This window comes from Gammaproteobacteria bacterium, assembly GCA_015709695.1.
GTDB lineage: Bacteria > Pseudomonadota > Gammaproteobacteria > Steroidobacterales.
Genome location: CP054183.1, coordinates 1081226 through 1137371, shown reverse-complemented (window position 1 = coordinate 1137371; position 56146 = coordinate 1081226). Strand labels below are relative to the sequence as shown.

At 68.0% G+C, this 56146-nt stretch carries 57 protein-coding genes (2 of these 57 cut by a window edge); 29 read left to right on the top strand and 28 right to left on the bottom strand.

The genetic code is table 11. The features are described from left to right. From mltG to rrtA, 7 genes are all read right to left on the bottom strand, one after another. Positions 1–126, bottom strand: the beginning of a protein-coding gene (gene mltG / locus HRU81_05310) for an endolytic transglycosylase MltG (protein QOJ31565.1). 891 nt of this gene lie to the left of the window's left edge; 126 of the gene's 1017 nt are visible here — the first part of the coding sequence; the start codon lies at positions 124–126; its stop codon lies off the left edge, out of view. Next, entirely contained in the window at positions 123–956 is an 834-nt protein-coding gene (gene pabC / locus HRU81_05305; GenBank protein ID QOJ31564.1) for an aminodeoxychorismate lyase, read from the bottom strand. The genes mltG and pabC overlap by 4 nt, the downstream gene beginning before the upstream one ends. A 2-nt stretch (positions 957–958) precedes the next feature. After that, positions 959–2320: an aminodeoxychorismate synthase component I gene (locus HRU81_05300; GenBank protein ID QOJ31563.1), complete on the bottom strand. Its 1362-nt coding sequence runs from the start codon at positions 2318–2320 to the stop codon at positions 959–961. Positions 2321–2390: 70 nt separating this feature from the next. Beyond that, a complete protein-coding gene (fabF, locus tag HRU81_05295; protein QOJ31562.1) occupies positions 2391–3632 on the bottom strand; it encodes a beta-ketoacyl-ACP synthase II in 1242 nt (413 codons plus the stop codon). A gap of 69 nt (positions 3633–3701) precedes the next feature. Then, entirely contained in the window at positions 3702–3944 is a 243-nt protein-coding gene (gene acpP / locus HRU81_05290; protein QOJ31561.1) for an acyl carrier protein, read from the bottom strand. A gap of 137 nt (positions 3945–4081) precedes the next feature. Then, positions 4082–4837, bottom strand: coding sequence for a 3-oxoacyl-ACP reductase FabG (gene fabG, locus HRU81_05285; protein ID QOJ31560.1), 756 nt, complete (start codon positions 4835–4837; stop codon positions 4082–4084). A gap of 49 nt (positions 4838–4886) precedes the next feature. Then, positions 4887–5462: a rhombosortase gene (rrtA, locus tag HRU81_05280; protein QOJ31559.1), complete on the bottom strand. Its 576-nt coding sequence runs from the start codon at positions 5460–5462 to the stop codon at positions 4887–4889. Between the two features lie 164 nt (positions 5463–5626). On the opposite strand from rrtA, the gene gspG reads away from it, so the two are divergent. Genes gspG through HRU81_05240 form a run of 8 tightly spaced genes read left to right on the top strand, consistent with a single transcriptional unit; the run spans position 5627 to position 11459 of the window. Beyond that, positions 5627–6076: a type II secretion system major pseudopilin GspG gene (gene gspG, locus HRU81_05275; GenBank protein ID QOJ31558.1), complete on the top strand. Its 450-nt coding sequence runs from the start codon at positions 5627–5629 to the stop codon at positions 6074–6076. A 20-nt stretch (positions 6077–6096) separates the two neighbouring features. Next, on the top strand, positions 6097–6735 hold the full coding sequence (gene gspH, locus HRU81_05270; protein ID QOJ31557.1) for a type II secretion system minor pseudopilin GspH: 639 nt from the start codon (positions 6097–6099) through the stop codon (positions 6733–6735). Next, positions 6725–7234, top strand: a complete 510-nt coding sequence (gspI, locus tag HRU81_05265) for a type II secretion system minor pseudopilin GspI (GenBank protein QOJ31556.1) — start codon at positions 6725–6727, stop codon at positions 7232–7234. Before gspH ends, gspI begins: the two co-directional genes overlap by 11 nt. A gap of 8 nt (positions 7235–7242) precedes the next feature. Further along, positions 7243–7878 (top strand): type II secretion system minor pseudopilin GspJ, encoded by a 636-nt coding sequence (gene gspJ, locus HRU81_05260; protein QOJ31555.1) that lies wholly within the window; start codon positions 7243–7245, stop codon positions 7876–7878. Beyond that, positions 7875–8933 (top strand): type II secretion system minor pseudopilin GspK, encoded by a 1059-nt coding sequence (gene gspK / locus HRU81_05255; protein ID QOJ31554.1) that lies wholly within the window; start codon positions 7875–7877, stop codon positions 8931–8933. The genes gspJ and gspK overlap by 4 nt, the downstream gene beginning before the upstream one ends. After that, positions 8926–10185: a hypothetical protein gene (locus HRU81_05250; GenBank protein QOJ31553.1), complete on the top strand. Its 1260-nt coding sequence runs from the start codon at positions 8926–8928 to the stop codon at positions 10183–10185. Before gspK ends, HRU81_05250 begins: the two co-directional genes overlap by 8 nt. A 3-nt stretch (positions 10186–10188) precedes the next feature. Then, positions 10189–10686 (top strand): type II secretion system protein M, encoded by a 498-nt coding sequence (locus HRU81_05245; GenBank protein ID QOJ31552.1) that lies wholly within the window; start codon positions 10189–10191, stop codon positions 10684–10686. Then, complete coding sequence (locus HRU81_05240) at positions 10686–11459, top strand: type II secretion system protein N (GenBank protein ID QOJ31551.1); 774 nt, start codon at positions 10686–10688, stop codon at positions 11457–11459. The genes HRU81_05245 and HRU81_05240 overlap by 1 nt, the downstream gene beginning before the upstream one ends. On the opposite strand, the gene HRU81_05235 is transcribed toward HRU81_05240, so the two are convergent. From HRU81_05235 to HRU81_05210, 6 genes are read right to left on the bottom strand one after another with little or no spacing between them, the layout of a single operon-like run. After that, on the bottom strand, positions 11456–14854 hold the full coding sequence (locus HRU81_05235) for a UvrD-helicase domain-containing protein (protein ID QOJ31550.1): 3399 nt from the start codon (positions 14852–14854) through the stop codon (positions 11456–11458). The genes HRU81_05240 and HRU81_05235 overlap by 4 nt on opposite strands. Then, on the bottom strand, positions 14851–17472 hold the full coding sequence (locus tag HRU81_05230) for a PD-(D/E)XK nuclease family protein (GenBank protein QOJ31549.1): 2622 nt from the start codon (positions 17470–17472) through the stop codon (positions 14851–14853). Before HRU81_05230 ends, HRU81_05235 begins: the two co-directional genes overlap by 4 nt. A gap of 58 nt (positions 17473–17530) precedes the next feature. Then, entirely contained in the window at positions 17531–18787 is a 1257-nt protein-coding gene (locus HRU81_05225; protein ID QOJ31548.1) for an aminotransferase class I/II-fold pyridoxal phosphate-dependent enzyme, read from the bottom strand. Positions 18788–18802: 15 nt separating this feature from the next. Continuing rightward, entirely contained in the window at positions 18803–19537 is a 735-nt protein-coding gene (locus HRU81_05220) for a hypothetical protein (protein ID QOJ31547.1), read from the bottom strand. 43 nt (positions 19538–19580) lie between these two features. Beyond that, entirely contained in the window at positions 19581–20081 is a 501-nt protein-coding gene (locus HRU81_05215; GenBank protein ID QOJ31546.1) for a hypothetical protein, read from the bottom strand. A 1-nt stretch (position 20082) separates the two neighbouring features. Then, positions 20083–20946, bottom strand: coding sequence for a sulfurtransferase (locus HRU81_05210; GenBank protein QOJ31545.1), 864 nt, complete (start codon positions 20944–20946; stop codon positions 20083–20085). A 160-nt stretch (positions 20947–21106) separates the two neighbouring features. Between HRU81_05210 and HRU81_05205 the strand changes: the two genes are divergently transcribed. From HRU81_05205 to HRU81_05195, 3 genes are read left to right on the top strand one after another with little or no spacing between them, the layout of a single operon-like run. After that, positions 21107–21847 carry an electron transfer flavoprotein subunit beta/FixA family protein gene (locus HRU81_05205; GenBank protein ID QOJ33292.1) on the top strand — a complete coding sequence of 247 codons (741 nt, stop codon included), beginning with the start codon at positions 21107–21109 and terminating at the stop codon, positions 21845–21847. 41 nt (positions 21848–21888) lie between these two features. Continuing rightward, positions 21889–22833 (top strand): electron transfer flavoprotein subunit alpha/FixB family protein, encoded by a 945-nt coding sequence (locus HRU81_05200; protein ID QOJ31544.1) that lies wholly within the window; start codon positions 21889–21891, stop codon positions 22831–22833. 1 nt (position 22834) lies between these two features. Continuing rightward, the gene (locus HRU81_05195; protein QOJ31543.1) at positions 22835–24025 is read left to right on the top strand and encodes a multidrug effflux MFS transporter; all 1191 of its coding nucleotides are present in this window, start codon (positions 22835–22837) and stop codon (positions 24023–24025) included. Between the two features lie 5 nt (positions 24026–24030). Here the strand turns inward: HRU81_05195 and HRU81_05190 are convergent, their stop codons facing one another. The 4 genes from HRU81_05190 to HRU81_05175 all read right to left on the bottom strand — a co-directional run bounded on the left by HRU81_05190 (position 24031) and on the right by HRU81_05175 (position 27362). Next, complete coding sequence (locus HRU81_05190; protein QOJ31542.1) at positions 24031–24729, bottom strand: hypothetical protein; 699 nt, start codon at positions 24727–24729, stop codon at positions 24031–24033. Positions 24730–24808: 79 nt separating this feature from the next. Further along, entirely contained in the window at positions 24809–25291 is a 483-nt protein-coding gene (locus HRU81_05185) for a peroxiredoxin (GenBank protein ID QOJ31541.1), read from the bottom strand. A 2-nt stretch (positions 25292–25293) separates the two neighbouring features. Further along, positions 25294–26646, bottom strand: coding sequence for an MFS transporter (locus tag HRU81_05180; protein ID QOJ31540.1), 1353 nt, complete (start codon positions 26644–26646; stop codon positions 25294–25296). 5 nt (positions 26647–26651) lie between these two features. After that, entirely contained in the window at positions 26652–27362 is a 711-nt protein-coding gene (locus HRU81_05175; protein ID QOJ31539.1) for an SDR family oxidoreductase, read from the bottom strand. A gap of 82 nt (positions 27363–27444) precedes the next feature. Between HRU81_05175 and HRU81_05170 the strand changes: the two genes are divergently transcribed. Then, positions 27445–28953, top strand: coding sequence for an aldehyde dehydrogenase family protein (locus HRU81_05170; GenBank protein QOJ31538.1), 1509 nt, complete (start codon positions 27445–27447; stop codon positions 28951–28953). 84 nt (positions 28954–29037) lie between these two features. On the opposite strand, the gene HRU81_05165 is transcribed toward HRU81_05170, so the two are convergent. After that, a complete protein-coding gene (locus tag HRU81_05165; protein ID QOJ31537.1) occupies positions 29038–30093 on the bottom strand; it encodes an aldo/keto reductase in 1056 nt (351 codons plus the stop codon). Positions 30094–30254: 161 nt separating this feature from the next. Between HRU81_05165 and HRU81_05160 the strand changes: the two genes are divergently transcribed. Next, positions 30255–31079 (top strand): helix-turn-helix domain-containing protein, encoded by an 825-nt coding sequence (locus HRU81_05160; protein QOJ31536.1) that lies wholly within the window; start codon positions 30255–30257, stop codon positions 31077–31079. A gap of 77 nt (positions 31080–31156) precedes the next feature. Here HRU81_05160 and HRU81_05155 read toward each other — a convergent pair whose 3' ends face one another. The 3 genes from HRU81_05155 to HRU81_05145 all read right to left on the bottom strand — a co-directional run bounded on the left by HRU81_05155 (position 31157) and on the right by HRU81_05145 (position 36250). Then, on the bottom strand, positions 31157–33085 hold the full coding sequence (locus HRU81_05155; GenBank protein QOJ31535.1) for a hydantoinase B/oxoprolinase family protein: 1929 nt from the start codon (positions 33083–33085) through the stop codon (positions 31157–31159). A 27-nt stretch (positions 33086–33112) separates the two neighbouring features. Continuing rightward, a complete protein-coding gene (locus HRU81_05150) occupies positions 33113–35167 on the bottom strand; it encodes a hydantoinase/oxoprolinase family protein (protein QOJ31534.1) in 2055 nt (684 codons plus the stop codon). A 150-nt stretch (positions 35168–35317) separates the two neighbouring features. Beyond that, positions 35318–36250: a hydroxymethylglutaryl-CoA lyase gene (locus HRU81_05145; protein QOJ31533.1), complete on the bottom strand. Its 933-nt coding sequence runs from the start codon at positions 36248–36250 to the stop codon at positions 35318–35320. 240 nt (positions 36251–36490) lie between these two features. Between HRU81_05145 and HRU81_05140 the strand changes: the two genes are divergently transcribed. Then, positions 36491–37705 (top strand): CoA transferase, encoded by a 1215-nt coding sequence (locus HRU81_05140; GenBank protein ID QOJ31532.1) that lies wholly within the window; start codon positions 36491–36493, stop codon positions 37703–37705. Next, positions 37706–38560, top strand: coding sequence for a hypothetical protein (locus HRU81_05135; protein QOJ31531.1), 855 nt, complete (start codon positions 37706–37708; stop codon positions 38558–38560). It abuts the gene before it with no gap. A gap of 39 nt (positions 38561–38599) precedes the next feature. Here the strand turns inward: HRU81_05135 and HRU81_05130 are convergent, their stop codons facing one another. From HRU81_05130 to HRU81_05105, 6 genes are all read right to left on the bottom strand, one after another. Then, complete coding sequence (locus tag HRU81_05130; GenBank protein ID QOJ31530.1) at positions 38600–38920, bottom strand: 2Fe-2S iron-sulfur cluster binding domain-containing protein; 321 nt, start codon at positions 38918–38920, stop codon at positions 38600–38602. Between the two features lie 156 nt (positions 38921–39076). After that, positions 39077–40315: a hypothetical protein gene (locus HRU81_05125; GenBank protein ID QOJ31529.1), complete on the bottom strand. Its 1239-nt coding sequence runs from the start codon at positions 40313–40315 to the stop codon at positions 39077–39079. 79 nt (positions 40316–40394) lie between these two features. Beyond that, a complete protein-coding gene (locus tag HRU81_05120) occupies positions 40395–40826 on the bottom strand; it encodes a biopolymer transporter ExbD (protein ID QOJ31528.1) in 432 nt (143 codons plus the stop codon). Positions 40827–40861: 35 nt separating this feature from the next. Beyond that, the gene (locus tag HRU81_05115) at positions 40862–41296 is read right to left on the bottom strand and encodes a biopolymer transporter ExbD (protein ID QOJ31527.1); all 435 of its coding nucleotides are present in this window, start codon (positions 41294–41296) and stop codon (positions 40862–40864) included. A gap of 1 nt (position 41297) precedes the next feature. Beyond that, positions 41298–42185, bottom strand: a complete 888-nt coding sequence (locus HRU81_05110; GenBank protein ID QOJ31526.1) for a MotA/TolQ/ExbB proton channel family protein — start codon at positions 42183–42185, stop codon at positions 41298–41300. A gap of 96 nt (positions 42186–42281) precedes the next feature. Further along, positions 42282–42893, bottom strand: a complete 612-nt coding sequence (locus HRU81_05105) for an energy transducer TonB (protein QOJ31525.1) — start codon at positions 42891–42893, stop codon at positions 42282–42284. A 447-nt stretch (positions 42894–43340) separates the two neighbouring features. On the opposite strand from HRU81_05105, the gene HRU81_05100 reads away from it, so the two are divergent. Genes HRU81_05100 through leuB form a run of 4 tightly spaced genes read left to right on the top strand, consistent with a single transcriptional unit; the run spans position 43341 to position 47356 of the window. Beyond that, positions 43341–44279 (top strand): branched-chain amino acid transaminase, encoded by a 939-nt coding sequence (locus tag HRU81_05100; GenBank protein QOJ31524.1) that lies wholly within the window; start codon positions 43341–43343, stop codon positions 44277–44279. Beyond that, on the top strand, positions 44276–45685 hold the full coding sequence (gene leuC, locus HRU81_05095) for a 3-isopropylmalate dehydratase large subunit (protein ID QOJ31523.1): 1410 nt from the start codon (positions 44276–44278) through the stop codon (positions 45683–45685). The genes HRU81_05100 and leuC overlap by 4 nt, the downstream gene beginning before the upstream one ends. A 34-nt stretch (positions 45686–45719) precedes the next feature. Next, the gene (gene leuD, locus HRU81_05090; protein ID QOJ31522.1) at positions 45720–46304 is read left to right on the top strand and encodes a 3-isopropylmalate dehydratase small subunit; all 585 of its coding nucleotides are present in this window, start codon (positions 45720–45722) and stop codon (positions 46302–46304) included. Next, positions 46292–47356, top strand: coding sequence for a 3-isopropylmalate dehydrogenase (gene leuB, locus HRU81_05085; protein QOJ31521.1), 1065 nt, complete (start codon positions 46292–46294; stop codon positions 47354–47356). The genes leuD and leuB overlap by 13 nt, the downstream gene beginning before the upstream one ends. On the opposite strand, the gene metB is transcribed toward leuB, so the two are convergent. Continuing rightward, positions 47353–48510: a cystathionine gamma-synthase gene (metB, locus tag HRU81_05080; GenBank protein QOJ31520.1), complete on the bottom strand. Its 1158-nt coding sequence runs from the start codon at positions 48508–48510 to the stop codon at positions 47353–47355. The genes leuB and metB overlap by 4 nt on opposite strands. A 156-nt stretch (positions 48511–48666) precedes the next feature. Between metB and HRU81_05075 the strand changes: the two genes are divergently transcribed. The 10 genes from HRU81_05075 to HRU81_05030 form a co-directional block, all read left to right on the top strand. Continuing rightward, positions 48667–48993: a hypothetical protein gene (locus tag HRU81_05075; protein QOJ31519.1), complete on the top strand. Its 327-nt coding sequence runs from the start codon at positions 48667–48669 to the stop codon at positions 48991–48993. After that, positions 48990–49892, top strand: a complete 903-nt coding sequence (locus HRU81_05070; protein ID QOJ31518.1) for an ATP phosphoribosyltransferase — start codon at positions 48990–48992, stop codon at positions 49890–49892. The genes HRU81_05075 and HRU81_05070 overlap by 4 nt, the downstream gene beginning before the upstream one ends. Beyond that, positions 49889–51214: a histidinol dehydrogenase gene (hisD, locus tag HRU81_05065; GenBank protein QOJ31517.1), complete on the top strand. Its 1326-nt coding sequence runs from the start codon at positions 49889–49891 to the stop codon at positions 51212–51214. The genes HRU81_05070 and hisD overlap by 4 nt, the downstream gene beginning before the upstream one ends. Further along, the gene (gene hisC / locus HRU81_05060) at positions 51211–52272 is read left to right on the top strand and encodes a histidinol-phosphate transaminase (protein QOJ31516.1); all 1062 of its coding nucleotides are present in this window, start codon (positions 51211–51213) and stop codon (positions 52270–52272) included. Before hisD ends, hisC begins: the two co-directional genes overlap by 4 nt. Beyond that, positions 52269–53339 (top strand): bifunctional histidinol-phosphatase/imidazoleglycerol-phosphate dehydratase HisB, encoded by a 1071-nt coding sequence (gene hisB, locus HRU81_05055; protein QOJ31515.1) that lies wholly within the window; start codon positions 52269–52271, stop codon positions 53337–53339. The genes hisC and hisB overlap by 4 nt, the downstream gene beginning before the upstream one ends. Before the next feature lie 11 nt (positions 53340–53350). Continuing rightward, positions 53351–53938, top strand: a complete 588-nt coding sequence (hisH, locus tag HRU81_05050; protein QOJ33291.1) for an imidazole glycerol phosphate synthase subunit HisH — start codon at positions 53351–53353, stop codon at positions 53936–53938. Positions 53939–53946: 8 nt separating this feature from the next. Then, positions 53947–54690 carry a 1-(5-phosphoribosyl)-5-[(5-phosphoribosylamino)methylideneamino] imidazole-4-carboxamide isomerase gene (locus HRU81_05045; GenBank protein ID QOJ31514.1) on the top strand — a complete coding sequence of 248 codons (744 nt, stop codon included), beginning with the start codon at positions 53947–53949 and terminating at the stop codon, positions 54688–54690. Continuing rightward, a complete protein-coding gene (gene hisF / locus HRU81_05040) occupies positions 54672–55439 on the top strand; it encodes an imidazole glycerol phosphate synthase subunit HisF (protein ID QOJ33290.1) in 768 nt (255 codons plus the stop codon). Before HRU81_05045 ends, hisF begins: the two co-directional genes overlap by 19 nt. Beyond that, positions 55436–55729 (top strand): phosphoribosyl-ATP diphosphatase, encoded by a 294-nt coding sequence (gene hisE / locus HRU81_05035; protein QOJ31513.1) that lies wholly within the window; start codon positions 55436–55438, stop codon positions 55727–55729. Before hisF ends, hisE begins: the two co-directional genes overlap by 4 nt. 79 nt (positions 55730–55808) lie before the next feature. Then, positions 55809–56146: the start of a methylated-DNA--[protein]-cysteine S-methyltransferase gene (locus HRU81_05030; GenBank protein QOJ31512.1), read on the top strand. 595 nt of this gene lie beyond the right edge of the window; only the first 338 of its 933 coding nucleotides appear in the window; it begins with the start codon at positions 55809–55811; its stop codon lies off the right edge, out of view.

Below are 56146 nucleotides of genomic sequence, written 5' to 3'. Positions count from 1 at the left end.
CACATCGACCGTCAGCCCCCCGTCAGGAAGCGCCATGGGCTTGTTCAACACACCCTGGCCGAAGAACCAAGCAGCGCCAGCCAGGCCCAGAAACAGGCCCGCGAGGATCATGATCCGCCGCATCATGCGCAGTCCTCCTGCACTCCGCGGTCGCGCAGCGCAGCAACAATCGCCCGCGTCAGCTCCCCACCGGGCAACCGGCGCCCGTCGAACATCGTCACCGCTCGCAGCCCTGTCAAGGCATTGGTCAGGAACAGTTCCTCTGCCCCCAGCAGGTCATCGATAGTCATGCGCAACTCCCTGACAGCGATTCCATGCGTCCCGGCACACTCCAGCACCAGGTTGCGCATGATCCCGGCAACGCCCCCCTGCGACAAGTCCGGCGTCAGCAGGACCCCGGCTCTGACGGCGAAGACATTCGCTGCCGTGGCGCCGATGACATGACCGGATCCATCGCACATGACGCCTTCGTCAAAACTCGTCCCGGCCAGCTCGACCCGGGCAAGCACATTGTCCAGCCGGTTGAGGGTTTTCATGCCGGCCAGTGCGGTGTTGTTGCTGGCGGGTGTCTGGCAGAGCGCGAGCGACAAGCCGGGCGGCGAGGGTTGCCGGACGGGGTCAGGATGGAAGAAGACGACGCGCGTCGGCTCCGAATCATCGGCCGGGGCGTAACCCCTGGGGCCCGGGCCGCGAGTCAGCGTCAACCGGATCGTTCCATGCAGGTGTCCTGCAGCCAGCAGGGCAATCTCCCGATCCAGCGTCGCATTCCCCGGGAACGGAAGGCCGAGGCGGGAGCAACCCTGCGCAAGCCGGAGAAGGTGCCGGTCCAGAAATCGCGGCCTGCCAGATCGCCAGGCGATGGTCTCGAACAGCCCGTCGCCGTAGGCAAAGCCGCGGTCATCTGGCCGGATCAGGCCGCCACATTGGCCATTACGGAGCCAGCTGACGCCAGGCATGGTCAGTCCCGCAGCGCCAGGAGCATGCCTCTGGCCTTCGCCCGTGTTTCCGCGAGCTCGAGCTGAGGATCGGAATCGGCAACGATCCCGCTGCCCGCACGGAAGGACAGGTTTCGTCCTTTGAGCACCATGGTGCGGATGAGGATGCTGAAGTCGCAGCTGCCGTCATGGTTCAGGTAGCCCATGGCGCCTGTATAGGCCCCTCGAGGCCCATTCTCGAGCGCGGCGATCAGCTGCATGCACCGGACCTTGGGGCATCCGGTGATCGTGCCACCCGGGAACACCGCCCTCAGTACCGTGCCGGGACTGGCGCCGTTGCGCAGTTCACCCGTGACGCCCGAAACGATGTGGTGGACATGGGCGTAGCTCTCCAGAGACATGAAGTCCTCCACTCGAACCGTTCCCGGCCGGCAGATCCGTCCGAGGTCGCTTCGCTCCAGATCGATGAGCATGACATGCTCCGCGCGTTCCTTGTCGCTGCCCAGCAGGTCCGCGCGAAGCATTTCATCGTCACTTCCCGTGGACGCCACGGCCCGCGGCCGGGTGCCGGCGATGGGCCTGGTCTCCACGCTGCCGGCGTGCACGCGGACGAGACGCTCCGGCGAGGACGAGATGATGGCCGTGTCCTCGTCGAGCAGTGCCAGCCCCGCGAAGGGCGCTGGATTCGCCTGTCGAAGGCGCCGGTAGATCATCCACGGCAGGACACCTGCATCGATGTCCACAGCCCAGCGGCGACTCAGGTTTGCCTGATAGACATCGCCAGCGGAGATGTGGTGCTTTGCAGAGAGCACAGCGGCGAGGAAGGCTCCCGGGTCTTCCTCGTGGATGTCTGTTGCGCCGGTCACATCCGGCGGCATTTCCGGCAAAGCTGCGAGGCGTGATACATCGGCACCGATTTCGTCGAGGAGCCCTTGGCAGCCTGCTTCGGCCACCGCGCAGCTGCGTCCGGTCAGGCGATCGTGGATCACGGCAGCAGGAACGCGCACCGCCCTGGCCAATGGCACTTGCGGATCGACGGCCAGGTCCACGGATGGCTCGATCTGGCCAGCCAGCTCGTACGCCAGGAACACGAACCACCCACCTTGAAATGGCAGGCCTGCTGCCGATGGCGAAGCCACCCCCCAGGCCGCATCCAGTGCTTCGAGGAAGTCCTCCGTCCGCCTCTCGCCGGCAAGCTGGCCTCTCAGTATCCCGTTCGCGCCGAGGACCAGTTCCCTGCCGGGGAACGCGCAGAGGATATCGAAACGCCCCAGGCGGCCGTCACCAGCAGAACTTTCCAGAAGATACGGATAGCGCCGTGGATTGGCGGCATGCAGCGCCAGCAAATCATGCAACCCGGGCAGTTGACGCGTCTCACCCAGCATGAACCGTCATCACACCCGCACTGCCGGTACCCGATGCCGTCAGCATCCGGGCAGGCGGCGTCATGCAGTCTCAGACGCGGCGGAAAACCACGCTGCCGTTGGTGCCGCCGAATCCGAAGGAGTTGGAAATGGCCGCCTCGATCTTCATGCGCCTGGCCTCATTGGGCACGTAGTCGAGATCGCACTCCGGGTCCGGATTCTCGAGATTGATCGTCGGCGGTGCCACCTGGTCGCGGATCGCCAGGACCGAAAATACCGCCTCGACTGCTCCCGCTGCACCAAGCAGGTGCCCTGTCGTTGACTTGGTCGAACTGATGGCGACCTGCGATGCGTGGTTGCCGAATACCTGCTTGATGGCCCGCGTTTCCGCTATGTCGCCCAGCGGCGTGGAGGTGCCGTGCGCGTTGACGTACTGGACGCCCGTCGGATCCAGTCGGGCGTCCGCCAGGGCGGACTGCATGCAGGCCTGGGCGCCCGCGCCATCATCGGGCGGAGCCGTGATGTGGTGTGCATCCCCGCTCATGCCGAAGCCCACGAGTTCCGCGAGGATGTTGGCCCCGCGACGGCGCGCTGCCTCGTACTCCTCCAGGACCAGTGCCGCACCACCATTGCTCAGGACGAAACCGTCGCGGTCGCGGTCCCATGGGCGACTGGCGCGCAGCGGCTCGTCATTGCGCTGGGACAGGGCCCGTGCGGCGCAGAAGCCGCCCAGCCCGAGGATCGTGGTGGCGTACTCGGCGCCGCCGGCGATCATGACATCCGCATCACCGTAGGCGATGACTCGACCAGCAATGCCGATGCAGTGAGTGGATGTGGTGCAAGCGGTCACCAGCGCCAGGTTCGGGCCCTTGAAGCCGTACTGGATGGAGACGTGCCCGGAAATCATGTTGATGATGCTGCCGGGGACGAAGAACGGCGAAATCTTGCGCGGTGATTCGGCTTCCGCGTACTTGCGATAGTTGGCCTCTATGGTGCCAATGCCGCCGATGCCGGATCCCATGGCGACCCCGATACGGTTGGGAGCATAGCCGGCCTCGACCAGGCCAGCATCCGCGACCGCCTGCTGGGCGGCGACGATCCCGAAATGGATGAACGGATCCATCTTGCGGGCTTCCTTCGCCGGGATGTGCTCCTCGGCATTGAAATCCCGGATGACCCCGCCAAAGCGGGTTGAGAAATCCGCCACGTCGAATTCGGTGATGGGCCCGATGCCACTGACGCCACCCACGACATTGCGCCACGCCGTCGCAACGTCGTTCCCCACTGGGGAAATAATGCCCATGCCAGTAACGACTACGCGCCGCTTTGACATCCCGACTGCTCGATCAGAAAGGAATTGCGCGCTGCCCGGTGATCACCGGGCGCCGGCACGCCTGGATACTCAGGCCTTGTTCTGCCGGGCGGTGATGTAATCGATCGCCTCCTGGACGGTGGTTATCTTCTCGGCTTCCTCGTCGGGGATTTCCGTGTCGAATTCCTCCTCGAGCGCCATCACCAGTTCCACCGTGTCGAGCGAATCTGCGCCGAGATCCTCGACGAAGGAGGCGTCATTGGTGACTTCTTCCTCCTTCACTCCGAGCTGCTCGGCGACGATGCTCTTAACCTGCTCAGCAATACTGCTCATTGTCGATCTGTCCTCGTGATATCAACGAAATCCTGTGCCGATCGGGCACGGGGAAACGCAGCGCAGCGGTATTTTACGGAATTCGGCCGGGACAGGCTAGGCCACCGGCCGGTGGCCCCGCGAGGCCCGATTTCAACTCAGATCATGTACATACCGCCGTTGACGTGCAGGGTCTCTCCGGTGATGTAGGCCCCGGCCGGCGAAGCCAGAAAGACCACGGCGTTGGCGATATCGGTCACCGTACCGAGCCTCTGCAAGGGTATCTGCGCGAGCATTGCCTGGCGCTGGTCGTCGCCCAGCCTGCCGGTCATGTCGGTTTCTATGAACCCGGGCGCGATCACGTTGACGGTGATGCCCCGGCTGCCGACCTCGCGCGCCAGCGACTTGCTGAGCCCGACCAGGCCGGCCTTCGCTGCCGCGTAATTCGCCTGCCCGGCATTACCCATCACGCCGACAACCGAGGCGATGCTGATAATGCGTCCGCGCCGCGCCTTGAGCATGCCGCGCAGGAATGCCCGGTTGAGGTGGAACACTGCCGAGAGGTTGGTGGCGATGACGCTGTCCCACTCCTCGTCCTTCATCCGCATCAGCAGGTTGTCGCGGGTGATGCCGGCATTGTTCACCAGGATGGAGACACTGCCCTCGACATCCTCGATCGCCTTCTGTGCGGCGAGAACCTCGGCAGGTTTGGCAACGTCGAGGACGATGCCGCGGCCTCCCGCCCCGAGACTGGCAAGCCGCGCCGAGATCTGCTCGGCGCCGGCCGCGGTGGTGGCCGTACCGATGACCCTGGCACCGGCGCCAGCCAGCGCGGCAGCGACTGCACTGCCGATGCCACGCGACGCGCCTGTGACGAAGGCAACCTCACCGGTCAGGTCGAATGCAGCAGTCATGACTCGCGTTGCCCTCCATGTCTGTTTTGCCGGGGCGCAGCGCGGCGGATTATACCCGCGGCCTCCACTGGCACCAGATTGCTTCACCAGCGAGATACAGCGCGCCGCCCGCGGCGCCCCATACATGGGCGGCGGTGATGACCGTCCCCCCTGCCATGCTGGCTGCCCACGGCATGGACCCGCCCAGCTGCTCCCAGGTCATCTTGCCGACGACCACGGCCAGCAGCACGAGGGCCCAGCGGTCGCCTGCGAGGGCCCAGCCGCCGAAGCCCACGACCATGAGGCCATGCAGCACGCCGGACAGACCCACACACCAGCCTACCGACGGTGCGAACCAGTACAGGCCGAGGCCACAGCCGGCGGCGGCCATGGTCGTGGCCAGCAGCCAGCGCCGCGGGCTGCGATCGCTGCCGAAAAGCCAGGTGCCGAGGCCCAGGCCCGCAAGGTTCAGCGTCAGGTGGCTCCAGTTGAGGTGGATGAAGTGCGCGCTCAGCAATCGCCACCACTGGCCGGCCGCGATGGCGTCCCGGTCGTAGCGGATGGCGTGCTGCCACGCCAGCGGCATGGCCTGCAGCGCAGCCATTGCCATCATGGAAATGGCCACGATCGCGCTGATAGGCAGCATGGAAAATCTTGCTTGATCAGCGCGTAAGGCCATGTTGCTATAATTTGGATGGGTTCCGGGCACTGTGCGGCAGGTCCGCAACCGGGCCTAGACTACCAGTATCATCGCCGGGTAGGCCGCGGCTGCAGGGGTCGCGTCCCGGTTGGCAACACGGGTTGGTGCACATGGACAATCACGCATGCGGGCGCCGCTTGCTGGCGGACGCCGGTTTCACGCTCATCGAAATCATGGTGGTGGTGGTGATCCTCGGCATCCTCGCCGCGCTCATCGCGCCGAACATCATCGGCAACATCGACAAGGCCCAGGTGGCGGCGGTCAAGCAGGACATCCGGGTCATCGAAAATGCCATCGACATGTACCGCCTCGAGCGCTTCAAGTACCCGAGCACCGACGAAGGCCTCAACGCCCTTGTCACGCCGCCCAGCGACCCGACCGTTCCCTTCCCGCCCGGCGGCTACATCAAACGCCTCCCTAAGGATCCCTGGGGGCGCCCGTACGTGTACGTGCAACCGGGCGCGCATGGCGAGTTCGATGTCTACAGCCTGGGCCGCGATGGTGCACCCGGTGGCGAAGGCGTCGATGCCGACATTGGCAATTGGGACGCATCGAAGTAGGCGATCCCCGGCACTCCGTCGTGGCACGTCCCGGCTTGCGCGGCAGGAACCCCGGTCCCCAGCGTCTGCAGGCCAGCGGATTCACGCTGCTCGAGATCATGGTGGTGGTGGTCATCATCGGAATCATCGCCACCATCGCCACGCTGTCCGTTGGCGTGACCAGCCGTGACCAGGGCATCGACCGGGAAATCCGGCGGATCCAGGACCTGCTGGCGCTGGTCAGCGAACAGGCGGTACTGCAGGGCCGGGAGTACGGCCTGACCTTCTATGCGCACGAATACGGGTTCAGCGCCTACGACTACGGTATCGGGCGCTGGGAGCCGCTGCTGGACGATCCGGTGCTGGCGCCCCGCAAGCTGCCGCCGGATGCCGTTGTGGACCTCTACATCGACGGGCGGCAGGTACGGGTGGCACCGCAACGGCCACAGCCGGGACCTGAGGCGCAACCGGACCAGCCCAGGTCAGCGACCCGTGGCAGCACGAAGCGCACAGGGACAGCGAACACCGGCAAGGACGAGGAGATGCCGCAGGTCTTCATCATGTCCAGTGGCGATGTCACGCCCTTCGAGGTGCGCCTGCGGCCCGAAACAGGCAAGCCGGGCATCAGCCTGAAGGTTGCTGACAGCGGTGAAGCGCAGCGGGTGGCCGATGAAAAGTGACAGTCTGCGGGCATCACGCGGATTCACGCTGATCGAGGTCATGGTCGCACTGGCCATCGTCGCCTTTGGGCTCATCGCCGTGGTGGGTCAGCTCAACCAGTCTGCCACGGCGGCCCTGCGCCTGCGTGAGCGGACCTTCGCGCACTGGGTGGCGATGAACCAGATCGTCGAACTGCGCCTCGCCGGAGGTTTCCCGCCTGTCGGCACCCGCTCGGACGATGTCGAGATGGCCAACCAGCGCTGGCACTACGAAGTGAAGGTCTCTGCCACCGAGGATGATCGCCTGCGCCGCGCCGATGTCAGCGTCTCGCTGGCTGACCGGCAGAACCGGCCGCTGGCCACGGCGGTCGGCTTCCTCGCCGAGCCTCCGCAGGCAACCGGCCTGACCGGTGCCTCCGGCGGCTGGCCGATGCTGGGCATCGACGGCGACACCGGGGAACCGGCGACACCGCGCCCGACAGCCCCGGCCCAGGGAAACAACGAGGCGAAGCCGAGGTGACCCTGCCCATGCCGGCCTCCAGCCCGCACTCCCGCGGATTCACCCTGCTGGAACTGCTGGTGGCGATGACCATCTTCGGCATCATCGGCGCTCTCGCCATGGGCGGCCTCAACGCGGTCATGCGCCAGGAAAAGGTGGCGCGTACGCAGCTGGAACGCCTGCACGATGTCCAGCGCGCAGTGCGCATCCTCAGCAGCGATTTCGCGCAGCTGAACCCCAGGCGGATCCGCGATGCGCTGGGCACCTGCGAGGCCGCACTGGTCGCTCCCTGTGATGTCAGCCATCCGGTCTGCCTGAGTCATGACGGCTGGGCCAACCCTTTCGGGCGTTTTGCGCGCGGCACCCTGCAACGCACGCAATACCGCCTTGACGACGGCAAACTGATCCGCGAGTACTGGCGGGTGATGGACCGTACGCTTGCCAACGAGCCGCGGAGCGAGGTGCTGCTCGACCAGGTCGAGTCCTTCGAGGTCAGCTTTCCACCGAAGGCACCACAGGGCGCCGAGGCGTGGTCCTCGCAGTGGCCGGCGCTCGGCCAGGGAAAGAACAGCTGCGAGTCGGCCGAGCTGCCGCGGGCGGTGCGGATATTCCTGCAACTCCGGGACTGGGGCGATATCGAGCGTGTCGTGGAGGTGGTGCAATGAACCGCGGGCGGCACAACCCGCCGGCGCGGCAGGCTGGCGTGGCGGTCATCACCGCCCTGCTGGTCGTGACGATCGCCACCGTCCTCGCGGTGGAGATCGCCTGGCAGACGAACCTCGACCTGCGCCGCACGTCCGGGCTGATGGCCTGGGACCAGGCGCGCGAGTATGCGTACTTCGGCGAGACCGTGGCCATCGGCGAACTCGAACGCCTGCTGCAGGAGAAGCAGTACTACGACCGCTCGACCGACCAGCAGGCGCGGCGCGGGCTGAGTATCGTCCAGGACGACAAGAGCCTGGCCGGAGGCTTCAGCGACCTGCAGGGCCGCTTCAACCTCAACAACCTCGTCACCCGGCAGGGAAAGCCCGATGAACTCGTCATCAAGCAGTTCCGTCGTCTCGTCGAGGCTGTCGCCAGCCTCAACCCCGACCTGCAGCTCGGGCCGGCGGAAGTCGAGGTCATCGTGGGGTCCACCGTCGACTGGATCGATCCCGACAGCACCGCTGACTTCAATGGGGCGGAAGACGACTTCTACACGTCGGAAGTCGAGCCCTATCGTGCAGCCAACGGCTGGTTCACCTCGGTCTCCGAATTGCGTGCGGTTCGCGGGGTGACGCCGGAAATCTACGAGGCGCTGAAGCCGTATCTGGCAGCCCTTCCCGTCGGCAGCCATCACACCCTCGTCAACTTCAACACCGCGTCGCTGCCGGTGCTGATGTCCCTCGGTGACAACGTCAGCCTGGAGAACGCCAATCGCTGGGTGGAGTACAGCCTCGAGAAACCGGTGGAGGACGTGCAACTGGTCGCGGAGGGCCTGATCGATCCGGCCATGGTTCCCTACATCGGCTATACGTCCAGCTACTTCGAGGTCACGGGCTTCATTTCTATTGGCACCAATCGGCTCGATATGTACAGTCTGCTCGAATGGAACGGCCAGGTGGCAAGCGTGCGGTTGCGCCGTTTCGGTGTGGTGGAGTCTTCCTTGCCGGCGGATGCGACCCTGGAGCTCGGCACGGATGCGGAAGGCAAGGTGTCAGTGAGCGGGCAGCATGAGTGAGATCCTGGTCATCCGCCTGGGCGTCGCCGCCACAGACAATGCCAGCTGGATTGCCGTGGATGACACGGGTGCGCTCCTCGGCGGAGTCGGTACGGGTCCGCTCGCCGATGCAGCCGCGGCCGCCGGGTCCAGGCAGGTCATCGCACTGGCTCCTGCGCTGGACGTACTGCGCACCAGGGCCGATGTACCACTGCGCAGTGGCCCCCGGCTCCTCCAGGCATTGCCGTTTGCGCTCGAGGAGCAACTGGCCGAGGACGTGGACGCGATGCACTTCGCGCCTGGCCAGCGGATTGGCGATGGGCCATTGCCCGTGGCAGCCGTGCGCCGGGCCCTCATGGAAGAGTGGACGGCACGCCTGGCCGCCGCCGGCATCCGGCCGTCACGGCTGTACTCGGAGGCTGATGCCGTCGGCAGCATGCCGAATACGGCCACGCTGATGCTCCTGGGCAACGTGGCCATCCTGGCGCCACCGGAGGGGCCACCCGCCACCGTGGATGTCGTCACAGCCGCTGCCCTCCTCGAAATGTCGGTCGCCGGCGCCGGAGAGGAGGATGGCGGGGAAGGTGAGCCTGCCCATGTCGTCGTCTACGGCGACGAGGCATCGCTGGCGACGCTGGAGCCCGCCCTGGAATCCCTGCGCCCGCGTCTGGCCTCGCTCGAATTGCGTGCGCTCGCCGAAGGGCCCCTGCCCCGTCTCGCCGCCCAGATCGTGACCAGCCCGGGCGTCAACCTCCTGCAGGGAGAGTTTGCACAGCGTTCCAGTCTCATGGCGCATTGGCCGGCCTGGCGCCTGGCTGCGGCGCTGCTGCTGGCATTGCTGGTAGCCATGGCCGGGACACAGATCGCGGAAACCCATCGAACCCGCCAGCAGCTGGCAGCCGTCAACACCGCAGTCGATCAGGCTTTCCACTATGTCTTTCCGGATGCCGGCCCCATCGGGGATGCACGCGCGGAACTGTCGGCCCGTCTGCAACGGCTGGGGTCCCAGGGATCGGGCGGGAGTCACGAGTTCCTCGACGTGCTGCGTGTCGTGGCGCAGTCGCTCGGGGGCGGTGGCGGCGCCCGCATCGAGGCGATGAGCTACCGCGCCGGCACCATGGAACTGCGGCTTAGGGCACCCTCCGTCGAGTTCCTCGATCGCATCCAGCAGCAGATCAGCCAGACTGGCGGACTCAAGGCCCAGATCCAGTCAGCCAATGCCTCGGGCAGCGAGGTCATCGGTCGCTTGCAGATCACCCGGACGGGAGGCTGATCGATGACCCCCGCTGAACGCTTCGCCAGCCTCGCGCCCCGTGAACGCATGTTGGTCTTCGCCGCGGCCGCCCTGGGCCTGTTCGCGCTGCTGTACGCGCTCGGCATCCGGCCGCTGCTGGTCAGCCAAAGGCAGGCACGCGAGGACCTCGAGGAACAGCGCGCCGTACTGGCGGACATCGAGCGGGTCGCAGCCCGCTTCGGCCCCCAGCCCGGCGCCGGCCAGCAGGCTGCGGCACGTCCAGGCGAGGATTCACTGGTGCTGCTGGTGGACCGCAGTACGCGCGCAGCGGGTCTCGCAGCCTATCTCAAGCGCAACGAGCCCGAAGGCAACACCGGCATCCGTCTGCGCTTCGAGGATGCGCCATTCGATGAGCTCATCACCTGGCTGGCCCGCCTGCAGGCCGAACACGCCGTGGGCGTGGTGGCCGCCACTGCGGATCCCGGGCAGGAACCCGGCCGCGTCACCGCCAACATCCAGCTGGCCCGGCCGGCTCATTGATGAAGCTGGCACATCGACACTGGCTGGTCATCGCCGGGGGACTGGCGTTCCTCGTGTTCCTGCTGGCAGGCGTGCCGGCGCGGGTGGCCGTGCGCTGGCTGGCTCCCCCTGCCGTACAGTTCACCGACTTGTCGGGCACCCTGTGGCGGGGGTCCGTGACCAACGCCGTCGCGGGGCCGCTGCGGCTGGGCCCGCTCAGCTGGGATCTGTCCCCGCTGGCGCTTCTGACAGGGCGGGTTCGCCTGGATATCGACGCCCGGCTCGGCGCCGGCCAGGCCCGGGGCAGAGTCGATCTCGGGGCGGGCGGCCGGTTTGCCTGCAGCCGCTGCAGCTACGAGGGACCCGCAGCAAGCCTTCGCGGCCTCGTGCCGTCGCTGCAGGGTCTCGCCGGCCAGCTGCGCCTCGATTTCACCAGCATCGAGCTGCGGGACCGATGGCCCACACGGGTCGTCGGCACCGTCGCGCTCACCGATGTGCCATTGCGTGCGCCCGGCAGCCCGCCGCTGCCTGGTGTACCCACCACCAGCTTCAACGCCAGCGTCACCGCCGACCCGGTGCCCGAGGATGGCCAGATCGAGGCCATGCTCCAGGACGCTGGCGGCCCACTGCAGGTAACCGGCCGGCTGGTCATGACGCCACCGGGGAACTACCAGCTCGATGCCCGCATCAAGGCACGGCCCGATGCGCCCGCACAGCTGGTCAATGCGCTCGCCACCCTTGGTCCCAGGGGCCCGGATGGCAGCACCGACATCGGCATGTCGGGCAGCTTCTAGCCCGTGTCTTCGGGATCGGCCGCGACTTCACGGAAGACGCCGAGCAGCGGAAAGTACAGCGCGGTCCGTACCGGATCTCCGGTCAGCGCCTGCATCGCCTCGCGGTATCCCTGCAACTGCCCGCGGTAGCGTGCGACTTCCTCGAGGATGAAGGCCTCGATGTCGCCTCCCTCGTGCCGGCTGGTCTTGTAGTCGACCACCCAGCGCGTGCCATCGGCGTCGCGGAAGCTGCGATCCACCACCAGGTTGCGGAAGCGGCCACCTTCGCAGACTGTCACGGCCAGTTCGCTTGCGGCATCGCCGTGCTGCCCGGAGAGGAGCCAGCGGCCGCGCTCGTCACGCAGCGTCCGCTCCAGAGCCTCGGTAACGCGGCGGGCTGCTGCATCGAGTTCACGGGGTGGGACACCCAGGTTCGACAACATGCGGCGGACCAGCGGCTGCCGTTCGCGGAGCCACTCGGCCGTGCAGCGTTCCAGCCCTTCATCCGCCATGATCTGCAGCCAGCGGTGCACGACCGTGCCCACGTGCATGGCGAGAAATCCGGCCCATTCGTACACCACGGGTGCCGCTGCCCCGGGATCCGGCCCGTCCGTGGGCAGAGACAATGCGGCTGGAGGCGGAGGTACCTGCCATGTCGCCGGCAGTCGGCTGATGACCGGCTGCACGCGCGGCGGCGGCCCGGGCGATGCAGCCGCCGGTTCCCATGTCGAGGCCCTCACCGCGGCCGAGGCCTCGGCTGACACCGCGGACCAGAGCCGCGCCAGCAGTGACCTGGCCGACGGCCGGCGCACCTCGGCATGGCCGTCGCCTCGAGCCAGCTCAAGCTGTGCCACGAGATGCAGGCGGCGTCGCGCCCGAGTGCAGGCCACGTAGAGCAGGCGATCCGCTTCCAGCTCGCGCTTGCGCTCACGCAGCTGCATGACATAGGCATAGACCGGATCACGATCGGCGCCGGTCGCCGGAATGGGCGCCAGCAGCGGCACCATGCTGCCATCGGCCATCGGCACGTCCTGCCAGAGCAGCAGCGGCGGATCCTCGCTGGGTGCCGGCTTGCCCAGTCCCGGCAGGATGACCGTGTCGAATTCCAGCCCCTTTGCCTTGTGGATCGTCATGACCTGCAGTCCGCTGTCGCCGCTGCCGAGCGAACCCTTGTGCGCCTTCATCCGGGCGGCCAGCCACGCGTGATCCAGGCCGCCATCACCTGCTGTGCCCTCCTCGAGCAGATCGAGGAAGGTCATCGCGGATTCCAGCTGGCTTGCTTCCGGGATGGTCGCCGGGCCACCCAGCATCAGCCAGGCGGCCTCGACGCGGTCGCGCAGGGTGCGGCGCTCGCGCACGGCCTCGGTGCGCTCGAGCACGCCGCATAGCCTGGCCACCGCCGCGGCGCCGGCTGGGCTGAGTCGCTCGCGGCGCACCGGGTCGTGCAGCAGGTCCACGACGGCCGCCTGGTGATCGTCGCCGAGCAGGCACTCGAGATCGGCCAGGGACAGCCCGCAAAATGGTGCGCGCAGCACACCGATCCATGCCAGCCGGTCGGCGCGATAGCTGAGCGCACGGGTCAGTGCCAGCAGGTCGAGGCAGACACCGGAGCGCTCCAGCAACTCGATCTCCGGGGCGACGAATCCCACGCCTGCGGCCCGCAGCGCGGCGATGATCGGCCCCGCATGGGCGCGGCTGCGAACCAGGATGCAGATGCGCTGCGCCGGATCCTCGCGCCGTGCCGTGGCCACGAGGTCGAGCACCAGGGCGGGCTCGGCATCCTGGTCGCCGGCAGGCCGCCAGTGCCAGGAGGCAGCCAGCTTGCCGGAACCACCCGGCGCAGCGCCTCCGGACGTGGGCAGGCTCGGAGCGAAGCGGACCGCGCCCACCAGCGTGTCGTCCGCGCCAGCGAATGTCCTGGCAAACACCCCATTGCACCAGTCGACCAGCGCAGGCGTCGAGCGGAAATTGGCCCGGAGCTGCAGGAACGCGGGGCGCAGGTCGCCAATCCCGTGGTCCCGCAGCTGCGCAAACAGCCTGACGTCCGCCTCGCGGAAACCATAGATGGACTGCATCGGGTCGCCGACGACAAACAGGCTGCGGCCATCACCAGGCGTCCAGCCGGCCGTCAGCCGCGCCAGCAGCGTGAACTGGGCAAGCGAGGTATCCTGGAACTCGTCGACCAGGATGTGCTGCAGCCGATGGTCGAGCAGCAGGGCCAGGTCCGAAGGTGCATCCTCCGCACCGAGGGCATCCAGCGCGGCCGCTGCGACCCCGGCGAAATCGGTGATGCCGTGCGCCGCCTGCACCAGGCGCAATTGCGCCGCGGCCAGCCGCAGCACCGCCAACAGGGAGCGCAGCATCTCCCACTGCTCGTCCGTGTAGCCTGCTCCAGGCAGCCCGCGAACCGCGATCAGGGCGAGACGCAGGTCTTCCCGTCCGGCGAGTTTCTCCAGCAGGGCTTTCATGCGCGCCTTCTCCGGGGTCCGCGCGGGAAAGCCGCAGTTCTTGTCGATCTTCTGGCGCCAGGTACCCTCGTCCGCCGTGAGCAGGGCATCGGCGAGCGCCCGCCACGCGGGCCATTCCTCCGCGGTGGCTGCCGGCCAGGTGCTGCGCCCGGTCCACGGTGCCAGATGATGCACCTTGCGATTCCCGCCCAGGAAATCGGCTGCGAACGGCAGCAAGGCGAGCAGCTCCGCAGCGGCATCCGCAGGCAGTGCCGACGCGACACACTCGATGCCGACCTGCGTCAGGCGGCGCAGCGGCGCCTCGATGGCGTCGCGCCCGGGCCGGGAACCGGCTGCGTGCCGGAGCCATTGGTCCCGCTTCGGCAACATGGTCACCATCAAGCGCTGGAATCGCGCCGCATCGTTGTCGAGGTGCCTCATCAGCAAGGCGACTTCGGTGCCCGCGTCATCGTCATCGGCCATGAGTCCGAGGGTGGCCAACGCCGCTTCCTCGTAGAGACGCTCGGGTGCCGGCGCAATGCCCTGCAGGGCGTTGGCTCCGGCGGCGATCGGGTTGCGGTAGGCGATCGAGGCGTTCACGGCATCGATGGTGGTGATGCGCAACCGTGCCGGATGCCGATGCAGCTGCCAGCGCTGCCGCTGCTCGTCGCCGAGTACCTCGCGGGCGAGGTCGTAGGCGCGTCGCAGATGCGCTGCCTCGGGTGGACGCTGCTCCTGCGCCTCGACCAGCGCCTTGATCACGCGGCCCCGCATCTCGCCCGCGGCCTTGTGCGTGAAGGTCACCGCCAGCACTTCTTCCGGCTCCACCACCGTCGCCAGCAGCCGCAGGTAGCGCTGGATCAGCAGCTCCGTCTTGCCGGAGCCAGCGGGTGCCTGCACGATGAAGGATCGCGACGTATCGAGTGCCGCCTCGCGCTCTGGCTGGTCAGGGGGCTGCATCCCGTTCACGGCGCTTCCCCATCCGTCATCCCGGCATCCTGCGGCCGGATGGCCATGACCCACTCGCCACGTACCGCATCGCCCGGCTGGCTCCCCAGGTCGAAGCAGCCGGCAAGGAATTCCTTCGCGAGCGACTCGAGTGCCTGACTCCACTGCTCCCGCAGGGCGCTCCAGGTACTGATTCCTTCCTTTTTCAGGTCGCCAACTGATTTGAGGCCAGCACCGGCCCAATCGACGTCCACCAGGCCTCGCCAGCTGACGTTGCCTGCGGCGAGCTGCACGAAGGCGATTCCGTCGGCATCGGCCAGGGTTGCATACAGCGGCAGCTGCGGCGCTCGCGGGCGAAAGCCCCGCCATCCGGCTGCCGGCGGCAGCTGCCTTGAGGTCTTGTAATCGATCACCAGCAGGCGACCATCCGGCATTTCGTCGATGCGATCCACCTGCAGCCTGAGCTGCAGCCTGGCTACCGAGGGCAACCCCTTCCCTGCAGCCAGCGGGCTCTCGATGGCACGCACCCGGAATCCGCTACGCTCCCGCTCCAGGCGCAGGAACTCACCCACCAGGCGCAGCTGGCGCTCGTGTTCCCGGTCGGCAATCCGCCGCAGCAAGGGATCCGTCGATGCCTTGAACTTCGCCAGCGCCGCGTTGGCTGCGACATCGAGTCGATGCCGCTGAGCGTCCGGGTCGAGAGCCCGCAACGCTGCATGGCTGTCCGTCTCGCGAAAAAATGCTTCCAGTATCCCGTGGGTGATCTTGCCACGCATGGCGGCATCGAGCCCGGCCGTGGGCAGCGGCATTTCACGGGCACCCAGGCGGAACTGGACGAATGCCCGCGCCGGGCAGCGCGCCTCCTGCTCCAGCAGCGCTGCCCCGCCGCGCAGGCGCGCGCCAGGACTCACCGGTGGCGGCGGATCCGGAGCGAGCTGCTCCAGCTGCCCCGTTGCCAGCATGCGGTCGATCCACAGCGGCTCGGGCCATGCCGGCAGATCGTCCGCGGACCCGGGGATGCGCTCGAGCAATGGACTCGGCGCCAGCGGTTCGTCGCCGGCGAACTCGGGTGAGCTGAAGACCACCCTGCCGGCGCCGGTTTCCAGCCAGCGCAACAACCGCTCGGCACGTTCGCGAGCCAGCGCCGGGGAGCTGTCCGGCAACCGCCGCTCGCGCTGCAAGCGCAACGAGAGCAGCGGGTTGCTGCGCACGGCCGGCGGCCAGGCCTGGCTGGTCATGCCGCAAACCCAGAGCGCGTCGAATCGCTGGCCCACTGCTTCCATCAGGCCGAGAACCTGAACGGCGGCCGGATCACCGGCCGGCTGGAACAGCTGCGCCTGGGCGAGGCCCGAAACGAGGCCAAGCGCTGTTTCCCTGTCCACCGCACCCAGGATCACATCGCAGCTGCGCAGGCGGTCCAGCGCCTCCTGCCACGCGTTCGCGGCCTGGTGCTCGTCGCTGGACAATGCTCGATCGCCTGGCCAGCCAAGCGTCTCGAGCACGATGCGGAAGGATGCAGCCCAGCCGCTCGGCGGCTGGCGTCGTGGCCCCTGCGCGGCCAGGCTGGCGACTGCCACGAAGCGCGCGGCGATTCCCGGTGCCTCACCCGTGCACGCCTCCGCCAGCTCCGGGATGGACAGGGTCGCGCCGGCACGCCGGCGCAGCACCAGGTCGACACGCACCCTGCCACTGGCTTCCTCTCCGTACCCCGGCAGGTACCGGCTGGCGAGGAGCAGACCGGCGAGCTGGATGTCGATCTGGTCCGTGGAGGCGCGCAGGGCCGCCAGGGCAATGCGCACCAGGCCCACGCTCGCCAGCGGCTGGCCATAGGAAAAATTGACGGGCAGCGGGCGGTCGATGTCCAGGCGCCACTCCGGCGCCAGCACGTCGAGGACGGCGCGGCGCACGGTGCCGATACGCTGTGCGAGGTCCGGCACGACGATGCCGATGGCCGCATCGGTATCCCGCTCACGCAAGGCACGGGCCCAGCGCGCGGCCTGTCCAGCCTCGGCCTGAGCATCCCGGCAGCGCAGCTTGCGGACGTCGCGCGCACCATGCGGATGCGCCACCTCCTCGCTGACGGTACAGCCGCTGGCCACCAGGCTGCGAAGCAGGTCCTCCTGCAACGGTGTGCGGTCGGCGAATCCGGCGAGATGCAATTGCCGGGGCACATCGATGGCGCCTGCCCGCAGGTCAGCCTGCAGCAGTGCGCAGACCGACGCTGAATCGGTCCAGCCCGACGCTTCGCAATGCTGCCGGTAGTCAGCTGCCCATCCGGCGAAGGCACGGGAGGCCTCGCTGTCCGCGGTTGCCTGCATCTCCGCTTCGCCGATACGCCAGTCCTGCGCCAGGCGCCAGGCCTGGGCGGCCAGCTCGGCCAGCGGCGCCGCCGCACCGGGCAGGACGTCGCCATCACCGGCGGCGACGATGCGTTGCCAGAGCAGCCGGGCCTGGTGCTCGGCAAGCAGCACACGCCCGCCGGCACGGCCTCCGCTGGCCAGCGAGCGGGCACACAGCGCCTCGATGAACGCGCGCCAGCTGAGCACGGCCGGCGTACGCCAGGCGAGACGGCCCGCGCTGTGCTCGCGGCGATTCCAGGCGAGCGTGATGCTGCGGGCCAGGCGGTCGTTCGCCGTCACCACAGTGCCGCCTGTGGCAAGGACCGCGAAGACTTCCCTCATGTGGAGCGCAGCGGCATCAGCCGATCGTTTTCACCACCGCAGCCGGGCGCCTGGCGGCATAACCATCCAGCACTTCCTCCATGCGCCGGAAGACCTCGGCAAGGGTCGCGGCATCGGGCAGGTTCGTCACCCTGAAGTGGTTATTGTACGGCGTGTTGAAGCTGGTGCCGGGCGCGACCAGCACGTGCTTCTGCTCCAGCAGCTCCAGGGCGAACTCCTGGTCGTCGAAATGCGGGATGGCACGCCGGTCGACACCGATGAAGGCGTACATCGCGCCCTCCGGCTTCACCATGGTCAGGTAGCGGCTCGCGGCCACGCCGTCGATGAGGGCCTGCCGCGATTCGAACAGGCGTCCGCCCGGCCGCACCAGCTCGCGGATGCTCTGGAAGCCGCCGAGCGCCGTTTGCACGGCCCATTGCCCCGGGACGTTGCTGCACAGGCGCAGCGAGGCCAGCAGGTCCAGGCCCTGCAGGTAGGCCTGCGCCGCTTCCGTCGGCCCGCTGAACGACACCCAGCCGACGCGGTAGCCGCAGGCCCGGTAGATCTTCGACAGGCCGCTGAACGTGGCGCAGAGCGTGTCCTTGACGATGGTCGCCATGGGGATGAACGCGGCATCGTCATAGGTCATCTGGTCATAGATCTCGTCGCTGAAGACGATGAGCTTGTGCTTCTCGGCCAGCCGGGCGATGGCTTCCAGCGTGGCCCGCGAGTAGACCGCTCCGGTCGGGTTGTTGGGATTGATCAGCACCAGCGCCCGGGTCCGTGCCGTCACCAGGCGGGCCATGGCATCCAGGTCGGGCTGGAAACCCTGCTCCGGGGGACAGGGATAGTGCACCGCGCGTCCCCGATTGAGGGTGACGCTCGCCGTCCACAGCGGATAGTCAGGGCTCGGCACCAGCACCTCGTCACCCGGATCGAGCAGCGCGCGCAGGGTGAGGTCGATCAGCTCGCTGACCCCGTTGCCCATGAACACATGGTCGGCGGTCACGCCTGCCACGCCGCGGGCCTGCTGCTGCATGACCACCGCTTCGCGTGCCGGGAAGATGCCCTGTTGATGGCAATAGCCCTCGCTGGCCTGCAGGTTCTCGATCATCGCCAGGCGCATGGTCTCCGGCGTGCGGAAGCCGAACGGCCCCGGGTTGCCGATGTTCAGGGCAATGACCTCGTAGCCGCGCCGCTGCATTTCGTGTGCGCGCCGGGCCAGGCGACCGCGGATCTCGTAGCGCACGCCCTGCAGCGAATCACTCGGCTTGATACGGAAGTCGACGCTCATGGCTGCCACCCGTCCTCAATCCTTGCTGTGCACGAGCTCGGTGAGCTCGTAGCAGGTCTGCATGTAGCCGCCGATGACGCCCTTGAGGAAGACGAAGTCGCCGTCCGCGGTGCACCAGATGTCATAGGGTGGATGCTCCACCGGCAGGCCGGGCGCCGAGACGAAGCGGAAATGCAGCGCATCGAACCGGCCTGCTGCCACCTCGATGCTCTCTTCGCCGACGAAATCGATGCACAGCCCGGCGCGGAACAGCAAGGGGCCGGTGGCGCCCCGATGATCCGGGGAGGAGAGCAGGATTTCATCCACCATCTGCACGCCCCGGCGCTTGCGGTCGTACAGGCGCAGGTGCCAGGCGTCGCACTGGATGGCGTGGTTCTGGAAGGTACGCAGCCGCCCGCTGGTTTCCATCCGCTGGGTCACGCGCCCCTCGATCGCCGTGAAGGTCTCGCATTCGGCGTAGTCGGCACCGAAACGGAACCATCCCGTGCCCATGAAGCGGTCGTCGACCGACAGCCGCACGAAGCAGTCCGTCGGGTACCAGTCCGCGTCGAGGCTGTAGGTGATGTCACGCATGACGCTGGGCCGGTCGTCGATCTCGCAGTGGGCGATGCAGCTGCGGCGGCCATCGCTGTGGGTATCGATCATGAAATACTCGCGCCCCCGCTCCTGGCCGAGCCGGTCGGGCTTGTTGCTGGTGTAGCGGATCGTGCCCCGTACCGAACGGTGGTCACGCTGCAGGATGCTGCTCATCGTTTTCATTCCTCGCCTTGATGTCTTTCCATGATGCCCGCGGTCAGTGGCGCTGCTCACCCGCCAGGTCCCGCTCGATTTCCGCGCCGGCGGCCGGTTGCGGTACCGGCTTCGCCGGCACCGCCGCCTTGCCGAAACGCGCTTCGAGGCCAGCCAGGGCTGGTTCGTCGAGCCGGTACACGCCGATCACCGACAGCCTCTGGAGGCCGCCGCCAGGCTGCTCCACCAGCAGCGCTTCGCCGGCGTAGCCGCAGATGCGCGCGCTGCTGGCCTCGAAGGCGAGCACCGTCGCGTGACGCAGGCCGGACGATGGCGGGCTGACCTGCATATGGTACGGATCGGAGCGGCTCGGCGCGAACACGATCAGGTTGCGGTCGTCCAGCACCTCGAAGTCCATGACCGTGCGCCTGAGGAAGCAGTCGGCCTGGCCGAATTCGCCGGCGCGGACGAAAGGCCGCGCCGGTTGCTCCTCGCCTCCGCCGCCGGCACAGGCCGACAACAGCGGCAGGACCAGCCATGCCAGCGCCTGTCGGTGCAGCCGCATGTCAGCCCGGCCCGCCATCCGCCGCCGTCGCTACCGGCCGGGCCGGATCACGGATCCACTCGCTCCAGGAGCCGGGATACAGGCTGGCAGTGCCGAGACCCGCCCGCTCCAGCGCGAAGATGAGGTGGCAGGCCGTCACCCCTGAACCGCACATGGCGGCGACTTGCCGCGCCGCCTGTGCCGGGCCTGACAGGGCCGTCCGCAGGCCGGCGGGATCGAGAAACCGGCCGTCCGCACCCAGGTTGTGCTGGTAGGGTGCATTCAGCGCGCCGGGAACGTGGCCAGCCACCGGATCGAGGGCCTCATCGCGGCCCAGATAGCGTGACGGCGCGCGGGCGTCCAGCAAGGCGAGGGACCGGTCACGCAACCCGGCGGTGATCTCCCGGGCGTCGCATGTCGGCATCTGCCCGGGTGTCCCGGCAAACCGGCCCGGCCCAGGCTGCGGTGCGGTGGTCGACAGCGGCAAGCCCTGCGCCAGCCAGGCGCCGAGGCCGCCGTCGAGCAGTGCGGCCCGCCGGTGCCCCATCCAGCGCAGCAGCCACCAGAGGCGCGCGGCAATGGCGCCGCCGGCATCGTCGTAGGCCACGACCAGGGTCGTGCTGCCTACGCCCCAGCGGGAAAACAACGCAGCCAGTGCCGCGGGTGCCGGCAGCGGATGCCTGCCGCTGGCCGGCGTGACCGGCCCGGCAAGGTCGCGATCCATGTGCGCGTACCAGGCTCCCGGAATATGGCCGGCCCGCCAGGCCTGCTCGCCGGCCTCCGGCCGGGCGAGATCGAAGCGGCAATCGACGATGACGCGATCATCGGCCGGCGCGGCCAGCTGCGCCGCCGACAACAGCATGGCCGATGTGTGCTCAGCAGGCATGGCAGCCTCCTTCCGCCACGGGTGCTTGTAACCGCCGCACGGGCCAGACGAAAATACCGGCCTTGCTGCCGCCGACCGGACCGGTAAGTACCGACCGCCGGACGGCGGCCAGGGCTGGCGCCGCCAGCCCCACAGCGGAGTCCCGAACTTGCAGAAGATCATGGTATGCCTCAAGCGGGTCGTTGACTACAACGTCCGCGTGCGCCTGAAAGCGGACAATTCAGGTGTGGTCACCGAGGGGGTCAAGATGAGCATCAACCCCTTCGACGAGATCGCCCTCGAGGAAGCACTGCGCCTGCGCGAGCGCGGTGCAGCAGCGGAAGTGCTGGTGGTCACCATCGGCCCGGCGGACTGCCAGCAGCAGTTGCGTACCGGGCTCGCCATGGGAGCCGACCGCGCCATCCTCGTGGAGCATGCCGGGGAGATCCTGCCGCTGACCGCGGCACGCGCTTTCCTGCGGCTCGTGGAGCGCGAGCAGCCGGGCCTGGTGCTGCTCGGCAAGCAGGCCATCGACGATGACTGCAACCAGACCGGCCAGATGCTGGCTGCCCTCTGGGACCGGCCGCAGGCCACCTTCGCCTCCAGGCTGGAGGTGACGGGAACCACCGCCAGCGTGACCCGCGAAGTCGATGCCGGCCTGGAGGTCATCGACGTCGACCTGCCGGCGGTGGTGACCACGGACCTGCGCCTCAACGAGCCCCGCTACGTGAAGCTGCCGGACATCATGAAGGCGAAGAAGAAACCGCTGGAGACGCTGACGCTGGCCGCGCTGGGTATCGAGGCAGCCAGCCACCTGCGGACCGTGGCATGGGAAGCGCCGCAGCCGCGCCAGAAGGGCACCATGGTCAGCGATGTCGACGGCTTGCTGGCCAGCCTTCGCGACAAGGGCTTCTTCAACTGACCTCCCCTTCACGCCGAACTTCCAACCAGGACTGGACCAAGATGGCCAAGGTACTCGTCGTCGCCGAACATTCGGGGGGCAGCCTCAACCAGAGCACGGCCCGTTGCATCAGCTGTGCGCTGCAGATCGATGCGGCGGGCGCCGACGTCGTGGTGCTCGGCAGCGATTGCGCCGCACCGGCGGCGCAGGCCGCGGCATTGCAGGGCGTGGCCCGGGTGCGCACCCTGCAGAGGGCCGAGAACGCCGCGCCGCTGGCCGCGGTGCTGGCGCCGCAGGTGGCGGCACTCGCAGCCGGCTACAGCCACGTGCTCGGACCCTCCACCACCTTTGGCAAGGACCTCATGCCGCGCATCGCCGGACTGCTTGGCGTCGACCAGGTCAGCGACCTGATGAGCGTCGAGGGACCACGCCGCTTCAAGCGGCCGGTCTACGCGGGCAACGCGCTCATCACGGTGGAAGTGGCAGATGGCGTGCCGGTGGTGGCCACCGTGCGTGCCGCCTCGTTCAAGCCGGCGGGGCCCGGCGGGCCGGCGCCGGTGGAGACAGCGGAAGCGGCGACAACACTGCCAGGGCACACGCGCTTCGTGGAACTGCGCGCGGGCGGCGGTGGCGACCGCCCGGACCTGCAGACCGCCCGCGTGGTGATCTCCGGCGGCCGCGGTGTCGGCAGCGAGGCCAACTTCGCCCTGCTCTATGATCTCGCCGCGAAAGTCGGCGCCGCCGTCGGTGCCTCGCGCGCAGCGGTCGATGCCGGCTACGTACCCAATGACATGCAGGTCGGCCAGACGGGCAAGATCATCGCACCGGAGCTGTACATGGCATTCGGCATATCCGGTGCCATCCAGCACCTGACGGGCATCAAGGACGCCGGCCTGATCGTCGCCGTCAACAAGGATCCCGAGGCAGCCATCTTCCAGGTCGCCGACATCGGCCTGGTGGGCGACCTGTTCGAAGTCATTCCCGCGCTGGCAAAGCGGCTGGCCTGAATTGCCCGACGCCGAGGCAGCACGGCCCTCGCTGGTCCTGCTCAGCCTGGCGAGTTCGCTCTCGCCATTCGGCATGATCGTCGTGGTGCCGACACTGGCGGCCATGGCTGCCGCCTTCGGCATCGACAACGGCGAGGCGCAATACCTGATCGCCGCCTATTTGTTCGGTCTCGGGGTCGGCCAGCCGCTGGCCGGCGCGCTGTCCGACCGCATCGGACGCCGGCCGGTGATGCTGGCCGGCTTCGCGCTGTTCACCCTGGCAAGCCTCGGCTGCCTGTTCAGCCCGACTTATCCGGCACTGGTCCTCATGCGCATCCTGCAGGCCCTCGGTGCCAGCGTCGGTACCGTCGGCTCCCGCGCCATCGTGCGCGACACCCACGACGCCCTGGGTGCGGTGCGGGCACTGGCCTGGATCGGAGCGGCCATGGGTGTCGCGCCGGTGGTCGGGCCGGCTGTGGGCGGCCTGCTGGGTGCATCGGCAGGCCCTACATCGGTTTTCGGGGCCAGCGCAGTGCTGGGATTCGTCGTCACCATCGCGCTCGGCATGCACCTGCCCGAGACACGGGGCACGGGCGCCACGACCAGACGCCAGACCACCAGCTGGCTGGTCAGCTACCGGGAGCTGCTGGGCTCCCGTGTCTTCATGGGCTACACGCTGATGTATGCGTTCACCCAGGGCTGCTTCTTCGCCTTCCTCGCTGTCGGCGCCATCGTCTTCCAGGAGCATCTGGGCCTGGGCCAGCAGCAATTCGGCCTGATCTGGAGCAGCATGGGCCTGGTCTACATCGCCGGGGCAACCATGGGCGCGCGGCTCAGCTCGGGCATCAGCGTGTCGAAGGCGTTGCGCTGGGCCGCCCTCGGCGCCGCTGCCGCCGGCATCGCGCTGGCGCTCGCCGCTTCGGCCCTGGGCGTGTCACTGGCCGGGCTGATGCTGCCGCTGGCCGGATTGATGTTGACCGCGGGTATCACCACACCGCTTTCCACCGCGGGCACGGTGAACCACCGGCCGGACATTGCCGGCACCGCATCGGGTCTGTCGAGTTCCCTGGCGCTGGTCACCAGCGGCAGCTTCAGCATCATCGCCGGCCAGCTCTACGACGGCTCGTTCGCCCCCGTGGCCTGGATGATCGCCGCCTCGGCCACGCTGAGCGCCTGTGCCTGGTGGATGACCCGTGGCCAGCCCGTCGGCTGACCGGCTCAGCCGCCGGCGCCGGGCTTCCAGACGCCGATGAATGCCGACAGGGCAACCCCCACCCAGATCGCCCAGACGTAGGGCCGGCAGGCCATCAGGCCGTCGAGCATCTTCTGGTTGCTGGCCGGTGTGGCGCCCTGGCCGGCCATCATGCGGAAACCCTCGATGAACGGCGGCAGTTTCTTGCGGATCATGAAACCGCAGAAGATCAGGAAGGCGAAGACCAGCAGTTTGGCGGCGATCCAGGGAAACGGCTGCAGCGGGCCCGTGACCCAGTGATAGACGACCGACACGACGAGCCCGACGATCATGACGCCGCGGAAGTAGTAGTCACCCCTGGCCAGATGCTGGCCAAACGTTGTGCCCTCCTTCGCGTGCACCATGTGAACGACCCATACCCAGATCGGACCCAGGGCGACGATGCCGATCATCTGCCATAGCGGATGCCGGTAACCGACGAACTCGGCCAGCACCCCGCCCACCGTCAGCATCAGCGCCAGGCAGTAGCGCGGCAGCATGTCCAGGTTGACGAAGATCTTGAAGGCCGTCAGTCGGGCTTCCTTCGACAACTTCTCGTTGACGACGAAGGTGCTGGAATAGAACACGCCGGCATCGGCGCCGAGCCAGTAGACGAACAGCAGCACGTGCAGGTACTTCACCAGCGCGTAGCTGATGGGCAGGGTGTGGACGAGTGATTCTTCCATGGGCTCTCCGCTGGCCTGGGCGGGCCGCCAGCGGCTGGCGGCCCGTGCATGCTGGCCGCCGCAGGCGGCCGCCGCGTCCTCAGAGGCTTTTCAGCACATGCTCGGCGGCGCTGACCTTGAACTCGCGCGGCGCCTCGACGTGCAACTGCCTGACGATGCCGTCCTTGACGACGATGGCGAAGCGCTGACTGCGCATGCCGAGGCCAAGGCCGGAGACGTCGAGTTCCAGGCCCAGCGCCCTGGTGTAGGTGCCATTGCCATCGGCCAGCATCAGCACCTTGTCGCCGACCTGCCGGTCGCGTCCCCAGGCATCCATGACGAAGGCATCGTTGACTGCCATGCAGGCGATAGTGTCCACGCCCTTCGCGCGGATCTCCGCTGCGTGCTTCACGTAGCCCGGCAGGTGGTTCATCGAGCAGGTCGGCGTGAAGGCGCCGGGCACGGCGAACAGCACGACGGTCTTGCCCTTGAAGAGATCCGCGGAGGACAGGCTTCCCGGGCCATCCTTGGTCATGATGCCGAAGCTGCCTTCGGGCATGCGGTCGCCGACTTTGATCGTCATGGTCATTCTCCCCGTCGCGGTGAATCGAGGGCCGGTATCGTACCAGAATCGATCGCGCCGCCCGCCGGGCCTGCCCCGTCCGCCGGCTCGTCGATCCTGCGAATCTGCGGCACCAACCAACTGATGAACAGCGCCGAGAGCAGCTGCGTCAGGCCGACCGCCCAGAACACCGGCGCATAGGCCATGTGTTCGCTGATCCAGCCGGCGGCCGTGACGAACGCCATGCCGCCGAAGCTGCCCACCGCCCCGAACAGGCCCCAGACGCTGCCCGCGCGCGTCGAAGCAAACAGGTCGATCGGCAGCGCGAACAAATTGGCGGCCTTGAACTGGATGGCGAACATGGCCACGGCGATGAGTCCCAGCGCCAGCGCCGCGGAGTCGACGCTGACCGCCGGCAATGTCAGTGGCACCACCAGCGCACCGGCCCAGATCAGCCGCTTGCGCGCGCGGTCCACCGACATGCCGGCCGATATCAGGCGACGGCTGGCCCAGCCCCCCGCGAGGCTGCCGGCGTCGGCGGCGAGGAATGGCAGCCAGGCGAAGGCAGCGATTTCGCGGATATCGAAGCCGCGGGCCTGCGCCAGGTAGGTCGGCAGCCAGGCAATGAAGAAATAGAATCCGCCGTCGTTCGCGAAACGGCTGAGCACCAGGCCCCAGACTTCGCGGTGGCGCAGATACCCGGCCAGATCGCGCCAGGACTGGCTGCCTGCGCCGCCAGCAGCCTCCTCACGCTGCGCGAGGATCAGCGCCCGTTCGTCGGGGTGCAATCGCGGATGATCCTCCGGCAACCAGTACCAGCGCTGCCAGACCCACAGCCAGGCCAGGCCAACGGCCCCGGGCACCAGGAATGCCGCCTGCCAGCCTGCCACGGCGACCAGGCCGCCCAGCAGCGGCGGAGCGATGACGGCGCCAAGCCCGGGCCCGACGGTGACGATGCCCACGGCGAGCGACCTCTCGGCACGCGGGAACCACTCGGCAACCGCCTTGACCGCGGCCGGGAAGTTCGCGGCCTCGGTGAGCCCCAGCAGTGCCCGCAGGCCGAGCAAGCCGAGGAAGCCGCCGCCACCCGCATGGGCCATGCCGACGATGCTCCACGCGAGTACCGCGATGAAGAATGCCCGCCGGGTGCCGGCCCGGTCGATCAACGGGCCGCAGGCCAGGTGGCCCAGGGCGTAGGCCAGCAGGAAAGCCGAGTTGATCAGCCCGAACTCGGTGTTGCTCAGCCGGAACTCGTCGATGAGCACGGGGCCGGCCACCGCCAGTGCCTGCCGGTCGAGATAATTGATGGTGGTGATCAGGCACAGCAGGATGGCGATCCACCATCGCAGGGCCAGGCGGCCTGGACGCAGCGACACCATCCTCAAAAGGGCAGGATCGCGCCATCCCAGGCGAGCAGTTGTCCCGCCTGGGCTGCCGTCAGCCCGTCGATGACCCGGCGCACACCGGCAACGGCCGTCGCCACATCCAGTGGCGCCCCGGGGCCACCCATGCCGGTGCGGACCCAGCCCGGATGGACTGCCGCCGCGAGTATCCCCCGGGGAAGCAGGTCGATGGCCATGGATTTCATGACCGCGGTCACCGCCGCCTTGCTGGCCCGGTAGCCGTACAGCCCGCCGCTGGTATTGAGCGTGTTGCTGCCCACCATGCTGCTCAGGGTGATGATCTTCCGCTGGCTGCTGCGGGCGACGTGCGCAACGAACGCCTCGGCCATTTTCATCGGTCCCACCACGTTGGTGCGCCAGGCCAGTTCCCAGGCGGCGAAGTCGGACTGCCCGAAAGCCTGGTCTGCTCCGGCACCCGCGGCGAAATCACGCCCGCCCATGACGCCCGCATTGTTCAGGAGCACGTCGATGGCCTCGCCTTCCAGCGTTGCCGCAAGTCGGTCGATCTCCGCGTGCCGGGTCACGTCCAGCCTCGCCAGGGTCACCGTCGGCGAAGCCGCCGCCAGGGCCTCGAGTTCGGGCGCCGTAGCCCGGCTGCAGGCCCAGACACGCCAGCCTGCCGCGGCATACTGCCGCGTGAACTCCAGTCCCAGGCCGCGGCTGGCACCGGTCACGAGGATGGCTGGCATGGCTTGCCTTGATTCGCCGATGACCGGCCAATTATGCTCACCGGCCAGCTTTTTCGCATCGACGCCAGCAAAGGACCTGCACATGAGCGCCGCGCCCCGCAGCATCACCCCGTCACAGGCTGCCCGAGATTTCCTCGCCCGCCGCCACCAGCTCTTCATCGGCGGCCGATGGGTGGATCCGGCCGAACCCGGCAGCATCGAAGTGTTCGATCCCGCCTCCGAGGCGCGGATCGCCACGGTCGCCCGGGGTGGGCCGCGCGACATCGACCGCGCCGTCGCCGCCGCCCGCACCGCTTTCGAGGGAGAGTGGTCACGCATCGGCTCGCACCAGCGCTCGCGCCTGCTGTTCCGCCTTGCCGACGAACTGGAGGCGCATCTCGACCTGGCGGTGGAACTCGAGGTCCTCGACAATGGCATGCCCCGGCCCATTGCCCACTACTCCATCGCCAAGTTCGGCTGCGATTTCCTGCGCTACTACGGCGGCTGGTGCACCAAGATCCTCGGCGAGACGATCCCCGTGCAGCCGCACGACGTTGCCAATGGCGAGTCGCTGACCTACACGCGCCGCGAACCCATCGGCGTGGTAGGTGCCATCGTGCCGTGGAACTCACCGCTGATCATGGCGGTCCTGAAGCTGGCCCCGGCGCTTGCGGCCGGCTGCACCGTGGTGCTGAAGCCCGCGGAGCTCACGCCGATGACGGCGCTGCTGCTCGGCGACATCATCGCCAAGGTGGGCATCCCGGCCGGCGTCGTGAACATCGTCCCGGGATATGGCCATGATGCCGGCGCCGCCCTCGCGGCACATGATGGCGTCGACAAGATCGCCTTCACCGGCTCCACCGAGGTGGGCCGGAAGATCCTGCTGGCAGCTGCCGGCAACCTCAAGCGGGTCACCCTGGAACTCGGGGGCAAGTCACCCTTCGTGGTGTTCCCCGATGCCGACCTGACGAGGGTGATTCCCGGCGCCGCGCGCGGCGCATTCTTCCTGCAGGGCCAGAACTGCATGGCGAGCACGCGCCTGTTCGTCCATGACGACGTGTTCGAGCCGGTTGTTGAAGGCATTGCGAAGCTCGCGGGAGCATTTCGGCTTGGACCCGGCCTGTCACCCGAATCCGACCTCGGGCCGCTGATTTCGGCCGAGCAGCGGCAGCGCGTCATGGGCTACATCGGCGACGGACGCAACTCCGGTGCCGAACTGGTCTGCGGCGGTGACGCGCCGGCCGGCAAGGGTTTCTTCGTGCGTCCCACGGTGTTCGCGCACACCAGCATGGACATGAAGATCGCCCGCGAGGAGATCTTCGGACCGGTGCTCTGCGTACAGTCCTTCAACGACAGCGACCTGAAGGCTGTCGCCGCGGAGGCGAACAAGACCATCTACGGGCTCTCCGGCAGCGTCTGGACCCGCGACATCTCGGTCGCCCACCGGATGGTCAACCTGATCGACTCCGGCCAGGTCAGCATCAACTGCCACGCGGCAGTAGACCCTGCCATTCCCTTCGGCGGCAATCGCCAGTCGGGCTGGGGCCGCGAATTCGGTCGCGAGGGCCTGGACCCCTACCTGAAAACCAAGGCCACCACCGTCATGTTCTGATACGGGTGCCGGTGTTACGGTTTCGGTAATCGCACCCCGGAATGCCGGCAGCGAGCAGCCGCCTGCGCCGGCATGGCCGGACCGTCAGGAAATGCGCCCCGGCTGCATGCGGTCCACGACCTCGCCGTGCATGAGGCGCTGGAAAAACTCGCTCCCCAGGAGGGCTTGCGGGTACTCGGGTACCGGCGCCGACAGGCCATCGATGCGGGCGAGCTGTGCAGCGGTGAGCTGCAGCCCCAGGCTGCCGATGTTCTCCTCGAACTGACGCAGACTGCGCGCCCCGATGATCGGCACCACGGTGACGGTGCTGCGCTGGCAGAGCCAGGCCAGCGCCAGCTGTGCAGGACGACAGCCGGTCTCCACCGCCATGGTGGACAGCGCCTCGGCCACCGCCCGGCTGCGGTCGTTGAGGACGCGGGCGGCACGTGGGCCCTGCCCCAGGCGTGCGCCCTCGCGTCCCGAAGCCGGCGCTGCGGCATCGAACTTCCCGGTCAGCAATCCGCCAGCCAGCGGACTCCAGGGCGTGATGGCCATGTCCTGGGCCGCCGCCAGCTGGAAGAATTCCCGCTCGATGCTGCGCTCGACGAGGTTGTAGTGCAGTTGCACCGCGGTGAACGGCGTCCAGCCGCGCTCCGCCGCGAGCGTATTGGCACTCGCCACCACCCAGGCCGGGGCATTGGACACCCCGATATGCAGCACCTTGCCCGCGCGCACCTGGTCGTCGAGGGCACGCATCAGTTCATCCAGCCTGGTGCTGGCGTCCCAGCCGTGTACCCAGAAGAGGTCCACGTATCCGGTGCCCAGGCGACGCAGGCTGGCTTCCAGTGCCTGCGCCAGATTCTTGCGGTGGTTACCGCCTGCATTGGGATCATCGGTACGGGTGTTGAGGCTGAACTTGGTGGCGATGACCAGCCGATCACGCTCGGTGCCGATGAACCGGCCAAGCATGCGTTCGCTGGTCCCGCGGTTGTAGACATTGGCGGTATCGATGAAATTGCCGCCGGCAGACAGGAAGGCGTCGAAGATCGCCCGGCATTCGGTTTCCGCGGCCCCGATGCCCATTTCTTCGCCGAAGGTCATGGTCCCCAGGCAGAGTTCGGAAACCTGCAGGCCGCTGCGTCCTAATTTCTTGTATTTCATTGTCTTGTAACCACTTTATTCAAATACTTATCAGGTACCGGTCGTTGCTGGACTGGCCTGCGCGCCCGAATCTAGCAGATTGTCCGGGACCAGGCCGCTGGCAATGGCAGGCGCGCCCTCTATAATTGTCCACCTGTCAGACTGATTTCGATACCAACACAATGACATCCACCCGACCAATTCGCGCCCTGCAGCGGGGCCTCGAAGTCCTGCAGGTGCTCAACCTGCAGAACGGCGCCACGGTTTCCGAAGTCGCCGCAGCCATCGACCTGCCGCGAACCACCACATACCGCATCCTCGAGACTCTCTGCATTGCCGGCTATGCCTATCGCGCCGCCAGCGACGAGCGCTACCGCCTGACCATCATGGTCAGGGGGCTCAGCGACGGCTTCGACGACGAGGCCTGGGTCACGCAGATCGCACGACCCTACATCTACGACCTCTGCAACGAGTTCGTCTGGCCGATAGCCGTGGCCACGCTGTCGGGCACCAGCATGCTCATGCGCCAGACCACCGATCACCGCAGCCCGCTGGCCATCGAGAAACGCGGCCCCGGCTTCCGCGTGCCGATCCTCGCCTCGGCATCGGGCGTTGCCTACCTGGCTTTCTGCCCCGAGCAGCAGTGCGAGGCTATCCTCGACATGCTGGCCAAGTCGCGGCACGAGGAGGACAAGCCCGCGCGCAACCGCAAGAAGATCCACGAGGCCCTGGTGGAAGTGCGTCGGCGCGGCTTTGCCTCGAATCGGCGCGCGCGGCGAGTATCCGACGAGATCAGCCTGTCGGTCCCGGTGATGGCAGCGGATCGTCTGCTGGCGGCACTGACCATTCGTTTCGCCTGCACGGCGGTTCCCGAGGCCGAGGGCATCGAGCGCTTCGTCCCGCGCCTGCGCAGCACCGCGGCGAGGATCGGCAGCGAATTCATGCTTCAGGCGGAACAGGACGCTCGCGCCGCGGCAGGCCAGCCACCCATCGTCGCGACCCAGTAGCACGCTCCGCGCGATTGCCCCGGAAAACGACCGGGCCCGTGTGAGGGGCCCGGTACGGTGCCGCGCCAGCGCGAACCTCAGGCAGCCTTGCTGCCCTTGCGCTTGCCTGTGGACTTCGAAGCTGCCTTCTTGGCGGCCTCGATGAAGCGCGGCAGTTGCGGCTGCAGCGGCGGCGCCAGGCCGGTTTCCGCCTTGCAGCGCTTCTTCAGTTCCGGGATCGTGCCACCGAAGTTGAAGACCTGCGTCTTGCCCCGCTTCTTCGCCAGCTTGCCGCGCAGGGCAGCAGTGGCCTTCTGGTCCAGGCTGCCATCCTTCTTCAGCACCACGCCGTAGTTGGCCCTGGCGCCTGCTGCGGTCACGAGGCCCGCCTCGACATCGAACATCACTGCTGCCGGATCCCTCTGGTACGGGTCACCCCAGCCGCCACCGCCCCAGGTATCGAAGAGCAGCAGGTCGCCCTCCTGCACCGGAATGCGGTCGCACTTGGACGGGATGATCTCCTTGCCGCCATTCTTGCGGCGCAGCTCCTTGCGGCTGCGCTTCCCCGGGGTACCGCCGTTGACGCCCCACGGATAGGTCAGCCAGCGGTCATCGTGGATGGAAATCTCGCCATCCTCGAGGAAGCGGTAGCCCACGCGCAGCGCGTTGCCGCCACGGTGCTTGCCGGCGCCACCGCTGTCCGCAATGGTCTCGTAGGTCTCGATGCGCAGCGGGAAGTAGCTCTCCACGAACTCGTTGGGCACGTTGGTGAAGCTCGGCCACATCGAATGACCGTCCGGGCCATCGCCGAAGGGCCGGCCAGGCACGCCACCGAAGCCGATCTGGAACAGCTGGAACCATTTGCCGTTGCGGTCATAGCCGGAGTACATGAAGTGCGGGCTGTCGGAGAACCCGGCGGCGTTGAGGAACGCGGGATTGCCCTGGCCCAGCAGCCCCCCCAGCACGTCGAACAGGCGGCCAAGCGCATGGGTACGGCAGGAGAGCGCAGCCGGCTCCCGTGGCTTGAGCAGGGTGCCTTCGGGGATGTGCACTTCCATCAGGTCGTAGAAGCCGTCGTTGAACATGATCTTGGGGTCGAACACCATGATCATGTACACGCCGCAGAACATCTTGAACATCTCCTCGTTGAGGTAGAAGTTCACCGAGCTGATGGACTGCGGATCGGTTCCCTCGAAGTCGAACTTGACCTTCTCGCCCTCGCGCCACATGGCGCAGCGGAGCTTGTAGGGGCCCATTCCCATGCCGTCATCGCAGATATAGTCCTCGAAGTACTGCTTGTGCGTGGGGACTGTCGTCTTGATGAGGTGGGCCATGGCGCGCCGGTTGCGGTCCAGCAGGTCCTCCAGGGCAGAGTAGTAGACGTCATCACCGAAGCGGTTGGCCATCTCGATGACGCGCTTTTCCGCCGTGCGGATCGCCGCGACGATGGCGTTGAAATCGCTGCGGTTCCAGTGCGGCAGCCGGCAGTTGTGCAGGATGAGGTTGAGGATGTCCTCCTGCAGCACGTCCTTGCGGAAGATCTTCGTCGGCGGGATGCGGATGCCCTCTTCGAAGATCTGGCGGGCGTCGGTCGGCAGACTGCCCGGGACCTTGCCACCCACGTCCGTCATGTGTCCGAACATGGCGGCGTAGGCAACCAGCCGGCCATCCTTGAAGATGGGACGCAGCAGCAACCAGTCGTTGATGTGGCTCACCGCTCCCTTGCAGGAATAGGGGTCGGTGGTGAGGAACATGTCGCCTTCCTCGATCGTGCCATGGTAGGCCTCCTTGAAGCCGTAGATGAAACTGCCGAACTGGCCGACGACCATCTTGCCGTCGACATTGGCGATCATCGGAAATTCATCGTGCTGTTCACGGATGCCCGGCGACATCGCGGTACGGAACAGCACCGCATCCATCTCGTAGCGCGCGTTGAGCATCGCGTTCTCGATGATGTCCAGGGTGATCGGGTCTACGGATACCCGCTTGAACGCCCTGGGCCTGGTCTCGACAATCTTGGCTGGCATTTGTCTTCGCTCCCTGGTGTCCCGCGGCTATTCCGGGGTGATCAGAATGTTGCTGAAATCATCGACGCGGCCGATGTGGCCGGGAAGGATCAGCGTGGTCGTGTCCATCTGCAGGATCACGGCCGGACCCTTCACGACGTTTCCGGCCTTGAGCCTGCTGCGATCGTAGAGCTTGCCCTTCTGGTCCCTTCCCTCCACGAACATCGTGTGTTCGCCCAGCACGGCGGCCGAGGCGTCGCTGCCACCCTTCTCGAGGCGCAGCGCCATGACGGCCGTCGCCTTGCCCTGGGCTACTGCGCGGAGGTTGACGATCTCCTTCTCCTCCGGAAGCGCGAAAGTGAACAAATGACGGTGCATCTCGTCGAAGCGCTCGCCCACCACGTCCAGGCCGCGCTGCTCCAGCTCGGCAATGTCGAAGTCCACCGTCAGCAGCAACCCCTGCCCGTGGTAGCGGATATCCACCTGGTAGGACTGCGTCTGCTCCGCGCGCGGGATTCCCTCCTGGTCCAGCGCCTTTGCGGCATTGGCCGCCAGTTGCCGGAAGATCTTGCTGATCTCCTTGCCACTGGTCTGGCTGAAACCGCGGATGAAGGTGCGTGAAGCCTCGTCACGCACGCTGGTGGTGGCATCGCCCAGGGCACAGAGCACGCCGGGGCCTTGCGGGATGATGACCGGCCAGGCGCTGGACAGCTTGCCGAGCGCGTTGGCGTGCAGCGGGCCGGCCCCGCCGAAGCCCATCAGCGCGAAGTCGCGCGGATCGTAGCCCTTCTCGACCGACACCAGGCGCAGCGCGCCGTACATGTTCTCGTTGACGATGTCGATGATGCCGGCAGCCGCCTGCTTCACCGACAGCTTGAGGGCCTTGGCCACCTTGGAGACGGCAGCCTCTGCCAGGTCGCGGCGAATCACCATGTCACCACCGAGGCGCACTTCGCCACTCGGCAGATAACCCAGCACCACGTTGGCATCGGTGACCGTCGGCTCGACGCCACCCTTGTCGTAGGCTGCGGGCCCCGGCACCGCACCCGCGCTTTGCGGGCCCACGCGGAGTGCCCCGGTGATCTCCGGCACGTAGGCAATGGATCCGCCACCGGCGCCTACGGTGCGCACGTCCACCGACGAAGCACGCACCGTGACCTCGTGCACGCTGGTCTCACGACGCAGCTGCGCTTTGCCATCCTGGATCAGCGCCACGTCCGTCGAGGTGCCGCCCATGTCGAAGGTGAGGATATCCTTGAAACCAGCCTGGGTGCCGACCCAGATGGCACCGGTCACGCCGCCTGCGGGACCGCTCATCAGCATGTTGACCGGATACGCTTCGGCTGCCTTGGCGGATGCCAGGCCACCGTCCGAACGCAGCACATGGAGCTGCACGTTCTTCATCTTCTTCTTCAGCTCGCGGTGCAGGTTGCGCACGTAGCGGGAAACCTTGGGGCCGACGTAGGCATTCGCCACGGTCGTGACCGTGCGCTCGTATTCCTGCATCTCCGGCACCACCTCCGACGACAGGGACACCGGGATGCCCGGCAGCACCTTGGCCGCGACCCCGGCGATCTCCTGTTCGTGGACAGGGTTGGCGAAAGAGTTGATCAGTGAGACGGTGAGGGATTCGATACCCTTCTTGCCAAGCGCCTTGAGGTCCCTGGCGAGCCTGGTCTTGTCCAGCCGGGTCACCACCTCGCCCCTCGCACCGATGCGCTCCACGGCCTCGATGGTGAGGGCCAGCGGCGCCAGCGGTGGCGGCTTGTTGTAGATGACCCAGCCGCCGAGTCCTCCGGGAACGAAGGATCGCGCAATCTGCAGCACCTGCCTGTAGCCCTTGGTGGTGACCAGCCCCACCTTGGCACCGGTGTGCGTGAGGATGGTGTTGGTGGCGACCGTGGTGCCGTGCATCACATGGGTGATTTCGTTCGGATCGATGCCGGCAATCTGGCAGACGCGCTCGATGCCATTGAGCACGCCGACCGAGGAATCATGCGGCGTGCTGGGCACCTTGGCCGAATGAAAGTCCCCGGTCTTTTCGTTCACGAGGATCAGGTCGGTGAAAGTTCCGCCGACATCGACCCCAAGATGGTAGCTCATACGCTCACCTCGACGCTTTCGCGTTTCTTCGTCATACCACACAGCCGCACAGGACCAACGCGGGCCCCTGCTTGCGGGAAAATTGGTCCGGGCTCACTGGATTCGGTCTGGTGCTGTCAGTGTCCCGTGCATGCAGTTCGCGGCGCCTGCTCAGCCTGCCGCCCGATGCTGCTCTGCGATCTTCGGAAAGATACCGGCTTTCGGCAGCATGGCCGGGGTGCTACGGCCCAGCTGCTCCTGCAGCCACCTGCTGGTCTCGATCACCCGTTCCAGCGAGATGCCCGTCTGCACGCCAGAACGATCCAGCATGTAGAGCAGGTCATCAGTGGGGATATTGCCTGTCGCTGCCGGCGCAAATGGGCAGCCGCCGATGCCACCGATGCTCGCGTCCAGCGAAGCCACACCAGCATCCACGGCGGCCTGGGCATTGGCGAGACCGGTGTTCCTGGTGTTGTGGAAGTGGCAGCGGATGGGGACGCCCGGGGCACGCTCGCGGATGGCCTGGATCATCTCCGTCACCTGGTTCGGGACACCGACGCCGATGCTGTCGGCAATGCCGAGTTCGACGGGCTCACCGGCCAGCACCTGGTCCACGAGATCGAGCACCCGCTGCAGCGGAACCTCGCCCTCGAACGGACAGCCGAATGCGGAGGAGATCATCACGTTGGCGCGCATGCCGGCTGCCCTCGCCTCCCTGGCGATCGCCAGCCAGGCGTTCACCGACTCGCTGGTCGGCACGCCCTGGTTGCGCTGGTTGTAGGTATCGCTGGCGACCACCGCCATGCCGATCTCGCCGAGCCCGGCATCGCGGGCGCGCTCGAAGCCCTTCAGGTTGAGGACGAGGCCGATGTAGCGGACATCGCTCCTCTGTGGCAGGCCCTTGATGACGGCCTCGGCGTCGGCCATCTGCGGCACGCGCTTCGGATGCACGAAGCTGGTGACCTCGATCGCACGGACGCCGGCGTCGATGGCGCGCCGGATGAACTCGACCTTCGCCTCGGTGCCGAGGATCTCCGGCTCGCTCTGCAGCCCATCCCGTGGACCGACCTCGATGATGGAAATCCGTCGTTGCAACTTCGTCATGGCTGCCTTGCAGGCCATCTAAAATGAGGTATTGTTATACAAGGCATTGGGCGATACAACCCGCGGCCAGCGCGAGCTGAACGCATCACGCCCAGCGAATCCGTGCCTTGCCTCGACCCGCTTTACCGCTGCCCATCATGCCATGATGCCGCGGAAGGCGAACGGCGGGCTGGCATTCGCATTGACACCGTGCCGCCGGCTGCGCCGCCGCGTGCGCACACTGCTTGGAAGGGATTGGATATGAGCACGGAAACCAGCAAGACGCCAGGGCCCCTTGCGGGCGTGCGCGTCATCGAGATGGGGACATTGCTGGCTGGTCCATTCTGCGGCCAGCTGCTCGGCGACTTCGGTGCCGAGATCATCAAGATCGAACCGCCAGGCCAGGGCGACCCGATGCGCGACTGGGGCCGCGAGAAGTCGCACGGCATGTCGCTGTGGTGGCCGGTGGTGGCCCGCAACAAGAAGTCCGTGACCCTGAACCTGCGCGAGGCCGAGGGCCAGGCCATCGCCCGCTCCCTCATCGGCAAGGCCGATTTCCTGCTGGAAAATTTTCGGCCGGGCACCATGGAGAAGTGGGGCCTGGGTTACGAACAGCTGCGCCAGGCCCACCCGGGGCTGATCATGGTCCGGGTTTCCGGTTTCGGGCAGACCGGACCGTATGCCAAGCGTGCCGGTTTCGGTGCGGTCGGCGAAGCGATGGGCGGACTGCGTTACGTCTGCGGGGATCCCTCGACACCGCCCAGCCGGATGGGCATCAGCATCGGTGATTCGCTCGCAGCCACCTTCGCCTGCATCGGGGCCCTGTCCGCACTCCACCACCGGGAAAAGACCGGCCAGGGCCAGGTCGTGGATTCGGCCATCTACGAGGCCGTGCTGAACATGATGGAGTCGCTGATCACCGAGTATGACAAGGCCGGCTATATCCGCGAACGCACCGGCGCCATCCTGCCGAACGTGGCGCCCTCGAACGTTTACCCGACCAGCGATGGCCAGTTCATCCTCATTGCCGCCAACCAGGACACGGTGTTCAAGCGCCTGGCGGAGGCCATGGGCCGGCCGGAACTGGCGGCCGACCCGCGCTATGCCAGCCATTCCTCGCGTGGCGCCAACCAGAAGGAACTCGATGACCTGATCTCCGACTGGACCCGGACCATCGCCGCCGGACGCCTGGAGACGCTGATGGAGGAGTTCGGCATCCCTTCGGGCAAGATCTACCGCACGCCCGAGATGCTTGCCGATGCACACTTCCAGGCGCGCCAGGCGATCATCAGCGTGGCTCATCCACGCTTCGGCCAGCTGAAGATGCAGAACGTCGCACCCAAGCTCAGCGCCACGCCCGGTACTGTTCGCAGCCCGGCTCCGGAACTGGGCGAGCACAACCGCGAGGTGTACGGCGGGCTGCTTGGTTTCTCCGACACGCGCATGGCCGAGCTGCACGCCGCCGGTATCATCTGAGTGGGCGACCAGGCCGCGCCTGGCCCAGGCATCGGGCCCATCACCGGCGTGACCATCGCCACGCCGGATCTCGCAGCCAGCGAGGCGGCCTATGGGCGCCACCTCGGATACCGCGTCCGCCAGCGTGGGAGGATCAGCGCAACGCAGGCCACGGCCTGGCAGCGGCCCGCGGCAGCCGGCGCGCGCTATATCAGCCTGGTGCCGGAAGCCGCCGATGACTTCGAATTCCGCTTCATCGAGGTACCGGCGCCACCCGCACCCTATCGTGCGTTCTCCGCATTTGGCTGGAATGCCGCGGAACTGATCGTCCGCGATGTCGACGCCCTGGCCGGCGAGCTGGCCGGAGGGGATTTCGAGATCCTCGGTCCGCCCCAGGACCTGTCCTTCACCGATGCCATCCGCGCCATGCAGATCCGCGGGCCGGCCGGCGAGATCCTCTATCTCACGCAGTTCAAGCGGGACCTGCCGGCCTTGCCGGCACCGCCGGCGCGCTGCAAGGCCGACCGTGTCTTCATCGTGATTGTCGGCGGACCCTCGCTGGACGACCTGCTCGGCTTCTATGCCGACCAGTTCGGCATCAGCGCCCCGCAGCGGATGGAATCGCGTGTGAAAGCCATGTCGGAGGCCTTCGGGCTGTCTCCGGAGGAGCGCTATCCGATCGCCGCCCTGCCGTTGCAGGCACGATGCTACATCGAGGCGGACCAGATGCCGGCCGCGGCCCGTCCGCCGCCAACCCCTTCCGGCGAACTGCCACCCGGTATTGCGGTCGTTTCCTTTGCCAGCCAGCGACCAGGCGCAACCACAGCGCTGAGTGGACCAGCCGGAGAAATCATCGAGATCGTTGGCGGCCGCTGAGCAGCGGCAGCCTCGTCCCGCAGCAGGCAGGGCCGCCGGTCAGCCTTCGTTGTCAGCCACCTGCAGTTCGAGACCGTCGAGGGCATCGGTGATTTCGATCTGACAGGTCAGGCGGCTGTTCGCCCGCCGCTCCCTGGCGGATTCCAGCATGGCCTCTTCCATGTCGCTCGGCGGCGGCAGCTTCGCCAGCCACTCGTCCGCCACATAGGCATGGCAGGTGGCGCAGGCGCAGGCACCACCGCATTCGGCGACGATACCGGCGACGTCATTGTCGACGGCCCCTTCCATCGCCGTGGAACCGATGGGCACATCCACCTCGATGCGACGGCCTTCGCTGTCGTGATAAATTACCCTCGGCACAGGGCTGCACCTCATGACATGACCGTGGCCTCCGGCGAGCGCAGGCGGCAACCAGTCAGGACCGGAAAGACACCGCCGCCCTGACGGGCGGCGGTGCAGTGACAAACAAACGGATCCGGGAGGGCCGGGCCCGGGAACTGGCCCCCAAAGCTGGCCTCAGCTCGTGCCGCTTCGTGCCACGATGGTCCACAGGCGGGCCAGGTCGGCCATCTGCGGGTCGCCGTTGACCTGCTCGAAGGCCTTGGCGGCATCCGCCTTCTTGCCCAGCTTCAGGTCGGCAATCCCCAGCATGATCTGCGCCTGGTCGGGATCACGGACGCCACCCTTGGTGAGGCCCTTGGCCAGGGCCGCAGCGGCCTTGTCGTACTGCCCGAAGCTGGAGTAGGCCATGCCGAGGGCCACATCGCCCTGGCCGGTGGTGCCCTTCTGGGCGTCCTTCTCGAACTGCGGCAGCGATTGCAGATCCTTTGCAGCGGCCGCCTTCGCATCGTCGAAGCGGCGCTTGTAGCGGTCCGCCTCGGCCTTGTTTGCCGGATCGACCACCTTGGCGGCATAGCCGGCCTCGAGCGCACTCTTGGCCTCGCCCGGGAGGCCTGCCTCCAGGAGCAACTCGGCCATCTCGAGGTACTGGTCAGCCGAGCTGAGCGTGCCGACCTGCTGTGCGAGGCGCAGGGTATTGAGCATGACCCTGTCGGAAGCCTTCTGGTTGAGGCGGGTACCGATGAGAAAGTTCCAGTACTCCGGCTTCGGGTACAGCCGCACCAGCTTCTCCATGGTCTTCGCCGCACCATCCTTGTCGCCCATGTTGACCTGGGCGCTGCGCACCAGCTGCAGCCAGTTCTCGTCGACCGTCTTGCCAGCCTGCTCGGCGCTCTTGATCGCGCCCTGCATGATGGAAACCGCTTCCTTGTAGTCCTTCTGCAGGTAATGCGCTTGTGCAACCAGCACGCGCGTGTCGATATCCTGCCCGCCGGCCTTGATCCAGCGATCGCCATACTCCATGACCTTCGGGTAGTTCTTGGTCGCGGTATTGAGCTGGACGATGGTCTTCAGTCGGTCGTCGACCTGCTCCGGCGGCAGCCTGCCCGATGCCAGGCTCCCCTCGTAGAGCCTGGCGACGTCCGCATACTTCCGCTGCTGCAGGAGGACGTAGGCCTTGAATTCGTTGATCTGGAACTGGTCGAATGCGGTCTTGCTGCTGACGGCGTCAGCCTCGGCCACCTTGGCCAGCGCCTGGTCCCACTGCTTCTTCTGGATGGCTTCCTGGGCCGCCTTCATCGGCTTGGCGACCTTGGCGCTGATCTTGTCCTCGGCCATGGACTGGCCGGCAGCCAACAGGCTGGCCAGGACGACCAGCATGGCGCCCAGGGCGCGGAATGATGCGTTTGCTCGCATGATCGTGGCTCTCTCCTGCTATGCCATTGAAGGCTTGGACCTGGCCTGCAGCCAAAGGGTTGCAGGCCAGGTCATGCTGCTATTCAGCAAACTGCTCCATGCCGACGAAGCCGATCTTGTTCACGCCCTGACGCTGTGCAAGCGCGAGGACCTTGGCAACGACGTCGTACTTGGCCCGCTTGTTGGCGCGGATGTGCAGTTCCGGCTGCGGCTCCTTGACGGCTTCCTGGCTGAAATACTGCTCCAGCGTGTTGAGGCTCGGAACTGGCGTCTGGTTCCAGAGGATGGTGCCGTCGTAATCGATCTCGAGCTCGATGACCTCCGGTGGAACCGGGGGCGTCACCGCATTCGGATTGGGCCGCGGCATGTCGAGCTTCACGGCGTGGGTCATGATCGGGATGGTGACGATGAACATGATGAGGAGCACCAGCATGACGTCGATCAACGGCGTCATGTTGATGTCCAGCATCGGGTCGTCGTCGCGGCCCCCGCCGCTAACGTTCATTCCCATGTCTGTGTCTCCCTCAGGGGTGCCCCGCCGGCGGGCTAGCGGCGCATGCCGCGGTCGGGCTCGGTGATGAAGCCTACCTTGATGACGCCACCGCGCTGGATCAGGTAGATGACACGCCCCACCGACTCGAATTTAGCCCGGCCGTCGCCGCGGATGTGGATCTCGGGCTGAGGATCCTGCACGGCGACCGACTTGACCAGTTCCAGCAGCGCCTGGTCGTCGGGCACCCGGGCCTGGTTCCAGAACACGTCACCCGCGGCGTTGATGGCCACGGTGACGTTTTCCGGCTTGGTCTTGGTCGGCTGGTTGGCAACCTTGGGCAGTTCCACCGGGACCGTCTGCGTGATCACCGGAATGGTGATCAGGAAGATGATCAGCAGCACCAGCATGATGTCCACGAGGGGCACCACGTTGATGTCGGACATCGCCTTGTCGTCGCCACCGCCCTCGCCGGGGACCGACATGCCCACTTTACTTGCTCCGCTGGCCCGGAGCGTCCATGCGGGCACCGCTCACCAGGTACTGCTGCACTTCGGTGGCGAAGTAGCGAACCTCTTCCAGCAGGGCCTTGTTGCGACGCAGGAGCCAGTTGTAACCCAGCACCGCGGGCACCGCGACCGCAAGGCCGAGGGCGGTCATGATCAACGCCTCGCCCACCGGGCCCGCCACCTTGTCGATGCTCGCCTGGCCGGCGATGCCGATGGCGATGAGCGCGTGGTAGATGCCCCACACCGTGCCGAACAGGCCGATGAACGGCGCGGTCGAGCCAGCGGTCGCCAGGAAGGACAGGCCGCTCTGCATGTCGTTGGTCACCTTGTCCACCGCACGCTGCAGCGAGGCGGTGATCCACTCATGCAACGGGATCTGGTCCGTCAGGCGCCCCTCGTGGTGCCGGGCAGCCTTGACACCCTGCTCCGCGATGAGCCGGAACGCGTTGTCCGGATCGTTCAGGGTGGCAATGCCATCCTGCAGGGACTTGCCGGCCCAGAAGCCCTTGTCCGTCTGGTTGAACTGGCGACGCAGGCGGGCCTGGTCCCAGAGCTTGGTCAGGATGATGAACCAGGAAGCGAACGACATGACGACCAGGATGACCAGCGTCCCGCGGGCCACGAAGTCGCCTTGCGCCCAGAGCTGGCTCAGGCCGTACGGGTTGGCCTTTTCCTCGGTCTGTGCCGGCTCGGCGGCCGGGACATCGACCGGTGCCTCCGCCGGGGCCATTTCGGCCGGAGCCGGCGCGGTGGCATCCGCTGCGGGCAGGGTCGTCGTTTCGGCGGTGGCCGGTGCTGCTGTAGCGGCGTCGGTCGTCGGCTGCTGGGCCGCGAGCGCGATGCTCAGAGCGAGAGCTGCTAGTTCAACCATGATTGCGTCTTCCCCTCAAGTACGTAGCTCAGTTCGTTACTGTCCGTCATAACCCGCGTCGCCCCGTGAACCGTGGCGACGCTGGCCATTCTTCCCCTACCGTTCGTTCACGATCTTCCAGACGACGCGGAATTCAAACCACATGGGCACCGGCTTGCCGCCCTCGGTGCCAGGCATGAATTTCCATGCGCGCTTGGCGTGCCGCAAAGCCGCCTCGTCCAGCTGCTCGTGGCCGCTGCTCTGGGCGATCTGGGCATCGCCGACACTGCCATCCTCGAGGATGTACAAGCGCAGGACCGTGGAGCCCTCGAGGCCGAGGCGCTTGGCCTGCGGCGGGTAGTCGGGAAGGCTCGGCGGCCGGCGCGGGTTCTGCTTTGGCGGAACGCGCGCGATGGCCACCGGGGCCGGTGGCGGCTTGGCCACGGGCTTCTGGGTGGTGGCCGTGATGGCAGTGGTCGCGGTGGTCTCGACCGGCAGGTCGATCGAGATATCCGGAGGCGGTACGAATGGCGGTGGCGTGGTTTCGATCTTCGGCGGCGGCGGCGGTGGCTTGTCCTGGTCTTCCTTGACCTCCTCGATCATCTTGGTCTCGATCGGCCCGTAGATCATCTCCACGGCCTGGTGCGCGAGACCTGCATTGAGGACATAGACGAAGCCCACATGCAGCGCCACGATACCGACGAACACCAGCGCGCGCCGTGAGAGCATGGGTGTACTGACTGCGACGGCCATATCAACCTGGACTGATCAACCTGTTCAGACTTGCCCCCGCGGCAAGCTGCCGCCGGGGCGCGTATGTTGCCACAAGCTCCGGGCAAATCACCACAAGCATAGCGCATGGACGCCATGCGCTCGTACCCGAACCGCAGGAGTGGGCTGCTGCCGGCCGGGCCCGGGCCGCCACTCGGGGCGCGCCGGCTGCCCTGCACGCCGCAATTGCCGTGAAGCTGCAGGACGCAGTGCTGGAATATAATGGCGGCAGATTCCGCTGCTCCGGCATCGGCCTGGCCGGCACCGGGGCACTGGCCCACCTGGACGTCATCCACCGCAACTTCGGCGCGGCGTAGCTCCGGACCGACAAACGGTGTGCGGGCCGGGCTGGAGCGCGGGCTCCCGAGCCACAGCGGATGCAGCTGTTTCCCGAGGAAAGACAACATGCCCATCAAGACGAGTGAGTGGATCTGGCACAACGGCAAGCTGGTGCCCTGGGCCGAGGCCAAGGTCCATGTCCTGACCCATGCCCTGCACTACGGCTCCTCCGTGTTCGAGGGCATCCGCGTCTATGCCACGCAGCGTGGCCCCGTGGTGTTCCGCCTGCAGGCGCACACGCGCCGCCTCCTCGAATCGGCGAAGATCCATCGCATCGAGGTGCCCTGGTCCGCGGCGCAGATCGATGCCGCATGCAGGGAGGTCGTGCTCCGCAACGGCCTGACCCGCGGCGCCTACATCCGGCCCATCGTCTACCGTGGCTACGGCGAGGTCGGCCTCGCCCCGCCGCCCGGCCAGCCGATCGACATGGCCGTCGCGGCCTGGGAATGGGGCGCCTACCTCGGGGCCGACGCCCTCGAGCAAGGCGTCGACGTCTGCGTCTCGTCCTGGCAGCGCGTCGCGCCCAACACGATCCCGGCGCTGGCCAAGGCGGGCGGCAATTACCTCTCCAGCACGCTGGTCAGCCTGGAAGCCAGGCAGCGCGGCTTTGCCGAGGGCATCGCGCTTTCCACCGACGGCACGGTGAGCGAAGGCGCAGGCGAGAACATTTTCCTGGTGCGCGACGGCATCCTGTACACGCCACCCTCCACCGCCTCCATCCTCACCGGGATCACGCGCGACAGTGTCATGGTGCTGGCCCGGCAGGCAGGGATCGAGGTGCTGGAGCGGCCCATTCCGCGGGAGATGCTCTATATCGCCGACGAGATCTTCCTGACCGGCACGGCTGCCGAAATCACGCCGGTCCGCTCGGTCGACCGGATCGGCGTCGGTGCCGGCAAGCGGGGCCCGGTCACCCGGCGCCTGCAGGATGCCTTCTTCGGCCTGTTCAGCGGTGCGACCAGCGACCAGTGGGGCTGGCTCGAGCCCGTGGAGAGTTCGACATGAGCAAGCGTTCCCTGTTCGAGAAGGTCTGGCAGGACCACCTGGTGGTGCCGGAGACCGCCGACGCGCCGGCGGTGCTCTACATCGACCTGCACCTGACCCACGAGGTCACCACGCCGGAAGCGTTTAACGTACTGAAGTCGCGCGGGCTCCCGGTGCGTCGCCCGGACCTGACGCTCGCCACGCTGGACCATTCGACGCCGACGGTGCCGGTGCGCAGCCTGAAAGATCTGGAGCGCGTCGCCGAATCCTCGGCGGCAGCGCAGATCCGCGTCATGATCGAGAACTGCCGCGAGGCCGGCATCCGCCTGCTCGATTTCGACTCCGACCAGCGGGGCATCGTCCACATCATCGGGCCGGAGCTCGGCATCACCCAGCCCGGCAAGACCATCGTCTGCGGCGACAGCCACACCAGCACCCATGGCGCCTTCGGCGCGCTGGCCTTCGGCATCGGCACCACCGAGGTCGGCCACGTGCTCGCCACGCAGTGCCTGTTGCAGCGCAAGCCGAAGACGCTCGCCATCGATGTCTCCGGCCACCTGGCCCGCGGCGTCACCGCCAAGGACATCATCCTCGCCATCATCGGCAAGATCGGTGTCGGCGGCGGCACCGGCCATGTCATCGAGTACCGGGGCGAGGCCATCGGCGCGCTGTCCATGGACGAGCGCATGACGGTCTGCAACATGAGCATCGAGGCCGGCGCCCGGGCCGGGATGATCGCCCCGGATGACGTGACCTTCCAGTACCTCCACGGCCGGCAGATGGCGCCCGACGGCGCCGCCTGGGACCAGGCCGTGAAGCGCTGGCGCAGCCTGCCCTCCGACGCCGGCTGCCACTTCGACCGCGAAGTCAGCCTCGATGTCTCGCGGCTCGCGCCCATGATCACCTTCGGCACCAACCCGGGCATGGTCATTCCGGTCGATGCCGCCGTGCCCGCGGACAGCGGCGATGCCAGCTTCCGCAAGTCGCTGGCCTACATGGGCGTGGAAGCCGGCAAGCCGATGCTGGGTCGCCCGGTGGACGTGGTCTTCATCGGCAGCTGCACCAACTCCCGGCTTTCCGACCTGCGCGAGGCCGCCAGCCTGCTGCGCGGACGCCAGGTCGCGGGTTCGGTGCGCGTGCTGATCGTGCCGGGCTCGCAGGCCACCAAGAAGCAGGCGGAGGCCGAGGGACTGGACCAGGTCTTCACCGCCGCGGGCGCCGAATGGCGCGAGTCCGGCTGCTCGATGTGCCTGGGCATGAACGGCGACACCGTGGGTCGCGGCCAGATCTGTGTCAGCACCAGCAATCGCAACTTCGAGGGACGCCAGGGCATCGGCGCGCGCACCGTGCTGGCCAGTCCGCTGACGGCAGCCGCCACGGCCATTGCCGGCCGCATCAGCGACCCGCGCGAACTGCTCCCGCAATAAGCACCAGCAAAACTCCAAGCCGAGGCCGCCAGCCATGGACAGGATCACCCGCTTCACCTCCCGGACGGTCGTGCTGCCGCAGTCGGATATCGACACGGACCAGATCGTGCCGGCCCGTTTCCTCACCACCACCACCCGCAAGGGGCTGGGCAAGGCGCTGTTCGCGGACTGGCGCTACGACAAGGCAGGCCAGCCGCGCGCGGATTTCGCGCTGAACCGGCCCGAGGCCGCCGGCTGCGAGATCCTCGTCGCCGGCAACAACTTCGGTTGCGGCTCCTCGCGCGAACACGCGCCGTGGGCACTGGTGGACTTCGGCATCCGCGCCGTCATCAGCACCGGCATCGCCGACATATTCCGCAACAACTCGCTGAAGAACGGCCTGGTTCCCGTCATCGTCGATGGCGCAACCCACGCCTGGCTGCTGGCCAATCCCGGCGCGGAGGTCACCGTGGACGTCGAATCGCGCAGCCTCGGCCTGCCCGGGGATCGTCGTGTCGAGTTCCCGCTGGACGGCTTTTCCCGCTACTGCCTCCTCAACGGCGTCGACCAGCTCGGCTACCTGCTCGGCCAGGCCGATGCCATCAGCCGCTTCGAGAAAGCCCGCGCATGGCAGCCCTGATCGGCGTCCTGCCCGGTGACGGCATCGGGCCGGAGGTCGTCGAGCAGGCGCTGCGGGTCCTCGATGCCATCGCGCGGCGCAGTGGGCAGCGCTTCGAGCTGCGGCATGGCCTGATCGGCGGGGCGGCCATCGACGCCACCGGCAAGGCCTTCCCGGAGGACACGCGACGCCTGGCACTGGAAGCCGATGCCGTGCTGCTCGGCGCGGTGGGTGGCCCGAAGTGGAGCGACCCCGCGGCGCGCGAGCGCCCCGAGCAGGGCCTGCTGGACCTGCGCGCGGCTATGGGCGTCTACGCCAACGTGCGTCCGGTGCGCACCCACCCGTCGCTCTACGACGCCTCCCCGCTCAAGGCCGAGCGCATCCGTGACGTCGACATCATGGTGATCCGCGAGCTGACAGGAGGCATCTATTTCGGCGCCAAGCAGCGCGAGGCCGACCGTGCCTCGGACCTCTGCAGCTACAGCCGCATGGAGATCGAGCGCGTGCTGCGCGTCGCGGCCGGCATGGCCCGCGGCCGGCGCGGCAAGGTCACCTCGGTGGACAAGGCCAACGTGCTGGAGACCTCGCGCCTGTGGCGCGCCGTCGCCGGCGAGCTCTTCGCCCGCGAGTTCCCCGAGCTGCAGCTCGAGCACATGCTGGTGGATGCTGCGGCGATGCACCTGCTGTCACGCCCGCGGGATTTCGACGTCCTGGTGACCGAGAACATGTTCGGCGACATCCTCACCGACGAGGCCTCCATGCTGGCCGGCTCCATGGGCATGCTGCCCTCGGCCTCCCTCGACGACAGGGCCCGTGGCCTCTACGAACCGATCCATGGCTCGGCCCCGGACATCGCCGGCCGCGGCATCGCCAACCCCTGCGGCACCATCCTCAGCGTCGCCATGCTGCTGCGGCATACGCTCGGCCTGGAAGCCGAGGCGGCACGCATCGAGCATGCAGTCCACGAGGTGCTGGACTCGGGCCTTCGCACCCGCGACATCGCCACCGCCGGCAGCCGCGAGGCCAGCACCGTGCAGATGGGCGATGCCGTGGTGGCCCGGCTGGACGCCTAGCCGAGGGACGAGAGCGCCGCGCGGACGTCCGCCACCAGGTCATCGGTGGCCTCGATGCCTGCCGAGAGCCTCACCAGGCCGTCGCCGATCCCCGCTGCCCTGCGCCCTTCCGGGCCCAGTGGCAGATGGGTCATCGTCGCCGGATGACAGGCCAGGCTCTCGACGCCGCCGAGCGACTCGGCCAGCGTGAACAGGCGCAGCTGGCCGAGGAACCGCCGGGCGGCATCCTGCCCGCCGCGCAACTCGAAGCTGAGCATGCCGCCGAAGCCCCGTTGCTGCCGCCTTGCCAGGTCGTGGCCCGGATGGCCGGGCAGCCCCGGATAGTGGACACGGGCCACGGCGGGGCTGGCGGCCAGGGTCTCGGCCAGCGCCCTGGCGTTGGTCTCGTGCTGGCGCATGCGCACGAACAGCGTGCGCAGCCCGCGCAGCGCCATGAAGCTGTCGAACGGCGCACCGGTCAGTCCGAGCGCATTCGCCCATGTCGCCAGCTCGGCGTGCAGGGCCGCATCCCTTGCCACGACGACGCCGGAGACGACGTCGCTGTGGCCATTGAGGTATTTGGTGGTCGAATGGATCACCAGGTCGGCGCCGGATTCCAGCGGACGCTGCAGCGCTGGCGACAGGAAGGTGTTGTCGACGGCCAGCAGGGCGCCGCAGGCATCGGCCACCTGGCGCAGCCGCGCGAGGTCCATGATCCTCAGCAGCGGGTTCGTCGGGCTCTCCACCCACAGCAGCCGCGCCGGCTCGCGCTCGGCCGCGGCCAGCTGGCCGGTATCGGCCAGGTCCATGAACCGCACCTGGAACAGGCCCCTGGCCGCGAGGCGGCTCAGCAAGCGGTATGTGCCGCCGTAGCAATCCACCGGTGCGATCACCAGGTCGCCGGGATTCAGCAGCTGGCAGGCCAGGGTGATCGCCGCCATGCCCGAGGCGGTGACTGTGGCGCCCGCACCGCCCTCGAGGTCGGCGATGGCGGCCGCCAGGGCATCGCGGGTGGGATTGGCGGTGCGGCTGTAGTCGTATTCGCGCGGCTTGCCGAAGCCTTCGAAGGTGAAGTTGGTGCTCAGCACGATCGGCGGCATCACCGCGCCGAACTGCTCGTCGCTGTCGATGGCCGCCCGCACGGTGCGGGTCTCGTGGCGGAAGCTGTCGCTCATGCGCTGCCTTTCGCGGTTCCGGCAGGGATTGGCGGGACCGCGAAGTGTAGGGAGCCCTGTTTGCAGGGGTCAAGGCGGGCGCCTGGCCGGGTGGCTTGCCCGGCATCCACTGCCGTGCTACTGTGCTAGCGTGTTAGTACGTTATTGCGGACGCCCATGAAGGACCATCGCATCCTCAACGCGCGCGAGGAACTCGCTGCCGAAGACCGCCTCTACCGGGCGATCCTCGCCTCGCGAAACATCGACGAGTGCCGGGCCTTCTTCCACGACCTGTGCACCCCCGCCGAGCTGCAGGCCCTCAAGGACCGCTGGGCAGTCGCCGAACTGCTGGCCGCAGGCGAACTCAGCTACCGCCAGATCCACGAGCAGACCGGGGTCAGCGTCACCACCATCGGGCGGGTCGCCCGCTACCTCAGCGCCGGCGCCGGCGGTTACGCCAAGGCCTTGCAGCGCACCACACGCCAGGGAAGACACGCACCATGACCGACCAGGCCTCCCGCATCAAGGTCGCCATCCAGAAATCCGGCCGGCTCACCGACCGGTCCCTGGAACTGCTCGAACGTTGCGGCTTGAAGTACACGCGCGGCCGCGACCAGCTCATCGGCTTCGGCGAGAACATGCCCGTCGATGTGCTGCTGGTCCGCGACGACGACATCCCCGGCCTGGTCCGCGACGATGTCTGCGACCTCGGCGTGGTCGGCATGAACGTGCTGGAGGAGCGGCGCCTGCAATTCCAGGCCGAGGGCATCGCCGAGCCGTTCCGCGTGGTGCGACCGCTGGATTATGGCCGGTGCCACCTCGCCTTCGGCTATCCGGAGGACGGGCCGGTGAGGTCGCTGGCCGACCTTCCCGGCCGGCGCATCGCCACCAGCTATCCGCGCATCGTGCAGGACTTCCTCCGCCGCAGCGGCATCACCGCGCAGGTCGTGGAATTCTCCGGGGCGGTGGAGATCGCGCCGAGCCTGGGCCGCGCCGATCTCATCTGCGACCTCGTGTCCACCGGCGCCACGCTCGCCGCCAATCGCCTGCGCGAGGGCGAAACCATCCTCGACAGCCAGGCGGTGCTGATCCAGACCCCGCGCGAGGTGCCGCCGGCCAAGCTGGAATGGATCACGCGGCTGCTCCAGCGCATCGATGGCGTCATGCAGGTGCGTGAGAGCAAGTACGTCATGATGAATGCCCCGGTCGCCGCGCTGCCCGAGATCACGCGCCTGCTGCCGGGCGCCGACGCGCCGACCGTGATTCCCCTGGAGGGCCGCGGCGACAAGGTGGCCGTGCATGTCGTCTGTCGCGAGAACGTCTTCTGGGAGACACTGGAGAACCTGAAGAAGGCCGGCGCCAGCTCGCTGCTCGTACTGCCCGTGGAGAAGATGCTGCCATGAGCACCGGCAGCCTGCTCACACGGGTGGACTGGTCCGTGCTGGACGAGGCCGGGCGGCGCTCGCTGCTGGAGCGCCCGGCGGTGCGCGGAGGCACCGGCCTGCCCGCGGCCGTGGCCGACATCATCGGCGAAGTGCGCAGCCAGGGCGATGCCGCGCTGCTGCGCCTCACCGCGAAGCTCGACGGCGTGACCCTGCGCGAGCTCGCGGTCAGCGACGCGGAAGCGGCCGCCACGCAGCGTGAACTCGATCCGGCAGCCATCCGCGCCATCGACGTCGCCATCCGCAACGTGAGGGCCTTCCACGCCGCCCAGCAGAGCCAGCCGGTCCGCGTCGAGACTGTGCCCGGCGTGGTTTGCGAGCGCGTCGTGCGCCCGCTGCGGGCCGTCGGCCTCTATGTGCCAGCCGGGCGCGCCCCCCTGCCCTCCACGGCGATCATGCTCGGCGTGCCGGCCGCGCTGGCGGGATGCCCGATCCGTGTGCTCTGCACGCCACCGCGGCCCGACGGCCGCGCGGATCCGGCGGTGGTGGTGGCCGCGCGCGCCTGCGGCGTGCAGCAGATCTTCAAGGTCGGCGGTGCCCAGGCCGTGGCCGCCATGGCCTATGGCACGGCCACGGTCCCCAAGGTCGACAAGATCTTCGGCCCCGGCAACGCCTGGGTCACGGCGGCCAAACAGGCGGTGGCGCTCGATCCCGCCGGAGCGGCCCTCGACATGCCGGCAGGCCCCTCCGAAGTGATGGTGGTCGCCGATGCCGGGGCCAACCCGCGCTTCGTGGCCCTCGACCTGCTGTCGCAGGCGGAACACGGGCCGGACTCGCAGGTGTTGCTGGTGACCACCGCCAGCGACATGGTGGACCGGGTGCGCGCCGAGATCGACGCCGCGCTGCCCGGCCTGTCACGGCGCGACATCATGGCCGAATCCCTGTTGCATGGTGCCGCCATCGTCGTCGCCAGCCTCGCCGAGGCCGTCGACGTCGCCAACCGCTATGCGCCGGAACACCTGATCCTGCAGGTTGCGGAGCCACGCCGCTGGATCGACGGCATCTGGAGCGCGGGCTCGGTGTTCCTCGGCCCCTGGACGCCGGAGTCGGTCGGTGATTACTGCAGCGGCACCAACCACGTGCTGCCGACCTATGGCCATGCCCGTGCCTACAGCGGGCTGTCGGTGACGGATTTCCAGCGGCACATGACCCTGCAGGAGGCCAGTGCGGCGGGCCTCGCGGCGCTGGCGCCGACCGTCGAGACCCTGGCCAGCCTCGAAGGCCTCGAGGCCCACGCCGCCGCCGTGCGCGTGCGGACCGGCGGTGGGGTGTCGCGGCCATGAGCAGCATCCTCGACCTCGTGCGTCCGGAGATCCGTCGCATGAAGCCGTACCGGAGCGCGCAGTTCGCCGACGGCCTCGTGCGCCTGAACGCCAACGAGAATCCCTGGCGGCCGCCCGGCGACCAGAGCAACGCGGGTCTCAACCGCTACCCGGAGCCGCGCCCCTTCGAACTCACCGCGAGCCTCGCGGCCCACTTCGGCGTGGCGGCAGCCCAGGTGCTGGTGACCCGCGGCTCGAGCGAGGCCATCGACGTGGTCATCCGCGGCTTCTGCCGCGCGGGCCGGGACGGCATCGTGATCTGCCCGCCGACCTTCGGCATGTACGAGACCTACGCGCAGATACAGGATGCGCCGATCCGGCGCGTTGCCCTGCTGCGTGACCGCGGCTACGCCGTCGACGTGGACGGCATCCTCGACCAATGGTCGGCCGCCACGCGGGTCCTGTTCCTCTGCTCGCCCAACAATCCGACCGGCAACAGCATGGCACTGGCCGATATCCACCGGCTGGCGACGGCGCTGGACGGCCGGGGCGTGGTCGTGCTGGATGGCGCCTACGCGGAATTTTCCGCTACCGATCCCACGCAGGAACTGCTGGGGCAGCATGCCAACGTGATCGTCCTGCGCACGCTCTCCAAGGCGCTGGCGCTGGCCGGCGTGCGCTGCGGGGCGCTGCTGGCCGCGCCCGAACTGGTGGCGTTGCTCGGATGCGTGCTGCCCCCCTATACCTTCCCCTCGCCCTGCGCCGAGGCGGTCCAGCGCTGTCTCGAGCCCGGTCATGCCGCCGAATGGCGCCGGCGCGTGGAACGCCTGCGGGCCGAGCGCGCCCGCCTCGCCGCTGCCCTGGCCAGCCTGCCCGATATCCGTCGCGTCTGGCCCAGTGACGCCAACTTCCTGCTGGTGGAAGCGGTCGATGCGCCGCGCCTGGTGGAAGCCGCCCGTCGTGGGGGCGTCCTGCTGCGCGACTTCAGCTGGGACCCCGGGCTGCCCGACTGCGTGCGCATCACCGTCGGCGATCCCGCCGAGAACGACCAACTGCTGGCAGCACTGGGCCGACCATGAGTACCGCGAAAATCGCTTTCCTCGACCGCGACGGCACGCTGATCCTCGAGCCGGCCGACGAGCAGGTGGACCGCCTCGACAAGGTGGCACTGGTCGAAGGGGTGATTCCCGCCCTGCTGCGCCTGCGGGCCGCCGGCTACGGCTTCGTCATGGTGAGCAACCAGGATGGGCTCGGCACCGCGAGTTTCCCGGAGGCTGATTTCCGCCTGGTCCAGGATTTCGTGCTGCGGCTGTTCGCCTCGCAGGGCCTCGTGTTCCGCGAGGTGTTCATCTGCCCGCACCGCCCGGCGGATGGCTGTGCCTGCCGCAAGCCCCGCACCGGCCTGCTGCGCGATTTCCTCGCCGCCACGCCCATCGACCGCAGCGCCAGCGTCGTCATCGGCGACCGCGAGACCGACCTCGAGCTGGCCGCGAACCTCGGCCTGCGGGGCCTGCGGCTGGATCCGCACCAGCCGGGCGCCTGGGCCGCCATCGCCCACGAGCTGGTGGACCTGCCGCGCCGGGCCAGCATCCGGCGCGAGACCCGCGAGACCCGCATCAGCTGCACCGTGGACCTCGATGCCGAGCAGCCGGTCGAGATCCGCACCGGCATCGCCTTCTTCGACCACATGCTCGAGCAGCTGGCCCGGCACGGCGGCTTCGCCCTGCAGCTGCGATGCGATGGCGACCTGCACGTCGACGAGCACCACACCGTGGAGGACACGGCGCTGGTCATCGGTGAAGCCCTGCGCCGCGCGCTCGGCGACAAGCGCGGCATCGGCCGCTACGGCTTCGTGCTGCCCATGGACGAGGCCCAGGCACAGGTGGCGATCGACCTCTCCGGGCGCGCGCATTCCAGCTTCGAGGGCATCTTCCCGCGCAACGAAGTGGGCGGCTTGCCGACCGAAATGGTCCCGCATTTCTTCCGTTCGCTGGCCGACAGCCTCGGCGCCGCGATCCAGATCAAGGTCGCTGGCGAGAACAGCCACCACATGGTGGAGTCCTGCTTCAAGGCCACGGGCCGCGCCCTGCGCCAGGCCCTGCTGCGCCAGGGCAGCAGCCTGCCGAGCACCAAGGGCGTGCTGTGAGCGCAGCGCCGGTGGCGATCATCGACGGCGGTGGCGCCAACATCGCCTCGCTGACCTTTGCGCTGGAGCGGCTCGGACGCACCGCGCTGCTGACCACCGACCACGACTGCATCCGCCGCGCCGGACACGTGATCCTCCCGGGCGTCGGTGCAGCGGGTGCCGCGATGGCCCGGCTTGCCGGCGCCGGCCTCGACCGCCTGATCCCGCAGCTCACGCAGCCCGTGCTCGGCATCTGCCTCGGCCTGCAGCTGCTGTACGAATCGTCCGAGGAAGACGACGTCCGCTGCCTGGGCGTGATCCCGGGCCGCGCGCAGCGCTTCGAGCCGGCGGCGGATCGCCCCGTACCCCACATGGGCTGGAACCGCATCCAGCCCACGGCAGACAGCGAACTGCTCGCCGGCATCGCGCCAGGCAGCCATGCCTATTTCGTGCACAGCTATGCCCTGCCGGTGGGCGCCGCCACCGTGGCCACCGCCACCTATGGCCGCGAGTTCACCGCCGTGGCCCGGATGCGCAACTTCCACGCCACCCAGTTCCACCCCGAGCGCTCGGGTCCCGCTGGGGCGGCCATCCTCGCCAACTTCCTGGACCGCTGCTGACACACACCATGGAAATCATTCCCGCGATCGATCTGCTGGGCGGGCGCTGCGTGCGCCTCTACCAGGGTGACTTCGGGCGCGTCACCGGGTACGAGAGCGGGCCGCTGGAAATCGCCGCCAGCTACCAGGCCGCCGGTGCGCGCCGCCTCCACCTCGTCGATCTCGATGGTGCCCGTACCGGCCAGCCCGGCAACCTCGACCTCCTCCGCAGCCTCGCAGCCGGCTCGGGGATGAAGGTGCAGGTCGGCGGCGGCATCCGCGAGCTCGCCACGGCACAGATGCTGCTCGCGGCAGGCGCCGACCGCGTGGTACTCGGCTCGATCGCCATCAACGAGCCGCCGACCGCCATCGGCTGGCTGAACGCCCTGGGCAGCGAGCGCGTGGTCCTCGCCTTCGACGTGCGGCTGCAGGACGACGCGGCCGGGCCGGTTGCCGTGACCCACGGCTGGCGCGAATCCAGCGGGCGCCGGCTGTGGGAGCTGTTCGAGGTGTTCCTCGCCGCCGGCGCCCGCCATTTCCTCTGCACCGATGTCGGCCGCGACGGCACGCTCGCCGGCCCCAACACCGCGCTCTACGCCGAATGCCTGCGCCGTTATCCGCAAGCCCGCATCATTGCCTCCGGCGGCCTGTCATCGGCAGCCGACCTGCCGGCGCTCGCCGCCACGGGCGTGGCGGCCGTGGTCACCGGCAAGGCCCTGCTGGAAGGGCGCATCAGCCTCGAGGAGATGGGACGATTCTCGCGCGCCGGATAATTCCCTGCCTCGACGTCCGCGATGGCCAGGTGGTCAAGGGCACCCGCTTCCGCGACCACCGCGTCATGGGCGACATCCTCGAACTCGCGCGCCGCTACCGCGACCAGGGCGCCGACGAACTGGTGTTCTACGACATCACCGCCAGCCCCGAGGGGCGCGGCGTGGACCGCGGCTGGGTGCATCGCGTGGCCGGGGTGCTCGACATCCCCTTCTGCGTCGCGGGCGGCATCCGCAGCGTCGCCGAGGCCGAGGCCGTGCTGCACGCCGGTGCCGACAAGATCTCGGTCAACACCCCTGCGCTGGCCAATCCGGCGCTGATCGGCGAGCTGGCACGGCGTTTCGGCTCGCAATGCGTGGTGGTCGGCATCGACAGCAAGGAGCAGGACGGCGCCTATCGCGTGCACCAGAACACCGGCGACCCGGCCAGGTCGGGCGAATCCGGACGCGATACCCTCGACTGGGTGCGCGAGGTGCAGGAGCGCGGCGCCGGGGAGATCGTCCTGAACTGCATGAACCAGGACGGCGTCCGGCACGGCTATGATATTGCGCAGCTGCGCCGCGTGCGCGCGATCTGCAGCGTGCCGCTCATCGCCTCGGGAGGCGCCGGCGCCCCCGCGCACTTCGCGGACGTGTTCCGCGACGCACGGGTCGATGGCGCCCTGGCTGCCAGCGTGTTCCACACGGCGGCGATCGACATCGGTGAACTGAAGGAATACCTGCGCGGGCAGGCGATCGAGGTCAGGACATGAGCGACGCGGGAATCAGCTACCTCCAGGAACTGGAACGGGTGATCGAGCAGCGCAAGGCCGCCTCTGCGGAGCAGAGTTATACCGCGCGCCTGTATGCCGCCGGACCATCGCGCATCGCGCAGAAGCTGGGAGAGGAAGCCGTCGAGCTGGCGCTGGCCAGTGTCCAGGGCAACCGGCAACGCACCCTCTCCGAGGCCGCCGACCTGGTCTACCACCTGCTGGTGCTGCTGCGCAGTCACGACCTGACGCTGGCCGACGTGGCCCGCGAGCTCAGCCAGCGCCAGCGCTAGCCGGGCGCCGGCCACCTCGCCGCCGGCCGGCGCCGAAAACGGGAAGACCCGACGCCGGCGCGGCATTACCCTTGCGCGCATGAAGAAGCGCCCGCCTGCGTCCCGCCCACCCCGCCCGGCAGCCGAAGCCCGGCGTCCGGCGCCCGACTGGGCCGGACTGGTGGTGGCAGCCTGCCGCCGCATCGAGGATGCCGAACCCGGCATGCCCATCGGCGAACTGCTCGCCGGCCCCGGCGCCAGCCCGGCCGAACTGCGCCGCCAGTTCCGCGCCCGGCTGGGCACGACGCCCAAAGCCTACCTGCAGGCCCTGCGGCTGACCCGGCTGGTGCGCCGCGCCACGCAGGAGCCGGGCGCGCTGGCGGCCACCCTGGCGGCGGGCTTCGAGTCCGGCTCACGGGGCTACGCGGCGGCACGCCA

Bases quoted from the DNA above. Each gene is read 5' to 3' on its own strand.
- HRU81_05140 (QOJ31532.1), top strand. From the start codon at position 36,491: ATGAGCACGGAAACCAGCAAGACGCCAGGGCCCCTTGCGGGCGTGCGC.
- HRU81_05165 (QOJ31537.1), bottom strand. From the start codon at position 30,093: ATGAAATACAAGAAATTAGGACGCAGCGGCCTGCAGGTTTCCGAACTC.
- HRU81_05175 (QOJ31539.1), bottom strand. From the start codon at position 27,362: ATGCCAGCCATCCTCGTGACCGGTGCCAGCCGCGGCCTGGGACTGGAG.
- HRU81_05075 (QOJ31519.1), top strand. From the start codon at position 48,667: ATGAAGGACCATCGCATCCTCAACGCGCGCGAGGAACTCGCTGCCGAA.
- HRU81_05240 (QOJ31551.1), top strand. From the start codon at position 10,686: ATGAAGCTGGCACATCGACACTGGCTGGTCATCGCCGGGGGACTGGCG.
- HRU81_05205 (QOJ33292.1), top strand. From the start codon at position 21,107: ATGGTATGCCTCAAGCGGGTCGTTGACTACAACGTCCGCGTGCGCCTG.
- fabG (QOJ31560.1), bottom strand. From the start codon at position 4,837: ATGACTGCTGCATTCGACCTGACCGGTGAGGTTGCCTTCGTCACAGGC.
- leuB (QOJ31521.1), top strand. From the start codon at position 46,292: ATGGCAGCCCTGATCGGCGTCCTGCCCGGTGACGGCATCGGGCCGGAG.
- leuD (QOJ31522.1), top strand. From the start codon at position 45,720: ATGGACAGGATCACCCGCTTCACCTCCCGGACGGTCGTGCTGCCGCAG.
- hisC (QOJ31516.1), top strand. From the start codon at position 51,211: ATGAGCAGCATCCTCGACCTCGTGCGTCCGGAGATCCGTCGCATGAAG.
- gspJ (QOJ31555.1), top strand. From the start codon at position 7,243: ATGCCGGCCTCCAGCCCGCACTCCCGCGGATTCACCCTGCTGGAACTG.
- hisB (QOJ31515.1), top strand. From the start codon at position 52,269: ATGAGTACCGCGAAAATCGCTTTCCTCGACCGCGACGGCACGCTGATC.
- HRU81_05160 (QOJ31536.1), top strand. From the start codon at position 30,255: ATGACATCCACCCGACCAATTCGCGCCCTGCAGCGGGGCCTCGAAGTC.
- HRU81_05110 (QOJ31526.1), bottom strand. From the start codon at position 42,185: ATGGTTGAACTAGCAGCTCTCGCTCTGAGCATCGCGCTCGCGGCCCAG.
- hisD (QOJ31517.1), top strand. From the start codon at position 49,889: ATGAGCACCGGCAGCCTGCTCACACGGGTGGACTGGTCCGTGCTGGAC.
- HRU81_05100 (QOJ31524.1), top strand. From the start codon at position 43,341: ATGCCCATCAAGACGAGTGAGTGGATCTGGCACAACGGCAAGCTGGTG.
- gspK (QOJ31554.1), top strand. From the start codon at position 7,875: ATGAACCGCGGGCGGCACAACCCGCCGGCGCGGCAGGCTGGCGTGGCG.
- metB (QOJ31520.1), bottom strand. From the start codon at position 48,510: ATGAGCGACAGCTTCCGCCACGAGACCCGCACCGTGCGGGCGGCCATC.
- gspG (QOJ31558.1), top strand. From the start codon at position 5,627: ATGGACAATCACGCATGCGGGCGCCGCTTGCTGGCGGACGCCGGTTTC.
- HRU81_05145 (QOJ31533.1), bottom strand. From the start codon at position 36,250: ATGACGAAGTTGCAACGACGGATTTCCATCATCGAGGTCGGTCCACGG.
- HRU81_05120 (QOJ31528.1), bottom strand. From the start codon at position 40,826: ATGGGAATGAACGTTAGCGGCGGGGGCCGCGACGACGACCCGATGCTG.
- leuC (QOJ31523.1), top strand. From the start codon at position 44,276: ATGAGCAAGCGTTCCCTGTTCGAGAAGGTCTGGCAGGACCACCTGGTG.
- HRU81_05300 (QOJ31563.1), bottom strand. From the start codon at position 2,320: ATGCTGGGTGAGACGCGTCAACTGCCCGGGTTGCATGATTTGCTGGCG.
- HRU81_05045 (QOJ31514.1), top strand. From the start codon at position 53,947: ATGGAAATCATTCCCGCGATCGATCTGCTGGGCGGGCGCTGCGTGCGC.
- HRU81_05150 (QOJ31534.1), bottom strand. From the start codon at position 35,167: ATGAGCTACCATCTTGGGGTCGATGTCGGCGGAACTTTCACCGACCTG.
- pabC (QOJ31564.1), bottom strand. From the start codon at position 956: ATGCCTGGCGTCAGCTGGCTCCGTAATGGCCAATGTGGCGGCCTGATC.
- HRU81_05125 (QOJ31529.1), bottom strand. From the start codon at position 40,315: ATGCGAGCAAACGCATCATTCCGCGCCCTGGGCGCCATGCTGGTCGTC.
- HRU81_05155 (QOJ31535.1), bottom strand. From the start codon at position 33,085: ATGCCAGCCAAGATTGTCGAGACCAGGCCCAGGGCGTTCAAGCGGGTA.
- rrtA (QOJ31559.1), bottom strand. From the start codon at position 5,462: ATGCTGCCTATCAGCGCGATCGTGGCCATTTCCATGATGGCAATGGCT.
- acpP (QOJ31561.1), bottom strand. From the start codon at position 3,944: ATGAGCAGTATTGCTGAGCAGGTTAAGAGCATCGTCGCCGAGCAGCTC.
- HRU81_05245 (QOJ31552.1), top strand. From the start codon at position 10,189: ATGACCCCCGCTGAACGCTTCGCCAGCCTCGCGCCCCGTGAACGCATG.
- HRU81_05170 (QOJ31538.1), top strand. From the start codon at position 27,445: ATGAGCGCCGCGCCCCGCAGCATCACCCCGTCACAGGCTGCCCGAGAT.
- fabF (QOJ31562.1), bottom strand. From the start codon at position 3,632: ATGTCAAAGCGGCGCGTAGTCGTTACTGGCATGGGCATTATTTCCCCA.
- HRU81_05190 (QOJ31542.1), bottom strand. From the start codon at position 24,729: ATGGAAGAATCACTCGTCCACACCCTGCCCATCAGCTACGCGCTGGTG.
- HRU81_05185 (QOJ31541.1), bottom strand. From the start codon at position 25,291: ATGACGATCAAAGTCGGCGACCGCATGCCCGAAGGCAGCTTCGGCATC.
- hisE (QOJ31513.1), top strand. From the start codon at position 55,436: ATGAGCGACGCGGGAATCAGCTACCTCCAGGAACTGGAACGGGTGATC.
- gspI (QOJ31556.1), top strand. From the start codon at position 6,725: ATGAAAAGTGACAGTCTGCGGGCATCACGCGGATTCACGCTGATCGAG.
- HRU81_05070 (QOJ31518.1), top strand. From the start codon at position 48,990: ATGACCGACCAGGCCTCCCGCATCAAGGTCGCCATCCAGAAATCCGGC.
- HRU81_05105 (QOJ31525.1), bottom strand. From the start codon at position 42,893: ATGCTCTCACGGCGCGCGCTGGTGTTCGTCGGTATCGTGGCGCTGCAT.
- HRU81_05215 (QOJ31546.1), bottom strand. From the start codon at position 20,081: ATGCGGCTGCACCGACAGGCGCTGGCATGGCTGGTCCTGCCGCTGTTG.
- HRU81_05250 (QOJ31553.1), top strand. From the start codon at position 8,926: ATGAGTGAGATCCTGGTCATCCGCCTGGGCGTCGCCGCCACAGACAAT.
- HRU81_05210 (QOJ31545.1), bottom strand. From the start codon at position 20,946: ATGCCTGCTGAGCACACATCGGCCATGCTGTTGTCGGCGGCGCAGCTG.
- HRU81_05225 (QOJ31548.1), bottom strand. From the start codon at position 18,787: ATGAGCGTCGACTTCCGTATCAAGCCGAGTGATTCGCTGCAGGGCGTG.
- HRU81_05200 (QOJ31544.1), top strand. From the start codon at position 21,889: ATGGCCAAGGTACTCGTCGTCGCCGAACATTCGGGGGGCAGCCTCAAC.
- HRU81_05220 (QOJ31547.1), bottom strand. From the start codon at position 19,537: ATGAGCAGCATCCTGCAGCGTGACCACCGTTCGGTACGGGGCACGATC.